At 62.4% G+C, this 56,477-nt stretch carries 56 protein-coding genes and 1 pseudogene (2 of these 57 only partly in view); 26 read left to right on the top strand and 31 right to left on the bottom strand.

Annotation, left to right across the window (positions count from 1 at the left end):
* A protein-coding gene (locus AAFX91_RS02660) for an FAD-binding and (Fe-S)-binding domain-containing protein (RefSeq protein WP_394565459.1) crosses the window boundary here: on the top strand, positions 1-5 show its end. Its footprint begins 2,995 nt before the window's first position; 5 of the gene's 3,000 nt are visible here — the last part of the coding sequence; its start codon lies beyond the left edge, outside the window; it ends in the stop codon at positions 3-5.
* Positions 1-426: the 3' portion of a heme-binding protein gene (locus tag AAFX91_RS02655; RefSeq protein ID WP_130577091.1), read on the top strand. Its footprint begins 3 nt before the window's first position; the window shows 426 of its 429 coding nt (coding positions 4-429); its start codon lies beyond the left edge, outside the window; its stop codon occupies positions 424-426. The genes AAFX91_RS02660 and AAFX91_RS02655 overlap by 8 nt, the downstream gene beginning before the upstream one ends.
* A 46-nt stretch (positions 427-472) precedes the next feature.
* Here the strand turns inward: AAFX91_RS02655 and AAFX91_RS02650 are convergent, their stop codons facing one another.
* The 8 genes from AAFX91_RS02650 to AAFX91_RS02615 all read right to left on the bottom strand — a co-directional run bounded on the left by AAFX91_RS02650 (position 473) and on the right by AAFX91_RS02615 (position 8,189).
* Complete coding sequence (locus AAFX91_RS02650; RefSeq protein WP_130577090.1) at positions 473-1,255, bottom strand: enoyl-CoA hydratase/isomerase family protein; 783 nt, start codon at positions 1,253-1,255, stop codon at positions 473-475.
* A 68-nt stretch (positions 1,256-1,323) separates the two neighbouring features.
* On the bottom strand, positions 1,324-3,420 hold the full coding sequence (locus AAFX91_RS02645) for a molybdopterin oxidoreductase family protein (protein ID WP_130577089.1): 2,097 nt from the start codon (positions 3,418-3,420) through the stop codon (positions 1,324-1,326).
* 116 nt (positions 3,421-3,536) lie between these two features.
* Positions 3,537-3,806: a hypothetical protein gene (locus AAFX91_RS02640; RefSeq protein ID WP_130577088.1), complete on the bottom strand. Its 270-nt coding sequence runs from the start codon at positions 3,804-3,806 to the stop codon at positions 3,537-3,539.
* Between the two features lie 118 nt (positions 3,807-3,924).
* On the bottom strand, positions 3,925-4,659 hold the full coding sequence (locus AAFX91_RS02635; RefSeq protein ID WP_130577104.1) for a Crp/Fnr family transcriptional regulator: 735 nt from the start codon (positions 4,657-4,659) through the stop codon (positions 3,925-3,927).
* Positions 4,660-4,987: 328 nt separating this feature from the next.
* Complete coding sequence (locus AAFX91_RS02630; RefSeq protein WP_130577087.1) at positions 4,988-5,536, bottom strand: flavin reductase family protein; 549 nt, start codon at positions 5,534-5,536, stop codon at positions 4,988-4,990.
* Positions 5,537-5,546: 10 nt separating this feature from the next.
* Complete coding sequence (locus AAFX91_RS02625; protein ID WP_394565458.1) at positions 5,547-6,773, bottom strand: acyl-CoA dehydrogenase family protein; 1,227 nt, start codon at positions 6,771-6,773, stop codon at positions 5,547-5,549.
* 233 nt (positions 6,774-7,006) lie between these two features.
* The gene (locus AAFX91_RS02620) at positions 7,007-7,969 is read right to left on the bottom strand and encodes a phage terminase large subunit (RefSeq protein ID WP_349016991.1); all 963 of its coding nucleotides are present in this window, start codon (positions 7,967-7,969) and stop codon (positions 7,007-7,009) included.
* Positions 7,932-8,189: a hypothetical protein gene (locus AAFX91_RS02615; RefSeq protein ID WP_394565457.1), complete on the bottom strand. Its 258-nt coding sequence runs from the start codon at positions 8,187-8,189 to the stop codon at positions 7,932-7,934. The genes AAFX91_RS02620 and AAFX91_RS02615 overlap by 38 nt, the downstream gene beginning before the upstream one ends.
* A 1,071-nt stretch (positions 8,190-9,260) precedes the next feature.
* On the opposite strand from AAFX91_RS02615, the gene AAFX91_RS02610 reads away from it, so the two are divergent.
* Together AAFX91_RS02610 and AAFX91_RS02605 are read left to right on the top strand one after the other, a co-directional pair.
* A complete protein-coding gene (locus AAFX91_RS02610) occupies positions 9,261-9,521 on the top strand; it encodes a hypothetical protein (protein ID WP_130577081.1) in 261 nt (86 codons plus the stop codon).
* A gap of 165 nt (positions 9,522-9,686) precedes the next feature.
* Positions 9,687-9,872 carry a hypothetical protein gene (locus tag AAFX91_RS02605; protein ID WP_028164894.1) on the top strand — a complete coding sequence of 62 codons (186 nt, stop codon included), beginning with the start codon at positions 9,687-9,689 and terminating at the stop codon, positions 9,870-9,872.
* Positions 9,873-9,899: 27 nt separating this feature from the next.
* Here AAFX91_RS02605 and AAFX91_RS02600 read toward each other — a convergent pair whose 3' ends face one another.
* From AAFX91_RS02600 to AAFX91_RS02590, 3 genes are all read right to left on the bottom strand, one after another.
* Positions 9,900-10,124 carry a hypothetical protein gene (locus AAFX91_RS02600; RefSeq protein ID WP_245474541.1) on the bottom strand — a complete coding sequence of 75 codons (225 nt, stop codon included), beginning with the start codon at positions 10,122-10,124 and terminating at the stop codon, positions 9,900-9,902.
* Between the two features lie 99 nt (positions 10,125-10,223).
* Positions 10,224-11,357, bottom strand: a complete 1,134-nt coding sequence (locus tag AAFX91_RS02595; protein ID WP_130577080.1) for an alpha-hydroxy acid oxidase — start codon at positions 11,355-11,357, stop codon at positions 10,224-10,226.
* A 146-nt stretch (positions 11,358-11,503) separates the two neighbouring features.
* Positions 11,504-12,523 (bottom strand): GlxA family transcriptional regulator, encoded by a 1,020-nt coding sequence (locus tag AAFX91_RS02590; protein WP_130577079.1) that lies wholly within the window; start codon positions 12,521-12,523, stop codon positions 11,504-11,506.
* 62 nt (positions 12,524-12,585) lie between these two features.
* Here AAFX91_RS02590 and AAFX91_RS02585 point away from each other — a divergent pair, with 62 nt between their 5' ends.
* From AAFX91_RS02585 to AAFX91_RS02565, 5 genes are all read left to right on the top strand, one after another.
* Complete coding sequence (locus AAFX91_RS02585) at positions 12,586-13,299, top strand: hypothetical protein (protein ID WP_130577078.1); 714 nt, start codon at positions 12,586-12,588, stop codon at positions 13,297-13,299.
* Positions 13,299-14,591 (top strand): MFS transporter, encoded by a 1,293-nt coding sequence (locus AAFX91_RS02580; protein WP_130577077.1) that lies wholly within the window; start codon positions 13,299-13,301, stop codon positions 14,589-14,591. Before AAFX91_RS02585 ends, AAFX91_RS02580 begins: the two co-directional genes overlap by 1 nt.
* A 40-nt stretch (positions 14,592-14,631) precedes the next feature.
* On the top strand, positions 14,632-15,372 hold the full coding sequence (locus AAFX91_RS02575; protein WP_394565456.1) for a YqcI/YcgG family protein: 741 nt from the start codon (positions 14,632-14,634) through the stop codon (positions 15,370-15,372).
* Positions 15,369-15,689, top strand: coding sequence for a cupin domain-containing protein (locus AAFX91_RS02570; protein WP_130223626.1), 321 nt, complete (start codon positions 15,369-15,371; stop codon positions 15,687-15,689). Before AAFX91_RS02575 ends, AAFX91_RS02570 begins: the two co-directional genes overlap by 4 nt.
* A 90-nt stretch (positions 15,690-15,779) precedes the next feature.
* A complete protein-coding gene (locus AAFX91_RS02565) occupies positions 15,780-15,965 on the top strand; it encodes a hypothetical protein (protein WP_130577075.1) in 186 nt (61 codons plus the stop codon).
* Between the two features lie 96 nt (positions 15,966-16,061).
* Here the strand turns inward: AAFX91_RS02565 and AAFX91_RS02560 are convergent, their stop codons facing one another.
* Both AAFX91_RS02560 and AAFX91_RS02555 read right to left on the bottom strand, forming a co-directional pair.
* On the bottom strand, positions 16,062-17,324 hold the full coding sequence (locus AAFX91_RS02560) for a CaiB/BaiF CoA-transferase family protein (RefSeq protein WP_130577074.1): 1,263 nt from the start codon (positions 17,322-17,324) through the stop codon (positions 16,062-16,064).
* A 202-nt stretch (positions 17,325-17,526) separates the two neighbouring features.
* Entirely contained in the window at positions 17,527-18,579 is a 1,053-nt protein-coding gene (locus AAFX91_RS02555) for a hypothetical protein (protein ID WP_394565455.1), read from the bottom strand.
* Positions 18,580-18,854: 275 nt separating this feature from the next.
* Here AAFX91_RS02555 and bamA point away from each other — a divergent pair.
* Positions 18,855-21,166: pseudogene (bamA, locus tag AAFX91_RS02550) on the top strand (outer membrane protein assembly factor BamA).
* Here the strand turns inward: bamA and AAFX91_RS02545 are convergent.
* Both AAFX91_RS02545 and AAFX91_RS02540 read right to left on the bottom strand, forming a co-directional pair.
* Positions 21,147-21,722 carry a hypothetical protein gene (locus AAFX91_RS02545; RefSeq protein ID WP_130577072.1) on the bottom strand — a complete coding sequence of 192 codons (576 nt, stop codon included), beginning with the start codon at positions 21,720-21,722 and terminating at the stop codon, positions 21,147-21,149. The pseudogene bamA and the gene AAFX91_RS02545 sit on opposite strands and share 20 nt — an antisense overlap.
* Positions 21,723-21,820: 98 nt before the next feature.
* Complete coding sequence (locus AAFX91_RS02540) at positions 21,821-22,354, bottom strand: GcrA family cell cycle regulator (RefSeq protein WP_130577071.1); 534 nt, start codon at positions 22,352-22,354, stop codon at positions 21,821-21,823.
* 133 nt (positions 22,355-22,487) lie between these two features.
* Between AAFX91_RS02540 and AAFX91_RS02535 the strand changes: the two genes are divergently transcribed.
* The 3 genes from AAFX91_RS02535 (at position 22,488) to AAFX91_RS02525 (ending at position 24,842) form a co-directional block, all read left to right on the top strand.
* The gene (locus AAFX91_RS02535; RefSeq protein WP_130577070.1) at positions 22,488-23,126 is read left to right on the top strand and encodes a S24 family peptidase; all 639 of its coding nucleotides are present in this window, start codon (positions 22,488-22,490) and stop codon (positions 23,124-23,126) included.
* A 109-nt stretch (positions 23,127-23,235) separates the two neighbouring features.
* The gene (locus tag AAFX91_RS02530; RefSeq protein ID WP_130577102.1) at positions 23,236-23,511 is read left to right on the top strand and encodes a hypothetical protein; all 276 of its coding nucleotides are present in this window, start codon (positions 23,236-23,238) and stop codon (positions 23,509-23,511) included.
* Between the two features lie 176 nt (positions 23,512-23,687).
* Positions 23,688-24,842, top strand: a complete 1,155-nt coding sequence (locus AAFX91_RS02525; RefSeq protein WP_394565454.1) for an OpgC domain-containing protein — start codon at positions 23,688-23,690, stop codon at positions 24,840-24,842.
* Positions 24,843-24,866: 24 nt separating this feature from the next.
* Here the strand turns inward: AAFX91_RS02525 and cyoD are convergent, their stop codons facing one another.
* From cyoD to AAFX91_RS02500, 5 genes are all read right to left on the bottom strand, one after another.
* The gene (gene cyoD / locus AAFX91_RS02520; RefSeq protein WP_282527698.1) at positions 24,867-25,256 is read right to left on the bottom strand and encodes a cytochrome o ubiquinol oxidase subunit IV; all 390 of its coding nucleotides are present in this window, start codon (positions 25,254-25,256) and stop codon (positions 24,867-24,869) included.
* Complete coding sequence (locus AAFX91_RS02515) at positions 25,253-25,903, bottom strand: cytochrome (ubi)quinol oxidase subunit III (RefSeq protein WP_130577067.1); 651 nt, start codon at positions 25,901-25,903, stop codon at positions 25,253-25,255. The genes cyoD and AAFX91_RS02515 overlap by 4 nt, the downstream gene beginning before the upstream one ends.
* Before the next feature lie 3 nt (positions 25,904-25,906).
* Positions 25,907-27,904 carry a cytochrome o ubiquinol oxidase subunit I gene (gene cyoB, locus AAFX91_RS02510; RefSeq protein ID WP_130577066.1) on the bottom strand — a complete coding sequence of 666 codons (1,998 nt, stop codon included), beginning with the start codon at positions 27,902-27,904 and terminating at the stop codon, positions 25,907-25,909.
* Positions 27,894-28,727: a ubiquinol oxidase subunit II gene (gene cyoA / locus AAFX91_RS02505; RefSeq protein WP_130577065.1), complete on the bottom strand. Its 834-nt coding sequence runs from the start codon at positions 28,725-28,727 to the stop codon at positions 27,894-27,896. Before cyoA ends, cyoB begins: the two co-directional genes overlap by 11 nt.
* A gap of 284 nt (positions 28,728-29,011) precedes the next feature.
* Complete coding sequence (locus tag AAFX91_RS02500; RefSeq protein ID WP_130577064.1) at positions 29,012-30,313, bottom strand: glycoside hydrolase family 3 N-terminal domain-containing protein; 1,302 nt, start codon at positions 30,311-30,313, stop codon at positions 29,012-29,014.
* A gap of 186 nt (positions 30,314-30,499) precedes the next feature.
* Here AAFX91_RS02500 and AAFX91_RS02495 point away from each other — a divergent pair, with 186 nt between their 5' ends.
* Genes AAFX91_RS02495 through AAFX91_RS02485 form a run of 3 tightly spaced genes read left to right on the top strand, consistent with a single transcriptional unit; the run spans position 30,500 to position 34,304 of the window.
* On the top strand, positions 30,500-31,990 hold the full coding sequence (locus tag AAFX91_RS02495; RefSeq protein ID WP_130577063.1) for a DUF4173 domain-containing protein: 1,491 nt from the start codon (positions 30,500-30,502) through the stop codon (positions 31,988-31,990).
* 20 nt (positions 31,991-32,010) lie between these two features.
* A complete protein-coding gene (locus AAFX91_RS02490) occupies positions 32,011-32,715 on the top strand; it encodes a response regulator transcription factor (RefSeq protein WP_130577062.1) in 705 nt (234 codons plus the stop codon).
* Entirely contained in the window at positions 32,712-34,304 is a 1,593-nt protein-coding gene (locus AAFX91_RS02485) for an ATP-binding protein (protein ID WP_130577061.1), read from the top strand. Before AAFX91_RS02490 ends, AAFX91_RS02485 begins: the two co-directional genes overlap by 4 nt.
* 9 nt (positions 34,305-34,313) lie before the next feature.
* Here the strand turns inward: AAFX91_RS02485 and AAFX91_RS02480 are convergent, their stop codons facing one another.
* Entirely contained in the window at positions 34,314-35,546 is a 1,233-nt protein-coding gene (locus AAFX91_RS02480) for an acetyl-CoA C-acetyltransferase (protein ID WP_394565453.1), read from the bottom strand.
* 188 nt (positions 35,547-35,734) lie between these two features.
* Here AAFX91_RS02480 and dctP (AAFX91_RS02475) point away from each other — a divergent pair, with 188 nt between their 5' ends.
* The 5 genes from dctP (AAFX91_RS02475) (at position 35,735) to AAFX91_RS02455 (ending at position 41,068) form a co-directional block, all read left to right on the top strand.
* The gene (gene dctP, locus AAFX91_RS02475) at positions 35,735-36,766 is read left to right on the top strand and encodes a TRAP transporter substrate-binding protein DctP (protein WP_130577059.1); all 1,032 of its coding nucleotides are present in this window, start codon (positions 35,735-35,737) and stop codon (positions 36,764-36,766) included.
* A 29-nt stretch (positions 36,767-36,795) separates the two neighbouring features.
* Positions 36,796-37,344, top strand: coding sequence for a TRAP transporter small permease (locus AAFX91_RS02470; RefSeq protein ID WP_130577058.1), 549 nt, complete (start codon positions 36,796-36,798; stop codon positions 37,342-37,344).
* Positions 37,341-38,630, top strand: a complete 1,290-nt coding sequence (locus AAFX91_RS02465) for a TRAP transporter large permease (RefSeq protein ID WP_130577057.1) — start codon at positions 37,341-37,343, stop codon at positions 38,628-38,630. The genes AAFX91_RS02470 and AAFX91_RS02465 overlap by 4 nt, the downstream gene beginning before the upstream one ends.
* A 168-nt stretch (positions 38,631-38,798) precedes the next feature.
* On the top strand, positions 38,799-39,836 hold the full coding sequence (gene dctP, locus AAFX91_RS02460) for a TRAP transporter substrate-binding protein DctP (protein ID WP_394565452.1): 1,038 nt from the start codon (positions 38,799-38,801) through the stop codon (positions 39,834-39,836).
* Positions 39,833-41,068, top strand: a complete 1,236-nt coding sequence (locus tag AAFX91_RS02455; RefSeq protein WP_394565451.1) for a CaiB/BaiF CoA transferase family protein — start codon at positions 39,833-39,835, stop codon at positions 41,066-41,068. Before dctP (AAFX91_RS02460) ends, AAFX91_RS02455 begins: the two co-directional genes overlap by 4 nt.
* Before the next feature lie 83 nt (positions 41,069-41,151).
* On the opposite strand, the gene AAFX91_RS02450 is transcribed toward AAFX91_RS02455, so the two are convergent.
* The 9 genes from AAFX91_RS02450 to AAFX91_RS02410 all read right to left on the bottom strand — a co-directional run bounded on the left by AAFX91_RS02450 (position 41,152) and on the right by AAFX91_RS02410 (position 49,246).
* On the bottom strand, positions 41,152-42,006 hold the full coding sequence (locus AAFX91_RS02450; RefSeq protein WP_394565450.1) for an HpcH/HpaI aldolase/citrate lyase family protein: 855 nt from the start codon (positions 42,004-42,006) through the stop codon (positions 41,152-41,154).
* Positions 42,007-42,010: 4 nt separating this feature from the next.
* Entirely contained in the window at positions 42,011-42,466 is a 456-nt protein-coding gene (locus AAFX91_RS02445) for a MaoC family dehydratase (protein WP_282527711.1), read from the bottom strand.
* Complete coding sequence (locus AAFX91_RS02440) at positions 42,466-43,239, bottom strand: enoyl-CoA hydratase/isomerase family protein (RefSeq protein WP_394565449.1); 774 nt, start codon at positions 43,237-43,239, stop codon at positions 42,466-42,468. The genes AAFX91_RS02445 and AAFX91_RS02440 overlap by 1 nt, the downstream gene beginning before the upstream one ends.
* Positions 43,236-44,459 (bottom strand): CaiB/BaiF CoA transferase family protein, encoded by a 1,224-nt coding sequence (locus AAFX91_RS02435; RefSeq protein ID WP_394565448.1) that lies wholly within the window; start codon positions 44,457-44,459, stop codon positions 43,236-43,238. Before AAFX91_RS02435 ends, AAFX91_RS02440 begins: the two co-directional genes overlap by 4 nt.
* 25 nt (positions 44,460-44,484) lie before the next feature.
* Entirely contained in the window at positions 44,485-45,201 is a 717-nt protein-coding gene (locus AAFX91_RS02430) for an ABC transporter ATP-binding protein (RefSeq protein ID WP_028164870.1), read from the bottom strand.
* On the bottom strand, positions 45,198-45,956 hold the full coding sequence (locus tag AAFX91_RS02425) for an ABC transporter ATP-binding protein (RefSeq protein WP_282527714.1): 759 nt from the start codon (positions 45,954-45,956) through the stop codon (positions 45,198-45,200). The genes AAFX91_RS02430 and AAFX91_RS02425 overlap by 4 nt, the downstream gene beginning before the upstream one ends.
* Positions 45,957-45,958: 2 nt before the next feature.
* Positions 45,959-46,990: a branched-chain amino acid ABC transporter permease gene (locus tag AAFX91_RS02420; protein ID WP_394565447.1), complete on the bottom strand. Its 1,032-nt coding sequence runs from the start codon at positions 46,988-46,990 to the stop codon at positions 45,959-45,961.
* Positions 46,987-47,889 carry a branched-chain amino acid ABC transporter permease gene (locus AAFX91_RS02415; protein ID WP_394565446.1) on the bottom strand — a complete coding sequence of 301 codons (903 nt, stop codon included), beginning with the start codon at positions 47,887-47,889 and terminating at the stop codon, positions 46,987-46,989. Before AAFX91_RS02415 ends, AAFX91_RS02420 begins: the two co-directional genes overlap by 4 nt.
* 97 nt (positions 47,890-47,986) lie before the next feature.
* Entirely contained in the window at positions 47,987-49,246 is a 1,260-nt protein-coding gene (locus AAFX91_RS02410; RefSeq protein WP_394565445.1) for an ABC transporter substrate-binding protein, read from the bottom strand.
* 169 nt (positions 49,247-49,415) lie between these two features.
* On the opposite strand from AAFX91_RS02410, the gene AAFX91_RS02405 reads away from it, so the two are divergent.
* The 5 genes from AAFX91_RS02405 to AAFX91_RS02385 are packed head-to-tail and all read left to right on the top strand — an operon-like array spanning position 49,416 to position 54,919.
* Positions 49,416-50,912 carry an AMP-binding protein gene (locus AAFX91_RS02405; protein ID WP_394565444.1) on the top strand — a complete coding sequence of 499 codons (1,497 nt, stop codon included), beginning with the start codon at positions 49,416-49,418 and terminating at the stop codon, positions 50,910-50,912.
* The gene (locus tag AAFX91_RS02400; protein WP_394565443.1) at positions 50,909-51,568 is read left to right on the top strand and encodes a TetR/AcrR family transcriptional regulator; all 660 of its coding nucleotides are present in this window, start codon (positions 50,909-50,911) and stop codon (positions 51,566-51,568) included. The genes AAFX91_RS02405 and AAFX91_RS02400 overlap by 4 nt, the downstream gene beginning before the upstream one ends.
* Positions 51,558-52,331, top strand: a complete 774-nt coding sequence (locus AAFX91_RS02395; RefSeq protein ID WP_394565442.1) for an SDR family NAD(P)-dependent oxidoreductase — start codon at positions 51,558-51,560, stop codon at positions 52,329-52,331. Before AAFX91_RS02400 ends, AAFX91_RS02395 begins: the two co-directional genes overlap by 11 nt.
* Positions 52,332-52,341: 10 nt before the next feature.
* Positions 52,342-54,261 (top strand): NAD(P)-binding domain-containing protein, encoded by a 1,920-nt coding sequence (locus AAFX91_RS02390; protein ID WP_394565441.1) that lies wholly within the window; start codon positions 52,342-52,344, stop codon positions 54,259-54,261.
* A gap of 28 nt (positions 54,262-54,289) precedes the next feature.
* Complete coding sequence (locus AAFX91_RS02385) at positions 54,290-54,919, top strand: 2-hydroxychromene-2-carboxylate isomerase (protein WP_130577043.1); 630 nt, start codon at positions 54,290-54,292, stop codon at positions 54,917-54,919.
* Positions 54,920-55,433: 514 nt separating this feature from the next.
* Here AAFX91_RS02385 and AAFX91_RS02380 read toward each other — a convergent pair.
* Positions 55,434-56,477, bottom strand: a 1,044-nt coding sequence (locus AAFX91_RS02380) for an alpha/beta fold hydrolase (RefSeq protein WP_394565440.1), incomplete at its 5' end; no start/stop codon positions are given.

The raw sequence follows: 56,477 nt of genomic DNA, 5'->3' as shown, positions 1-56,477 counted from the left end.
ACTGAGCTTACGCTTGATGTTGCCCGAAAGATCCTTGACGCCGCGCTTGCCGAGGCGGTCGAGAAAAAGCTCAAGCCGCTTGTCGTCACCATTCTCGATGCGCGCGGCGCGGTCAAACTGACTGCCGCGCAGGATGGGACCAGCCTGATGCGCGCCGAAATCGCGCATGGTAAAGCCTATGGGGCGCTGGCGCTCGGCATGGGGTCACGGGCGTTGTTTCAGCGCGCGCAGGAGCAGGCCTATTTCATCGGCGCCGTGAATGCGCTGGCGCAGGGTCGCCTCGTGCCGGTGCCCGGCGGCGTACTCGTTCTGGATGGCACCACGCTGCTTGGTGCCGTTGGCGTCAGCGGCGACACATCGGATAATGACGAGATCTGCGCGATCGCCGGCATCGAAGCAGCCGGACTCAAGGCGAATCCGGGATAGTCGCAGTAGGCGCGACGAGCGCAGATTTCCTTATCCTGGATCGGCCTTATCGCCCGGGCCAGGATGGTTTGCGCTTCTCGCTGAACGCCTTGAGGCCTTCCTTGGCATCCTCGGTCATCGCCAATAGCGCGATCTGGCTCTCGGTATAGGCGATGCTCTCGTCGAATGACATCGAGGCGATCGCGCGCATGGCATATTTGCCGCGCCGGATCGCGGTCGGCGACTTGTCGACGATGCGATTGATCAACCACTCGACCTTCATATCAAGCTCGGCGGCCGGCACCACATAGTTCAGCAGCCCCGCGGCCTGCGCGGCCTTGGCGTCAAAAGGCTCGCCGGTCAGCGCCCATTCGCTGACAAGGCGTGGCGGCGCCATCGACTGCAAAAGGCTCATCACCTGCATCGGGAAGACGCCGACCTTTACCTCCGGAAGGCCGAAGATCACGTGGTCGGCGGCCACGGCCATATCGGTCATACATAGCAGGCCCATGCCGCCGGCCATGCACACGCCACCCACGCGCGCGATCGCGGGTTTGGTCGAATTTTGCGAGAGCCGTAACAGATCAGCGTAGTCGACATTCGGCTTGGAATAGTCCATCGCGAAGGCGGCGCCGCTGTTCTGCAGGTCGGCACCGGCGCAAAAGGCCTTGTCGCCCGCTCCCGTCAGCACGATGATGCGGACCTCGCTGTCATCGTGAGCGTCGCGATAACCTCTTGCGATGCCCGCGATCACGTCACCATTGAGCGCATTGCGCTTGTCCGGCCGGTTGATCGTGATCCAGAACGCCTGGCCCCGCTTCTCCAGGATCACGCTGCTGCTCTCGGTCATCTGGCCTGCCTTTTCTTGCCGTTTCCGGCAACCATTTGCGGCAGGTGGCGGCCGACTGCAAGAGCGATTTAGGCTGAGACCCGAGCCTTCCGGACCCAAACCTTGTTGTCGTGGAACGCGGCGCCGCCGACAGGGGCGACCGTCTCGGCGCCCGTCAGCGTATTGATGCCGCGGCCACCGATATGGGCCTTATTTGGGTGGATGGATTCGGCGATCAGCACGCCGCGACGCACGCCGTCAAACAGCTTTGCCGTTAGCGTCGTTTCGCCGCGCATGTTGCCGAGCGTCACCGCATCGCCGTCGGCAATCGAAAGGCCCGCCGCGTCGTCCGGATGGATCATCACCGTCGGCCTACCCTCGCGTGCCTGGGATCCCGCCGTCTCATTGAAACTGGTGTTGAGATAGCTCCGTGACGGCGAGGTCGCCAGCCGGAACGGATGCTGCTCGTCGGCCTCTTCAATAATGGTCCAATGGTCGGGTAGCGACGGCATCTGATCCCACGGCCCCAGACCCGCGATCCCGAAAGGTGGATGCGCCCAATCGGCTTTGAAGTGGAACTTCTTGTCCGCGTGTGCAAAGCCGTCGAGGTAGTGCGAGGTCCGGAAATCCGGCTGGATGTCACGCCACAGATCCGCCTCCAGCCTCTCGATATCGCCATGGCCGCTCTTCTTCAGCGTCACGTCGATCAATTCACGCGGCGACATCTCAAAGCCGGGATGGACTGCATTGAGGCGGCGCCCGAGTGCCTGAATCACTTGATGGTTGCTGCGGCATTCGGCCGGGGGCTCGATCAGCTTGGGCCCAACTGAAATGTGCTGGTGACCGCCGCCGTAATAGAGATCGTCGTGCTCCATGAACATTGTCGCGGGCAGGACGATATCGGCCATGGCTGCGGTCTCGGTCATGAACTGCTCATGGACCGCCACGAACAGATCCTCTCGAGCAAACCCTTCGCGCACCAAGGTCTGCTCCGGCGCCACCGTCACCGGATTGGTGTTCTGGATCAGCATCGCCTTGACCGGCGGTCCGCCCTTCAAGGCCTCGGCGTCGCCGGTCAGGATACGTCCAATCCTCGATTGATCGAGCCAACGTGTAGTGCGGTCGATCGCATCATGTCCCTCGATGACAGACTCGTTGAATTTCCAGATCGCGGCATTGTTGAAAAATGCACCGCCACCTTCATATTGCCAGGCACCGGTCACCGCCGGGATGCAGAGCGCCGCGTGCATTTGCGCCGCACCATTTCGGCTTCGTGTGAAGCCGTAGCCCAAGCGGAAGAACGAGCGTTTGGTCTGGCCGACCAGGCGGGCGAAAGCCTCGATCTCCTGCACCGGCACGCCTGATATCGACGAAGCCCATTCGGGCGTCCTGGTGGCGAGATGTGCCTCCAGTTCATCCGGGCAGTCCGTATAGCGATCCATGTACGCGCGATCCGCATACCCTTCGCGAAACAGCACATGCATGACGCCGCAGGCGAAAGCGGCGTCCGTGCCGGGGCGCAGGATGATCTTCACGTCAGCCTGTTTCACCGTGTCATTGTTGTAGATATCGATCGCGGCAATCTTGGCGCCCCGGCCCTTCCGAGCGCGCATCGCGTGTGTCATGACGTTGACCTGGGTGTTCACCGGGTTGGTTCCCCAGATCACGACGAGGTCAGAGACGCCCATTTCACGCGGATCGACGCCAGCGATCTTGCCTGTGCCGACCGAAAATCCGACGCGCGCGATATTCGCGCAAATCGTAGAATAGAAGCGGGAGTATTTCTTGACATGCGCCAGGCGATTGATGCCATCACGCATCACGAGCCCCATGGTGCCGGCGTAGTAATAGGGCCAGATCGACTCGGCTCCGAATTGGCGTTCGGCCGCATTGAAGCGAGCGACGATCTCGTCGAGCGCCTCGTCCCAGGAAATCCGGTCAAACTGGCCCGAGCCCTTCGGCCCGGTTCGCCGCATCGGGTGGAGCAGCCGCTCGGGATGATGGATACGCTCGGCATAACGCGCAACCTTGGCGCAGACGACACCTGCCGTATAGGTCTGCAACTTTGAACCGCGGACCCGGCCAATCGCGCGGCCCTCGATCACCTCGATGTCGAGCGCACACGCCGACGGGCAATCGTGCGGACAGGTTGAATGGCGAATGTCGATCTTGGCGCGCTCGTTCATGTCAAATAGGTAACATCAAATTCCGGTGCCGCCGAGGGGGATTGTCGGGAATTTGCGTGCGAAACAGGGCATAAGCCGTCCAGCGGGGCCAAGTCGGGTTCCGCCAAGCAGCGACATCAATCGCCGGGGAGCGTGCGGACTCGACTCGCCGGGAGAGCAAGTCGTGTCGGTCGCGGAGCGTCCGGTATGATGTCTGGGCCGACGAAGTCTGGGCCGACAGGCTCGGCCTGCGCCGTGTCCGAAACCCAATTCATGGCCGATGGATGACTAACCACCATGCCGATCAGGGCGATGACGATGAGCAACGGCAAAGCAATGAGCTTGATGCTCCAGCTTTGATAGATGCTCTGGTCGTCGTCAGGGGGCTGGTCGAATGAGTCGTGCATGGATCTCTCCACATTGCGGTCCCTGACCCGGGGTTACCGCAACGCGCGCCACCACCCTGTGAGCAGCTTCACAGGCCCGACGAACTCACCGCGTTGTGAAAGATGTCACGGAGCGATGCTATTCGCTGCCGTTTTCCGATCCAGAATCGACCAGCGTCTGTAGTTCTTCCGGCTTCAACACCACGATCGCGCCGTGCTCGAGCCGCACCCAGCCACGCGTGGCCCAAACCCGAAGCTGCTTGTTGATGCTTTCACGGGTCATGCCGACCATCTCGCTGATCTCTTGCTGGGTGATGGCTATGACACGACCTTGCGGCTCAGGCTTGTGCTTTTCAGTAAGGCGAAGCAAAGCGCTGGCGACCCGACCTGGAAGGTCTTGAAGGATGACCTGTTCGACTTGATCGCTGGTCCAGCGTAGCCGTACGCACAGGAGCTCGATGAACTTCATCGCTAGCGCCGGCTGGCTCCGGACGAAGGGAATGAATTCGCGCTTATCGATGATGAAAAGTTCGCAATTGCTGTTCGCGGTGGCGTCGGCTGTCCGCACCCCCGAATCGAGCACAGCGATCTCGCCGAAGATTTCTCCGGCCTCGATCAAGTTCAGAATCGCATTGCGGCCATCGGGCGATGAGATGCTGATTTTCACCGTGCCCGATATTACGGCAAACAGGCTTGTACCCGGATCTCCCTTCGAGAAGATCGCAGCTCCGCGCTTCAGCGTCGTGTGCTTGGCGTAACGACAAAGCTGCTCGAACGCCTCGGGTTCGAGATCGACAAAGTATGGATGCTTGCGGAGAACCGACAATTTGCTGGTCGAAAATCCGCGAGTCTCGCCCGTTTTATCCTGGGGCACGCTCGTTACAACTCCGAAAGCAAAAACTGCCTGGGACGTAGTTCTTCCGTAGTCAACCAAGACCGGCTTTTCAACTGGAAAGCGGTTTCATACGTTGATGTGAGTGTAACGCTCCGATCCTGACGTGGGAAGCCAGCCGTCCGGAGCCCCTCTCCTGTCTCGCCCAAGTAGCTCTCGCCTGTATCTGCCACCTGGACGGCACGTGCGACACATCCGGCAACTCTACGACAAACTTAAGTAATTTCAGCTTCAGCTTCCAAAGTGACTGCGTCGATTTGGTGAAGCGCTGCCGTGCACCCGAGGCCTCGTCACCCGGGGCTATCCGGGTCTATTTGCCGCCCTCGTCCGCGAGAAAGCGACCGAACGTCCCGAGCGCAAACAGCAAGGGCTCCTGCCGGTTGTAGGAATAGGCCTCAACCGCACCCAAGAATATGACGTGATCGCCGCCATAGTAGCGATTGACGGCACGACACTGAAAGTTGGCGACGCTGTCGGCGATGACGGGCGCATTGCCCAGTCCAGGCGTCCAGCTCACCCCGGCGAATTTATCGTTTGAGGATTTTGCAAATTGCGACGCCAATGCCTGCTGGGGCGCACCGAGCACGTTGACCGTGAAGTGGCTCGCATTCTGGAAGATGGGCAGGCCCTGCGAGAACAGGCCAAGGCTCCACAACACCAGCGGCGGATTGAGCGATACTGACGCAAAGGAGTTGCAGGTGACGCCATATGGCCTGCCATCCGCGGCCATTGCCGTGACGATCGTGACGCCGGTTGCGAATGTGCCCAGCGCACTGCGTAAATCCCGAGGATCGATCGGTGAGTTGCCGCTGGCAAATTCATTGGCCGGATCGGCCGGATGCTTGGGTACATCAGACATCCGGTGAACCTCAGAGCGTCAGATTTTCGGACGGCAAGCCCAGCGCCACACGTCCATAGTTGGTCCCCGCCGCGTCGAAATTGAAGGCAAGGTGTGAATTGACCGCATGGGCGTCGCGGAACTGCCGCTGCAACGTACCTGCCGTGAAAAGGCTGCGCGCCCCGCTCGCGGCAAACAGCAGCGACACCGCCTCGCTGCAGAGATTGACCGAGAAAGCACCATCGCGCCGCAGCCTGGTCTTGGCGGCGATAGCGGGGATATGGCCGCTCCGTGCGTCCGCCATCGCGCCGATGCAGTTCGATCGCATGATCAGGCGCGCCGCGTCGATCTTGGCGGAAGCCTCCGCGATCTTGATCTGTGTGCTCTGCATGTCGCCAAGCTTGGCGCGATTGGAGGTCGAAACGCGGTGGCGCGCGATCTCGACATAGTCGTCGAGACAAGCCTGTGCATTGCCGAGGGCGACGCCTGACAGGACATATGGAAACAGCGCGAACACCGGCAGCGCGTAGAGCGGGTTCGGATTGACCGAACTGCCAGGCGTCGGCCCGCCCGTGAGATCGCTCACCGCGATCGACATCGCATTTGCGACAAAGGCTCCCTCAACCTCGACCTCGTTCGATCCGGTCCCACGCAGGCCGGTCGCGTTCCAGATGTCCTTGATCCTGTAGTCTCGCCGGTTGAGCAGGAAAATCCGATATTCGACTCCATCGGCCTCGTCATCGGAGGAGACCACGCTGCCAAGCATATTCCATTCGCAGGATTCGACACCCGACGAGAACGGCCAGCATCCGGTCAACACGTAGCCGCCGTCGACCTTCCGCGCCCGGCCGGCGGGGAATATGAAGGAGGACGCAATCAGGGTATTCAGTTCCTTGCTCCAGACCACATCCTGCGCCTGTGGATCGAACATCCCAAGCATCCAGTGGTGGCTCGCAAGATTGGCGAAATTCCACGCTGCGGAAGCATCGCCCTGCCCCAGCGCATCGGCACAATCGATCAGCGCGACATAGTCGAGCTCCGCGCCGCCGACGCGCCTCGGCTGCAGAATCCGGAACAGGCCGGCGTTATGCAGGTCGTACTCGGTCTCCGCCGGCAGACGCCGTAATTCCTCGGTCCGTGCCGCCCGCTCGCGAAGTGCCGGAATGAGGGCCCTGGCGCGCGCGACCATGGCCACATAGTCTTCTGCTTGCCGCTCGATAGGCGAGCTTCCATCGGGCCTGCGGCCGGCCGTTGCCATTGGCGTTTTCCCGCTCGGCCTTTCTGATCCCAAAGTGGCCAAGACTGTCGGCAGTTTATCCCTTGAACACCAGGGATCAAGACGCCTCACCGCATCCCGTCGTGAACGAACTGCCGCCTGGAATCAAAATAAGCCCGGCGGCCAGAACGGCCACCGGGCTTATTCGGAACTTCTCGCGGACCTGCAGGGTCTAACCTCCCGCGGGCCCCCATTCCGCCAGCTCGCTTCCAGCATCACCCCATGGTTTTACGCCAGTACAGGGTGTGCGGCCACGCCCAGGGAGCCTGCGGCTGATACAGCCGATAGCCGCGCGAGCGCAGCCAGTTGACGTGAAAGGCCAACACCTGGCCGACGCTCTCGTAATAGTCCAGGATGCGAATTTCAGCTCCCACCCATTGCGTCACCCAGATCGTGAATGCATCGGCGGTCGCGCCGGAGCCACCGATATCGATGAAGGCGCGCAAGGGCAGCAGCGGATCGGCGGAGACCTTTCCGATGCGTCCCTCTTTCCGCGCCTGCGTCAGCATCTCGGCAAAATAGGCGCCTTCGAACGCTCGCACGTAGTCTCCCTCCCAGATGTGATCATAGCGATCGGGATAGAGCGACAAGTCGGTCCGCCGCTCTTCCTCGAGCACGGCCGGAAACCAGGGATTATCGCGCCAGTTCGCGTGCACGACGATCGCGCCCGGCGGCTTTCGCCCGCGCAGGAAATCGTCAATCGCGTCGGTCTTACGCCGCGGATTCCAGCTCGCCCACAATTCGGAGCCTTCGGCGCGAATGGTCGGACGCAACAGCGCGAGGCTGCGTGCGCTCAATGACTGCGCCTCGTCGACCCAGGCGATACGAAAGCCTTCCAGTGATTTGATCGAGTCCGCCGTGTGATCCTGAAGGCCGCGGAAGATGATGATGCCGTCGCCCGGCGTCTCGATCTTGTCGGCGAACAGCTTGAAGCCGTTGCCGATGCCGAGCGAGGCGATCTTGCTTTCGATCAGGCGCTTTGAGGATTGCGCCAATGTCCGCTGCGCCTCGCGGATGCAGACCGCGAGCGTGCCGCGCTCGGCCTGGCAGGTCTCGACAAGAAGCTCTCCAAAGAAATGGGATTTTCCCGAGCCTCTACCGCCGAATGCTCCCTTGTATCGCCCCGGCTGCAGAAGCGGCTCAAATGCTTTCGCTGTTGGAATTTTCAGGATGGACAATGACGCGCTCTATTCGGTGGACGAGTTCTAGCTGGCCGTCGCCGCCGTTCTCGATCGCCTGCGGGGCCTTGCCCCAGCCGCGGTCGAGAATGGCGTTGGCGGCGGAGACGCGTGCGGCCGGGGTCGCATCTTTGCTGCGCATGATGCCCACCAGGACGTTCAGCGCCGTCCTGGTATGACTGCGGGCCTGCGAGCGGATCTCGGTAAGGGTTTTTGCCACTTAAGTCTCATGCAGATCGGGTGGTTCGTATCGCTTCGCTTGCGTGCGACGGCATATTGAATTTGCGGCAGATCGCTCGGAGACAGCGATCATTTCGGCGCGAACCTTATCCCCTTGACTGTCGGGGACCGCATGCGGCGGCGGCACGTTGGCGCCGCGCCGCGGGCCGGCGCGTTCGCGCGCGCCGGCTGATCGATGGTGAAAGTGGTTCGGACGACGGACGGCGCGGTTGCGACGCGCGGCGTCGGGCATACAGATGTGGCGTCGTGACGCGCGGCCGTCGTCCGATTCGAAAAACGGAAAAGAAAAAGCCCGCGGCGGATTTCTCCGCGCGGGCTTCACAATGTCTGCGATGATGTCCTTATGCCTCTGATTTGCCCGACGTGTCAATGTCCGAGTTGACGTGGCACAAAGTCAGCGATCCGGCTGCGCATCATCGGTGGTCACATGCCGCGACAACAAAATGCCCGCAGCGTTATTTCCGCTGCGGGCATTCACTAACTCGACGATGATGTCCTTATGCTCCTGATTTGCCCGACGCGTCAATGTTTCTGGAGCGTACTTCCTGCATGACCGCGGAAAGCGAAACCAGCCTCGAGGCTCATTGCGGGACTGTAGAGTTGGCAGGGTGCGCGGGCCGCGGTCCGGGCGGAGCAGGCTCGATCGGCGGCTTCGGCTCCGTCGGCATGACCGTGGCGCCGGCCGCTCGCGCAGCTTCCCCTGTTGTGGAGTAATTGGCCGTCGCAGCCGGCTGTACCTTCGGCTTGCTCCATGGACCGTGATCGACCACCAATATGCCGAGCACGCCGGCTGCTGCTACCGCCAGTGCTACCAAGAGCGGCGCCCCGCCGTTCCGGTCCGAACGATTTCCGATCAAGGACTCTTCTCCATCGAATGCGTCTGGCCTGATGAACAAATCCTCCCGGGCTCCGAGGTTCCGCGCCCGCCAGAGCGAACGGACTGTCCGCAGGTGGAACAAATTGGCCGCTGATGCATTTGGTGGACTAGCGGCCGAAGATGACCCTTCGGCGCAGTGTGCGCAGCCAGACCAGATCTCGTGAGGTTCGAGCCGTGAACTTCGAAACACCCGAATCCCCGCTGCAGCCCAGCCTTGGCGAACGCGCGATCGATACCGCAACCGATGTATCGCGCACGATCACGGAAGTGTCCGATGGACTTCGGGCTGCGATCGACCGGCTCAGCGACGCGATCAAGACCTCGCGTCAACCCGGCGGCACGCTTTCCACGATCAGTGCGATCACCCGCGAAGCGCCGCTAACGAGCCTGTGCGTCGCATTCCTGTTCGGCGTCGCGGTAGCACGGCGGCGTTGAGTGCACCGATCAGCTACGGCTATCGGCACCTCCCTCGATAAATATTTTCTGGCCGCATCCACCTTGCGCGGATTCCAATGGTGGCAGCAATGTGGCACAGTGATTCGGTGGGTTGTTCGCCCACAGGTCAGTGGCGTTGCGTCTCTTTGGGCGAGAGGGGATTCAATGCTGCGCACATTCCGGCCAACGCCGACCTGCACGCGATTCAAGACCGGCATCGAAATGCCATGCATGAAGTGCGGCGCGCAGATGCGCCTCGCTTCGATCGAGCCGCGAGATCAGGTTTACGACGTGCTGACCTATCGCTGCACGCCGTGCGACTCCGGCGAGAGCTTCCTGCAGGCCCGCTAAACGGTAGGCTGCGGGCACAAGCTTGCATCAGCCGCTCAGCACCGCCATGCCGGCCTGGGTCAGAACGGGACTCTCGTCCTGTAGCTCGACCAGACCGAGCTCGCTCAGGACACGCAGGTCCTCGTCGCTGACAGGGGATATCTTCAGGCGGCGAGCCTGGATGTCCCGCAGCGCCCAGCGGAGCGCAATGGCTCGTTCGAGAGAGAAATCTGCGAACGGGTTATCTGCCATTCGCGTCGACCATTCCGGCATTCTCGTTTCCCGCTTCTCGGATGCGGCGGCGATGGTTGCGATAACGCGACAGGCGCCTTCGCGTTCCCTCGTCCCTTCGTCGATGGGAAATCGCTGCCGCTAATAGCGATACGGGTCAATGTCCAACAGCGGAAACGCGCTGAACACGCCCGGCGGGTTGGTCGCCGTCGCCGGATGCAGGTAGGACTTGTCGAGTTCGGCGAAGCTGGTCACGCCGAGCAGGCCGAGGCAGCGGATCACCTCGTCTTCCAGCAATTCCAGCATGCGGGCGACGCCCCTCTCGCCATCGGCGGCCAGCGCCCAGCATTGCAGGCGACCGATGCCGACGAGATCGGCGCCCAAGGCGATCGCCTTCACGATGTCAGTGCCGCGGCAGAACGAGCCATCCACCATGATCTTGGCGCGCCCCCTCACCGCCTCGACGATTTCCGGCAGGACGTGCATCGCACCGCGGCCGTGATCGAGCTGACGGCCTCCATGGTTGGACACGTAAATCCAGTCAACGCCGTGATCGAGTGCGATGACTGCGTCCTCCGCGGTAGCGATCCCCTTGACGACCAGCGGGATCCTGAACTTGTCCTTGATCAACTTCACTGTTCGCCATTCCAGCCCTTTCTGGAAGTCGCCGCCGGTGGCGCGAATACGGCTTTCCCGGACGTACCGCTTGGCAATGTCGCGCTCGCGACGGCTGTAATGGGCGGTGTCGACGGTGAGGCAGAACGCGGAATAGCCGTTGGCAACACTGCGGCTGACGACGTCCTCCACGAAGGCATCATCCCCGCGGACATAGAGCTGGAAAATGCGCAGCGCGTCGGGCGCGGCCTTCGCGGTATTCTCGAGCCCGGGCTCGGACACCGAGCTCAGCATGTGCGCCGCGCCGAATGCGCCGGCACCGCGGGCGACCGCCGCTCCCGCCGCAGGATCGAAGATCTCGAGCGCACCGACCGGCGCAAGCATGACCGGCAATCGCAATTTGCGCCCGAACACCTCCGTCGAAGCATCGACGTGAACGACATTACGCAGCACGCGCGGCCGGAACGCGATCTCATCCAGCGACATCCGGTTGCGCCGCAGCGTGGTCTCGGTCTCAGCGGCGCCGACGATGTAATCCCAGGCATTCTGGTTCAGCCTGGCGCGGGCTTTGCGGACAAATTCGTGCAGGTTCTGGTATTCTTCGCCGCTGGCCCCGAGTTCGACATTGCGCGTCGGCCGGATGGAGGTCCCGTCATTCATGGTGGTTTCTCTCCCGTTTTGGCCGGCACATTAGCCGCAGATGAGCGGCAAAAGCTACCGCCTTGAAGGGATAAACCCCGGACGCGAACGAAAGGCTGCCATTCGCTTACGACGACCCGTCTGCCGACAGCAAAGAACTCCAGCGCTCAACCGCCCGAAAAGCGGTTTCTATATTCGGTCGGCGATACGCCGAGATGCCTCAGGAAGGCGCGCCGCATCCGCTCGTCGTCACCGAAGCCGGCACGTTTTGCGACCTCCACGACACCGTGTATCTGCCGGCTCTCCAGCAGCAGCCGGGCGGTTTCGACGCGGAGGGCCTCGACGCCGCTTGCCGGGGTCATGCCGGTGCGGCTGGCATAGGTGCGTGCGAAGGTGCGCGGCGTCATGCCGGCCTTCGCGGCCAACGTCTCTACCCGGAGATCGCTGGCGATGTTTTCGATGATCCAGGCGTGCAGCGCGCTGAAGCGCCCTTCGACGTCGGAAGCCTGCGCCGCAAGCACTGTCGAGAATTGGCTCTGACCGCCCGGCCGCTTCAGGAACACCACCAGTCGCCGGGCGACGTCGAGCGCAATCGTATGGCCGAAATCCTCTTCGATCATGGCGAGCGCGAGGTCGATGCCGGCGCTGACGCCAGCCGATGACCAGACATGCCCATCCTTGACGAAGATCGCATTGGGTTCGACGCGGACATTTGGAAAGGTGTCCTGCAGCCGCGGGCAATAGCGCCAGTGCGTCGCAGCGCGCTTGCCGTCCAGCACACCGGTCCAGGCGAGCGCGAAAGCTCCGAGACAGACCGAGGCGATCCGGCGTACCTGCGGGAGCGCCTGCGAAATCCATTTCATCAGGCGAGCGTCCTTGCGGATCTCCCAAATGCCGGGGCCGCCCGGAATCACCAGCGTGTCGATCTGGTGCGGTCGCACGCTGCTGATCGGAGCCGTGTCGATCATCATCCCCACATCCGTCGAAACCAGTCCGCCCGAGGTGGACAGATAGGAAAGCGAATATCCGGGGCCCGGTAATTCGATCGCCTCCAATTCGGCGAACACCTGCGCCGGTCCGGACATGTCGAGCAGCGTCACGCCGGGGAAAGCGACAATCGCAATCCGCCGCATCGCGGCCTGCGGGCGCGGGGGGGGCCGTCGGGATTTGGCAGATTTCGAGGGCATATTGTCCTTTAAGCCATTCGAGCCTCGCCTGTATAGCTGTCTATGGACAGTGGAGTTCTGCCATGGTGCGAAAGCTCGGCAGCCAATACCAGGCGATCAGCTCGCCCTGGACCGGTTATGCAGTCTACAGTTTTCCGGATGCGTCCTGCATCGGAGCTTCCGACCGCCAGCCGCTGATGGATGCCATGAATGGCATCATCGCCGTAAACTGGAAGGCGACCGAACCGCACTGGACAGCAAGCTCCTCCCCCTTCGACGGCAAGTATAGCCTCATCCTTGTGTTTGACAGCTTGGGACTGGCGGCCTTTTCCGTCTATCGCATGCTGCAGATGTCATGCGGACCTGCGGTGTATCGCAGCGGCACCGAGGTACTTCCGGCCCATCAGGGGCGCGGTCTGTACGGCTTCTTCACCCAGGAAGTGCTGACGCGCGCAAGCTCTGCCGCAAAGGGGATTGGCGGCCTGTTCTACGGATGGCGGACACGCAATCCAATCGTCTGGGCGGCCAATGCCAAGATCTGCGAGAAAGTGACACCCTCGCTGCTCGACGACATCAGGGATTCCGCGCTGCAGGCAGCCTGCGTCGAGATGTGCGCAACGCTCTATCCCGGCAAACCACTCGAGGTGCCGGAAATGATCATGCGCGGCGCCTACGGCCACATTAAGCACCACCGGCAGGCTTACCGTGGCACCGCATCACTGGTCGATGCGGCGATGTCCCGCACGATTCCGGATTCAGCGGACGCGTTATTCTCGGTTGGATATGCGAGGGTGTGATGTCGATGCTGGGTCAGCAGACCGCATACGCCCAGACGGCCTCTCGGCTCGGTGACCGCGCCTATTGGGCCTGGGCGACGGTAGCTGTCGCCTACGCCATCGCCTTCCTGCAGCGCGTCTCGCCGCAATCGGTCAATCTGAGCCTGATGCATGACTTCGGCACCGATGCCGCCGGCGTCGCGATGCTCGCCTCCGGCTACTTCTGGGGCTACACGCTGATGCAGATTCCGGCCGGCCTTCTGGTCGACCGTTACGGCGTCAAGCGCGTGGTGCTGGCCAGCATGGTCGCTTCGTCGCTGGGCAGTGCAGCCTTTGCGCTGGCACCGAACCTGCTTGATGTCTTCGCCGCGCGCCTGATCGTCGCCTGCGGCGATGCGCTGGTGTTCACCGCGCTGTTGAAGCTGGTCGCGCAGAATTTCTCCGACGAGCGGTTCGGCATCATGTCGGGCATCTCGCAGGTATCAGGCTATGTCGGAGGCGTGATCGCCACGACGCCGCTTGCAGCCGCCGTGACGGGCTTCGGGTGGCGCGCCTGCTTTCTGTTCATCGCCGCGATCGGCCTCGCCAATCTGGTTGCCGCCAAGTTTGCACTGAGGCCAAATCCGGTGTCATCCAGCAACAAGACGCTGAAGAGCGTCATCGGCGCCGCGCGGCAATCGTTGTCGCATGTGGCTAATTGGGGATGCGCCATGACCTTTGCGTCCCACTTCGCAGTGGTGACGACGCTGTCGGGCGTATGGGGCATTCCGATGGTGGCGCACTTTTTCAACATCTCGCCGACCGCCGCCGGAACGCCGCTACTTGCCTTCATGGTCGGCAACGCCATCGGCTCCATCTTCCTCGGTCACGCGGCTGACCGCGCGGCGGCACTCGACACAGCACTGATCCGGATTTGCGTGCTGCGCATGATCCTCATCGCGATGCTGCTGCCGCCGGCCGCCAAGGCATTCGGTCTTGTTTACGTTACCGTGGTGTTCACCACGCTCGGCCTGGTCGCCGGCGGGACAGTCCCCCTCGTGCTCAAATGCACCAAGCGGCTTTACACCGCCGATCTCATCGGGGTCGGTGCATCCGTAAATACGACGGCGGCCGGGATCTTTGCCGGCATCGCGCAACCGATCATCGGGTTCGCCATGCTTGTCGCGAGCCAGTTCGCCGGAACCGATACCGCACACGGTGCAGGTGCGATCGGTGACGCCGGCTACGGCACCTTGATCGCAATTCTGCTGCTCATGTCGCTGCCCGGAATTGCCGGACCGCTGTTGATGAGAAGCAAACTGATAGTTCAGTAGTCGCGTTAACCGTATAGGGGGCGTTATGGAGCGTTTGTTCTTGAGACGAGGAGAGGTCGCGTCGAAATTCGCGGTGAGTAGCTGGCAAAGCGTGATGTTCGCCGAGTTCGATGCCCAGATGAGCAGCGAAGCGAGGCCGTTCCCCTGCGTGTTCGGCGTAGCCGGTTATCGCCAGGATCAGCTCCGCTACCTGTTCCTCGATCCCTACGATGTCGAAGTGCTCGGAGAACAGCTAGCGCATTATGCCTCGGAGGCCCGCTCGTTCGGCCCCAACACTTCACTGATCATGTTTACGCGGCCGCGCCCGGTACAAACGCTTGACGCCTATTATCGCAAGATGTGGTCGACGCTCGACCAGCTTGCGCGGCTGGACAAGTCTCCCTGGCCAACCGACATCCCCGAACAGTTGGACGATCCGATGTGGGAATTCTCCTTCGCCGGCGAACCGATCTTCGTGGTGTGCACCACGCCCGCGCATGTGATGCGCCAGAGCCGCCGCTCCAGCGCGTTCATGCTGACCTTCCAGCCGCGATGGGTGTTCGAGAAGATCCTGGGAACGGAAAAAGCGGCCAATGCGGCATTCGCGGAAGTGCGCAAGCGGCTCATTCCCTACGACAGCACAAGTCCCTCGCCTCTGCTCGGACGCTACGGCGCGACCGACGGGCGCGAGTACCAGCAATATTTCCTGCAAGACGACAACCATTCTGTCGGGGGCTGCCCCTTCGCCAAGCTCGCGCAGAACAAGTCGGCTCACACTGGCAACACGGAGCAAGCGGCATGACCAGGATTGTGACAGGTCAGAAGACCGAATTCGCGATCGATCCGGCGATCCTCAACCTGCTTCCGGAGCAGGGCTCGATCGAACTGCAGCATGACGTTGCGGGCAAGGTCCATAGCTTCCACACCCATCCGGTCGACGAGATCCTGATGATCATCAGCGGCAGGCTCAATTTCACCTGGGATGGCGGTCAGCGCATCGTCAGCGCCGGTGACACCATCTTCCTCCCGGCCGGCACGGTCCACCAATCGGAAGCGCTCGAAGGCGGTGCGGTCTATGCAATCGCGACCCAGCCACCCGCCAATATGGCGCGAAACTGATCGTTTCGCTCGATGGAGCTCCGAGCTATCTACTGCAGCTCCGCAACACAACTTGGATTGTTAATCCACTTATTAAGAGAGGAAGAATTTATGGCATATCCAGGCAAACGCGACGGCTTGGCGAAGAAGGTTGAAACCGCAGCCCAAGAGGCCGAACGCCTCGGTCTGACCACGGCCACCTTGATACTCCGGATGGCGCGTCTCGAGATCGATCGGGCCGAGCACAAGGAAGCGGACGAGAGGCCAAACAACAAACTCCACAGCAAGCCGAACTGAAGCTATAGCTTGGCTGGTTTGCGGAGCCGAGACCGGTAAAAGAATAGAGATCGCCGGCGGAGCGTGCCCAGACCGATCCGCCAGACGATGGTCCGCTCAGTCCGTATTCCCCGTCTTCCCGAACGCTCCAGCTTCCTTCAGCGCCGCGATACGGCCGTCGTCATAGCCGAGCGTGTCGCGCAGCACCTCCCTCGTGTGCTGGCCAAGCAGCGGCGCGGCGACTGGATCGACCGTCGGCGTAACGCTCATCCCGATCGGCGTCTCGATATTGGGAACGAAGCCCGCGGTCGGATGCGGAATCCTGCTGAGGCGATCGCGGTCGCGCACTTCCGGCGCATTGAACCCCTGCTCGACCGTGCGCAGATAGCCGACGGGAATATTGGCCTTCTTCATCTTCGCCATCCAGTTTTCGAGCCGGTCGGTGGCAAAGATGCCGGCAATGATCGCGCGCAGCTTCTCCTTGTTTGCGGTTCGGTCCTTGCGGTGTGCAAAATCGGGATGGGTGATGAGATCCGGCCGGTCGAACACTTCGGTGACGAGGCGGCGGTACAGCCGATCGTTGGCGCAGGCCATGTAGAGCGGACCATCGGCGGCCTGGTAGAGACCGACCGTTGGCGAACCGTTCGGCGAATTGCCGAAGCGACCGGGATTCTGGCCGCTGATCAGATAGGCCATACCATAAAATCCAGTCATGGCTACCGCCATGTCGATCAGCGCGATCTCGACATGCTGGCCGCGGCCAAGCCGGTCGCGTGCCAGCAATGCAAGCAGGATCGCATTGCAGGCCGACATGCCGGTTGCCATGTCGACGATCGGCGGCCCGGTCCTTACCGGCTCGCCGTCGGGAAAACCGTTCAGCGACATGAAGCCGCTTTCGGCCTGCGTGATCGGATCGAACCCCGGCCGCAAGGCGAGTTCGCCTTTGCGGCCATAGGCCGAGATCGAGCAATAGATCAGCCGCGGATTGCTCGGCGCGACCGAAGCATAGTCGAGGCCGAACTTCTTCATCACGCCGCCGGAAAAATTCTCCACCACGACATCCGCCTTGGCGATGAGCTCGCGCACCACCTCGCGTGCGGCGAGATTGGTGAAGTCGAGCGCAATACCACGCTTGTTGCGGTTGAGGCTGAGATACGCCGCGCTCTCGCCGCCGATTTCCGCATGTTCATAGGCGCGCGTGTCGTCGCCGCCATCCGGGTTTTCGATCTTGATGACCTCGGCGCCGAAGTCGGCAAGCGTCTGCGTACAGGCGGGACCGGCGACCACACGGGTGAAATCGATAACCAGCAGACCATCGAGGGCGGTCGGTTCGCCCTTTGCGCGCAGCGCGCGCTCGGGCAGTTGTGGTCCAACGGTCATGGTTGGGCGCTTCCTTTTATTATTGTCGGTTAATGGGCAAACGCCCACCGTTGTCGCCAGAAGCGACGTCACCACTTTCTAGCGGAAGCACCAAGGTGAGGCCAAACCCGGATTTTGCAGGGCGGGATATCAGGCTGACATGGCTACCGGCCCAGATCGGCGATATTCCGCAGCAAGAAAGAGCACCACGCCCGAACGAGGCTCACTGTTGCTTTTCCCAGAACTGCAACAGTCCCTGCGAGGCCGAGCCGCCGATCACGCAGGGGATGCCAATAGCGACCTGCCCGAGCGCCGCAGCCGAGACGCATCCGAGTGAAAGCGCGCCGACGCCAACCTGGCCCCAGAAGTCCAGATTGCGCCGGCTATCGGATCCCTTGGCCTTGAGTTCGTCGACGGCACCAAGGGCATCCTTGCGCAGTGCCGCGATCTCCACCGTATCGGCCGCGTCGACGACCTCCGCGAGCGGCGCCTTGATGGGCGGCTTCTGCCGCGCCAGTTCGTTACGAAGAAATTCACGCAGGCTGGCGTCGCGGATCGCATAGCTCGCCAGCGTATAACGCGCCATGCTGCCGACGGTGAGCTTGTCGACCGTATCGCGGCTCCTGCTCCACGGCAGCATCTCGATGATGCGCTGGATCGGAACATGAGAGCCGGTGGCAAAATAATATCCCCACAGCGTATCCAGGAGATCCTGATTGGTGGCAAAGGTCAGCTTCGTGTTCAGCTTCCTCTCCTCGTTGGCGAACGGATTGCGCGCGAACGCGACGCGTAGCTTGTCCATCATCCCGGGCGTCGCCTCCTCGAGCGGAATATCGTTGAGTGTCGGCAGCCTGCCGGAAAGGTAGCTGTCGATCATCACCCTGCGCCCCGGCATGCGCGGCGCGAGCCTGCGCAGAATATTCCGCCAGTCAGCCAGCCCGGAATAGGCAACGGCGCGCACGATCACCCATTCATCTTCCGGCGCGACGGGGAAGAAACTCGCAACCAGTTGCTCGGCCTTTTCCGGATTGGAGCCGATCGCGCCGGCGATGAAGCCGAGATAGATGCCGGCATTTTCCGGCTCCTTGAAGCTTTGCGAATGGAAGAGAATGCGCACCGCGGCCGGCACATGGGCGGAATCCGGCTTGGCGCGATAATTGTAAATCCACTGCTGGACCACGGCGAGCGAGGCGCGCGGGTCAATGTCCGGCGTCTTCTCCGCATGCGCCGATTGCATCAGCAACAGGGAGCTTACGACGAGAACTGCGTAACGCATCCGGCACTCCTGGCGAGCGTTGATGCATCACCGCACCAACATCTCGGACTTTGTGCTGCAAAGCATGATGCGGCCATTGCGACAATTCTGAGAACGCGCAGGTTAAATAAGCGCGCTTAAATTATGGCGGGCGGCCGATTCCGGCCTGCAACTCACCCCAGATGCGACATCCTTTTGCCCGGCGCCGGCAATTCGATATCGCCGGTCAATGGGAGACCGTAAGGGAAGTGAAGCTCGAGCGCATCACGCTGCGTTGGCGGCCGTCGAAGCCGCGCATGACCGGCTTGTCACTTGTCGCCACTGCAGTTCTGTTGAACGCGGTCGCATCACTTGCCGCAGAGAGCGTGCCGGTGCCGACTGCGACGATCATCGTCGAAGGCAACCGCCGGGTCGAGGCCGATACCGTGCGCTCCTACTTCCATCCAGGGCCAGACGGCCGGCTTGATGAAGCCGCGCGCAATGAAGCCCTGAAGGCGCTGGTCGCAACGGGTCTGTTCGAGAAGGTCTCGATCGAGCCCGCCGGCGATCGCCTGACCGTGCATGTGACGGAAGCTCCAACCCTCGACCGCGTCGCCTTTGAGGGCAACAGGAAGATCAAGGATGCCGATCTGGCCGCCGCGATCGAATCGAAGCCGCGCGGCAGCCTGCAGCGCTCAACGGTACAGGGCGACATCGGCCGTATCATCGAAGCCTACCGCCATGTCGGACGCGACGATGTCCGCGTCGCGCCCGAGATCATCGACCGCGGCAACGGCCGCGTCGATCTCGTTTATGTGATCACAGAGGGTACCAAAACGCCCGTACGCCGGATCAGTTTTGTCGGCAATCGGGCCTTCGGCGCACGCCAGCTCAATGCCGTGATCAAGACGTCGGCCACCAATATGCTCAGTTTTCTGACCGGCGGCGACGTCTACGATCCCGACCGCATCGCGCAGGACCAGCAGCAGTTGCGTCTCTACTATCGCAGCAAGGGCTATGCCGATGCCACCGTCCGCTCGGCAACGGCCGAATACGATCCAGCGGCCAAGGGATTTGCAGTCACTTTCGCGATCGATGAAGGCCCGTTGTATCACTTTGGAGATATCAGCGTCGCCTGCAATATTCCCGGGCTCGATCCGCAAAAGCTGCGCGGCGTCGCACTCGCCCACGTCGGCGCGGTGTTTGACGGCAATGCGCTTGACAAGAGCACCGAGCTGCTGGCCATCGAGATGGCCAAGCTCGGCTATCCCTTTGCGCAGGCTGTGCCGCGCATCGCCCGCGATGCCGCCGCACAACGAATCGACGTCGCATTCGTCATCGACCAGGGCCCGCGCACCTATGTCGAGCGTATCGAGATCCATGGCAACACGCACACCCGCGACTACGTGATCCGGCGCGAGTTCGACATCGCCGAGGGCGATCCTTATAACAAGACGCTGATCGATCGCGCGGAGCGGCGGTTGAAGAACTTGAACTACTTCAAGACCGTCAAGATCACCAATCGGCCCGGCTCGACGCCCGATCGCGTCGTCCTCGATGTCGAGACCGTGGAGCAGGCGACCGGCGAGTTCAACATCTCCGGCGGCTACTCGAGCACTGACGGCGCGCTGGTCGAGGTCAAGGTGGGCGATCGCAATTTCTATGGGACCGGAAAGAACGTTCAGGCCTCTGTGACCTATGGCCAATATGCCCGCGGCATCGACCTCGCGGCATCGGAGCCTTATTTCCTTGGCACCAAGGTATCGGCCGGGATCGAGCTGTTCGGCCGGCAGAGCGAGGCGAACAGCTACCAGTCCTACAACAGCACGACCTATGGCTCGACGCTGCAATTCGGCACGCCAATCACCGAGCAGCTCGGCGTGCAATGGCGCTATTCGATCTACAATCAGGACATCTCGCTTGGCCCGACCAATTCCGGCTTGACCCCTTCCCTTGCAGTCCAGCAGGCGGCCGCTAACGGACCGGCCTGGGTCTCCGCCGTTGGCTCCACCTCGACCTACAGTACGCTCGATAACGCCAAGAGCCCGACCAGTGGATTCAGGTCGCAACTCAGCCAGGATCTGGCCGGCCTCGGCGGCGAGTGAAGTTCCTGCGGACCAGCGAAGACGCGCGCTATTATCAATCACTCACGGGCGACCTCGTCGGCATGGTGCGCGCTCAGGGTGGCTATGTCACCGGCTGGGGCGGTCAGCAGGTGCCGCTGATGAACAGCTTTTTCGGCGGCCCGACCATGGTCCGGGGCTTTGCCACCAACGGCTTCGGCCCACGCGATCTGACGCCCGGCACCACCATGGATAATATCGGCGGCAGTGCCTATTGGGCGACGACGGCGGAACTGCAAAGCGGAATTCCCGGCGTGCCGGACGAGTACGGCCTCAAGGCATCGGCCTTTGTCGATGCCGGAAGTGTGTTCCGTTATACTGGTCCGACCAGCGTGGGCGGCACCGCGCTGCAGGTCGCCGGCAAAAACGTCGTGCGCTCCTCGGTCGGCATGGGCCTTACTTGGGCCTCCCCGTTCGGCGCCCTCACCGTCGACTATGCGGTGCCATTGACCAAAGCCGCCTATGACGTGGTGCAGCCGCTCCGCTTCAGCGCTGGAGGCTTTTGATGGGAACGGGATGCGGCGTCGCAAAGCCGTAGATCAGCGCCAGCCGGTCGAGACATTCCTTGAGCCGCCGCGCAAAGTAATCGTTCCAGCGCTGGGTCCGCAGTCCCCGCCGCTCGCCGACCTGCTCCATGGTCATGCCGAGGATCAGGACCTCATGCACCAGGGCCGAACCATCGGCGCCGAGCTCGCGCTCGACCCGGTTGAGCCGCGATACCGCCCTGCGCTGGGCCTCCGTGATCGGCTCGCGCCGCGTGCCGCCATCGACATACTCTCTGGTGGTATCGACCGCGCGCGGTCCACGCTCGGCCTTCTCCCAATCACCCTGGAACGCGCGGCCGCCCTGCAACTGGGCGTCATCGATCTGACGATGCGAATGCAGGCGTCCGAGCGGATCGTTGCGGATCGAGCGCAGCGCAACGACTTTGTCCCCGGGCTCGAGCGCAAGGGGATCGTCGACCTCAACGGTGGCGACCTCGGCGTTGTACGGCAGATCCTGTGCGCGGCGGTCATGCGCTCTCGCGGGGTGATACGGTTTCTTGCGTTTGGCGCGCGGCATGGCTTGGCTCCTTCAAGACAGAATTCGACCGGGGACCATCTCACCAGTGGCAAGATGTGTCGTTTGCAAGATGGACGAGGTAGGAGGCGCGTACGCCGCTATGCCGGCTCGCCCAGGGACAGCGGTGTGGTGCTCGGTGACGGCTCCGTCTCGAGCTCCGGATTGCGGCTCAAGTGGAAATGAGGCGTGCAGTAGCTTGAGCCTGGCCGCCTCCGATGACCGCAGAAGGTGATCGGTTCGCCATCGCTGTCACCGCCATAGGGATATCGGCAATCTTCATATTCAAGCTCCACCAGCGAAAGGTGGCGCGGCTCGATCTCGGCGCAGCGAAGCTGAACCTGCGGCGCCTTCTCGAACACGGGCATCGGCCAATTGAATTCGATCGACCTTGGCTCGCGCGGCTCGTTCGACCGGATCAACTGCGGCACCGGCGTCAGCCGCGGCGGTGCTGGCGGCGAGCTATCTGACATCGTCAAACCGAGCCGCCTGGCACGGCCGATCGCGGCGCTTCTCGTATAATCGGTGTTGAATCTGGCGTTGATCGCCTTGGCGATCTTCGCAAAGCTCATGCCTTGGGCAATATATTCCCGCAGCGCGTCCGAATGTTCGGGCGCCCAGCCTGTCAGTTCCATTGTTGATTCTTGTCCTTCCCTTCGGCGCCCGACGCCTCACCATCAATTTCTGATATTCCGAAATGAAAGTCAAGCTTGATTTCTGATTATCCGAATTGCTATGCTTTCTGGGGATTCGAAAGAGGGATGCGCCATGCTGGACACCAGATTGATCGAGCGGGGCCTGCAGAAGCCGGGCAAGACCAAGGGTGGGCTCGCGCACGCGATGGGTGTTCGCCCCGGCGCTGTTTCCGAAATCCTTTCCGGGATACGCCAGATCAAGGCATCCGAGATTGCGCCGATCATGGAATATCTCGAGCTCAACTCGGTGCCGGTCATGGGCCGGGTCGGCGCCGGAGCCTCGATCGAGCCGGAATATGAGCAAGTGCCGCCGGAAGGACTCGGTGAAGTCGAGTTGCCCTTCCCGATCGCGGAAGAAACCATTGCATTTGAGGTATCGGGCGATTCGATGCTGCCGAAATACGAGAATGGCGACATCATTGTCGTCTATCGCGAGCAGCGACACCCCCTCTCGAGCTTCTATGGCGAAGAAGCGGCGGTTCGTTTGAAGACCGGCGAGCGCTATCTGAAGACGATCGAGCGTGGAAAATCGCTGACACTGGTCAACCTCACGAGCTTCAACGCCAAGCCGATCAACGGGGTGAAGCTCGAATGGATCGGCGAGATCTGCGTGACCCTGCCGCGAGGCCAGATCGAGCGGTTGCGCAGCAAGGCGGCCGCGCGGTCCCGCAAAGCCGCCAAGGCGCACGGTCCTCGGACGCCGGAGAAATAGGCAAGGCCCCGACTTCTGATTTTCAGAAATTACACTTGACAAATTTCCGATTTTCGGAAATTATGCGGCCATCCGACTCCTGTCGAGAGAGGTGGCCGGTTTGGCCGACATGCAGTATTTCGTCGTGATGATCGATTACGGCCGGCGCGGCCGCGAGGCCGTGGTTGATCCCGAAATCACAAGGCGCGGGGTCATCGCGCGGGTTGTATCGGGCGAATACAGGAACATCAGTTTCATCCACGAAATCTCCGATTCGGCTGTCGAGGACGTGACGGCCGATATCCTCGCCGAGGCTGCCCTCCCCGGCATCAGCGCGGCCGAAGCCGACCTGCAAGCGAGCGTCTTCGACCATCGCCGCGATCTGCGCAAGCACGAGCAAGCATGATCGGCCCTTTACATGAATCGCGGTGAATCACATTTCAATTTCGAAAACGTGATCGTCGGCGGCTTTAATTCATCAGCAGCGGATCAAATATTCTCGGCGAAACGTCTATTCGGAGTGGCGGCGGGGCGCGATGGATTCGCGATTCGCTGCTCCGAACTTGGGAAGTTTTGCTCTCAATGAATCCATGTGTGAAGGCTGAGATCGCGGCGCGCGACGGCGATCTACGCATCTTCCTTCTGCTCGGCATCGCGACTTGGTCCCTGTTCCTGGATCACATTCCGCACAACGCCGTCAGCGTGTTGACCTTGCGGAACTTTGGATTCAGCGGGGCGACCGAGCTGTTTGTATTTGTCATCGGCTATGCCGCGGCGATCATGTACGGGAAGATCGTTGTGGAACGCGGCTTCGTCGTTGGGGCGACGCGTGTCTTCAAGCGGGTATGGCAGCTCTACGCAGCCTATATGGTGCTGTTCGTCGTCTACGTCGACCTGATCGGATATGTCGCGGCTCAATCCGCAGCACCCGATCTGTTCGCGGAATTCAATATCACCGACTTCATCGAGCATCCGATTCGCGTAATTGTCCGCGGCCTGCTGCTGCAGGCCAAACCGCTCAACCTGGACGTATTGCAGCTCTTCATCGTCCTCATGGCGTTCCTTCCCGCCGTGCTGTTCGGCATGATGCGCTGGCCGCGCCTGACCATGCTTGGATCCATTGCGCTCTATCTGTTGGCGCGGCACTTCGACTGGAACCTGACCGCTTTTCCGGACGGGGGCTGGTATCTCAATCCGTTCTGCTGGCAATTGCTGTTCGTGCTGGGCGCCTGGTTCGCGGTCGGTGGTGCAGGAGACGCGCACGTGGTTCGCGCGATGCAGAAGCTTCCGGCCTTGCGCGTCACCGCGTTGATCTACCTGCTCGTCGCCCTGACGATCATGTCGGCCGGGAAATCGCCTGCGCTGGCGGAGATGATACCCAGTTCGGTGCTCGATGCCTTTCCGGCCAACGACAAGGAGAACCTTGCTCCCTATCGGGTGCTGCACCTGCTCGCACTGGCGTTCTTTTTCACCATGCTGATACCTCGCGACTGGTACGGACTTCAAATGCAGGCCATGCAGCCCCTCATCAAATGCGGCGAGCAATGGCTCGCGGTGTTCTGCTCCGGCATCTTCCTTTCATTTGCCGGGCACCTGGTTCTGATCACGGGCCCCAAGTCGCTGGCGATGCAGGTGGTCGTCAGCGTCGCCGGCATTCTCGGCATGACATGTGTCGCCTATTATGTGTCCTGGTCCCAGCGGCAGGACCACAAATCCGCGGTCGGCGCGCGATCCTGAAACCGCTTCAGGGGTCGTGCAGCGCTAGCGCTGCATCTGCATGATCTGGTCCATCGGCATCATATTCTGATTGAGGTTCGCCATGATCCATAGCGAGCCGCCAATCACCAGGAAAACGATGAGCACGCCGAAGGCAAGCGCCATCACGTTGTTGGTGTTGTCAGGCCCGGTCGTGATGTGGAGGAAGAAGACGAGATGCACGCCCATCTGGGCGATCGCCAGCACGATGATGGCAACGGGAATGCTCGGCTGCCAGACCAGGTCGGTGCCGGCAACAAAGAACGAGGTCGCCGTCAACAGGAGTGCAAGGCCAAGGCCGGTGACATAGCCGAGTACGCGCAGGCCGACGCCGCCCTCGCCTTCGTCGCCCGGTGCCAGATCGACACGGTGCTGTTCCAAAGCTTGATCGCTCATGGCTTGCTCCCGAGCAGGTAGACCACCGAAAATACCGCGACCCAGATGATATCGAGGGCGTGCCAGAACAGCGCAAAGCACATGATGCGTCGCCCAATGTCGGCCCGAAAGCCCTTGGCGACCACCTGCGCCATCATCGTCAGCAGCCAGAGGATGCCGGCAGAGACATGCAGGCCATGGCAACCGACGAGGCTGAAGAAGGCGGTCAGAAACGCGCTGCGCGTCGGCCCCGCACCGCGTGCGACCAGGTCCGCAAACTCGCGCGCCTCAAGGTACAGGAAGGCCAGGCCGAGAACGCAAGTCGCCGCCATGCCCACCTGGAACCAGAACCTGTTTCGAATATCGGCCGCGATGTTGGCGAGCCCGCAGGTGAAACTTGACAGCAACAGGAAGACGGTCTCGACCGCGACTCTCCTGAGATCGAACAGTTCGGCCCCCTTCGGCCCCCCTGCGGTCTGGTCAACCAGGACCGCATAGGTCGCGAAGAAGCACGAGAACATGACGATGTCGCTGAGCAGGAATATCCAGAAACCGAAGCCTGTGACGATCCGCTTCGGCGCCGGTCCCGCGTGCGCGACCGCGGCATGCGCGATCCCGCGCAGACGGTGCGGATCGGCTTGAGCATATGCCAGCGTCGTGTCGGCCATGGCTCAGGCTCCCGCCAAGCTGGTCAGGGCGCGCCGCTCTTCGATATTGGCGCGGTCGATGCGCGCCACCTCCTTCGCCGCGATGACGTATTCGTCATGGTCCCGCCATGCGAATGCGACGAAGGTGGCGAAGGCGCCGATCACACCGGCCGCGACCATCCACCAGATGTGCCAGATCAACGCAAAGCCCATGATGGTCGCGAAGAAGGCGCACACGAAGCCGGTCGGGGAATTGCGCGGCATCTCGATGTCCTTGTAGTCGAGCTCGCGCTTCTCGAGACCCTGCTGCTTGGCATGCGCCTTCAATGACCAGTAAGCGTCCTCCCCGGTCACATCAGGTGGAATCGCGAAATTGAATACCGGCGGCGGCGAGGCCGTTGCCCATTCCAGCGATCGCCCGTCCCACGGATCGCCGGTGCGGTCGCGCAGCTCTTCGCGACGATGAATGCTGACGGTGAGCTGCATGATCTGGAAGATGATCCCGATCAGGATAATGACGGCGCCAACCCCTGCGATCAGGAGCCACGGGCGCCATTCCGGGACATCGTAATGCTGCATTCGCCGCGTCATGCCGAGAAAGCCGAGCGCATAGAGCGGCATGAACGCGACGTAGAACCCGATCAGCCAGCACCAGAACGCCGCTTTGCCGAGCCCCTCATGCAGGCGGAAGCCGAACGCCTTCGGAAACCAATATGCATAGCCCGCGAAAGCGCCGAACAGCACGCCGCCGATGATCACGTTGTGAAAGTGAGCGACCAGGAACAGGCTGTTGTGAAGCAGGAAGTCCGCGGGCGGCACGGCGACCAGCACGCCGGTGAGGCCGCCGAGGATGAACGTCACCATGAAGCCGATCGCCCACAGCATCGGCGTGTCGAACCGCACCCGTCCACCATACATCGTGAACAGCCAGTTGTAGATCTTCACGCCGGTCGGCACCGCGATGATCATGCTGGCGATCCCGAAGATCGCATTGACATAGGGACCGGCGCCCATGGTGAAGAAATGGTGCAGCCACACCATGAAGGAGATGACGCAGATCGCCATGGTGGCGAGCACCATAGACCGATAGCCGAACAGCGGCTTGCCCGAAAACGTCGAGACCACCTCAGAGAAGATTCCGAACGCAGGCAGCACAAGGATGTAGACCTCGGGGTGACCCCACGCCCAGATCAGGTTCATGAACATCATCACGTTGCCGCCGGCCTCATTGGTGAAGAAATGGAAGCCGAAATAGCGATCGAGAATCAGCATCGCCAGCGTTGCCGTCAGGATCGGAAACGCCGCCACGATCAACAAACTCGAGGCGAGCGTGGTCCAGCAGAACATTGGCATGCGCAAATATGTCATGCCCCTGGTGCGCAGCTTCAGCACCGTGGTAACGAGATTGATGCCGGCAACCAGCGTGCCGACGCCGGAGATCTGAAGCGCCCAGAGGTAATAGTCGACGCCGACACCCGGCGAATAAGTGAGTCCCGACAGCGGCGGATAAGGCAGCCATCCGGTGCGCGCGAACTCACCGACCACGAGCGAGATGTTGACCAGCAGCGCGCCTGTTGCAGTGAGCCAGAAGCCGACGGAATTCAAGGTCGGAAACGCCACGTCGCGCACGCCGAGCTGCAGCGGCACCACCAGATTCATCAGCCCGATCACGAACGGCATCGCCACGAAGAAGATCATGATCGTGCCATGCGCGGAGAAAATCTGGTTGTAGTGCTCGGGCGGCAGATAGCCTTGCGACTGGAAGGCAACTGCCTGCTGGGACCGCATCATCAGCGCGTCGGAGAAACCGCGCAGCAGCATCACCATCGCGAGCAAGGTGTACATGACGCCGATCCGCTTGTGATCGACGCTGGTGATCCATTCGCGCCAGAGATATGGCAGGTGGCCGGCAAGGACGACCCAGGCGAGGACCCCGAGGATGACGAGCGCGACCACGCCCGAGGCGATCATCGGAATCGGCTGATCGATCGGAATGGCGGACCAGTTCAGCTTACCGAACATCTTGGCCTCCGATATGCGACTGCGCGCTTTCCGACGTCAGCTTCGGTCCCGGGCCCGGGGGGATCTCCTGGGTCACGATGGCGTGGAACAGCCGCGGATCCTCGAGCCGATAGGTGGATGTCACGGTCTCGACCGATTGCTGGGCGAGCTTTCCGTAGCTTTCCGCGTTCAAGACACGATCGGTCTGGGCGGTGCGTGCCACCCAGTCAGGAAACTGGAGCTGCGGTACGACCTGGACGTCGAACTTCATGTCGGGAAAGCCATCCCCGCTGAAATGGGACGACAGGCCCTGAAGGGTGCCCTGATTGTCGGCACGCAGCTTCAGCCGCGTCACCATCCCGTTCATCGTGTAGATCATGCTGCCAAGCTGCGGGATGAAGAACGCGTTCATCACGCTGCCGGAGGTCAGTTCAAGATCAAGGGGAGAGCCGACCGGCACCGTCAGCGTGTTGACGGTCGCGATCCCCTGGTCCGGATAGATGAAGAGCCACTTCCAATCGAGCGACACGACCTGGATGCGGACCGGCGCGCCGGTCCCATCAATGGGCCGGGCAGGATCGAGCTGATGCGATCCGATCCAGGCGACCCCTCCGAGCAGAATGATCGTCAGCGTCGGGATCGACCACACCACGAGCTCGAGGCGGCCGGAATAAGCCCAATGAGGCTGATAGGTCGCCCGTGGATTGGACTCTCGAAACCAGAATGCAAAGGCAAAGATTGCCGCGATCGTCGGCAGGACGATCGCGAGCATGATCCCGACCGAGTCGATCAGAATCGTCTTCTGCGCAGCGGCGATCGGACCTTGCGGATCGAAGATGTTCATCGCGAAGCCGTGACGGTGTTGTTGCTACAGCGGGGTGGCGGAACGACACTTCAGCGGACAAGATCGGCTCGGTCGGAAGCCAGGCAACGGCGCCCGGGTCCCGACGGGAAGACTGATACAGTGACTTTAGAGGTTCATCCCCGGATTGTCCGATCAAATTTCACCCGCCCCGCGGCCATCAGCGGGCTCGATCGTTCATTTTTGAAAAAAAGGCGGCGCAGTTTGCTGTCGCAGCATCTGGGCTCGTTCCGGGCATCTGCGTCGCCCGCGCCCCACGGACGTCCTCAATCTCCCGGAAATGCGCGTCTCAAGCGCGCCTCGCTTTGGCGGAGCATAGCCGGATCCAGCTTTCCTTGTCGGGATGCGTCCAGCGCGCAGGCAAAGATTCGATAAAATTGCGCGCCGTCGAATGCGACCAGGAGCATGTCGACGCCGGCATTGAGCGCCTCGACGACGGCATCGCAGACATTGTGCTGGTAAATCGCTCCCATCACCAGGTCATCTGTCATCACGATGCCCTGGTAGTTCCACTTGTTTCGGATGATCCCGTCGATGACGCGCTTTGAGTGCGAGGCCGCGTGATCCGGATCGATCGCGGTGAGAGTCACATGGCCGACCATGAGCTGCGCCTTTGAGTGCGTCAGCACATCCCGGAACGGACGCCAGTCGGATGCTTCCAGTTCGTCCACTGATGTTCCGAGCTCCGCACTGAAGTGATGGGTATCGGCACGCACCCGGCCCAAGCCGGGAAAATGCTTTACGGTTGCGCCGACGCCGAACGCTTCGAGGCCGCGAACATAGGCCTGCGCGATCTCGCCGACGATGGCGGGATCGGCTGAGATTGCCCGGCGGCCGATCAGCGTATTGAAATCAAATCGGTTACGTCCCGACTCGGGCCGCAGGTCGAGCACCGGGGCAAAATTGAGATTGACCCCGAGCGCCGCCAATTCCTGTCCGTGAATACGGCCGAATTCTTCGGCCTTCGCCTTCCGCAGGTCCGGCGTCATCTCCGCCAATGTGGCCAGCGCCGGCAGTTTGGTCAGTGGCGGCGACAGATGAGAAACGATGCCGCCTTCCTGGTCGGCCGCGACGATCAGGGGCGGGAGCCCTGCAGCACGCCGCTTGTCCTGAAGCGTTGCGATCTCGACTTTCAACGCCTCCGCCGACTTTCGCCGCAGATTGTGCTTGCTGACATAGATGCCGCCGATCAGCCCCTCCTCCGCCAGCACCGTCACCGCTGAGACCGACGAATAGCCGACCATGAAGTGCGGCCCAAGGCTGCGCGCCTGCGCAGCGTCGGCCCGCAGCACCTCGCGCTTGCGCAGCTCGAACGTAAGATGCGCGCCCAGCATCAGAAGCGGCGGCAGGCACCACACCAGGACCAGCAGTCTTCTCGAAAGCCCTCGCCGCCAGGAGCCGCGAAGCAGCAGGACGACGACCAGCACGCCGCTCATGACCACGAGCCCGATGTTTCCCGTCCCACGGAGCACAGCGAGATAGGGCTCGTTCTTGTTGGCGGCGACAAGGGCGAGCACCAGCCCGATGAACCAGAGCCCGATGATAACGACACGATTTCGAAATTTCATGGTTGGCGACGCCGCGTGTGAAACGAGAGACCTCGCCCCTATCAAATGCGCACACGCCGCGCGAGCACTTAAACAGGCCTGCACGGAAACTGCACAAAACTCCTGAAGTCGTGCAGACGACCATTTCGAGATTTGCACAACGTCAGTTCAAGGTCCGCCGCGTTCGACATCCGCAAAGGAATTGACATGACGAGTCTCGCTTCGCCGGCCGCCGATATCCGGCCCGTCCAAAGCTTATCCCTGTCGGCCAAGCTCGCGATCGCGGTCGCGCTGGCTGCACTTGCCGACTTCCTGTTCTACGGCGAGCGAGTCGGAATATCGGTTACTGTTTTCGCCCTCGCGCTGGCCTGCGGTTCGCTGCTTGCCAACATCGCCAAGCTGGACAAGCGTCGAGCGATGCTCGGCGGCCTCCTCGTGATCGCCGGCCTTGTGCCGACCGTGGAGGAAGTAAATGCGGCGTCACTTGCAATCATCTTGCTCGCGCTCGGCGCTGGTCTCCTGCTCACGACCAACCCTGGTCTCACCGGCTTTGGCGAACGGGCGGCGGCGCTTTGCGACCTCTTCCTGGTCAGTCCTTTCAGGTTCTTTGTGGACGCACTCGGGATGTTCAACCTCCCGGCGCTGACCAGCGGCTTCATCCTGTGGTTCGTACCGGCCTTGCTCGGAACAGTATTCCTCGCCTTATTCGTCGCTGCCAATCCTGTGCTCGAAAAATGGATCAGCCTGATCAACCCCGGCAGCGCCGCTTCGCATCTGAGCGTCGCGCGGGCGCTGTTCTGGATCGTGGCAATATCCCTTGTCTGGCCGTTTATCCATGTCAGATGGCGACGCAAATCGGGCTCGGTCACTGCCGCGGCAGAATCCCCCACGCCGGCCGCGGACACATCTTCCGATGTCGTCGACTTCCTCGGCGCACCGACCATCCTGCGTTCGCTGATCCTGTTCAATCTGCTGTTCGCGGTTCAGACGATCCTGGACGCGGTTTATCTCTGGGGCAATGCGGCGCTCCCGGCCGGCGTCACCTATGCCTCATATGCCCATCGCGGGGCCTATCCGCTGATTGTCACGGCCCTGCTGGCAGCGGGCTTCGTTCTCGTCGCAATTCGGCCTGGTGGTCCGGCCGAAGGGTCCAAGGTGATACGGCCCCTGGTCTATTTGTGGGTGGCGCAGAACGTCCTGCTGGTCGCTTCCGCCATCTACCGGCTCGACCTCTATGTGCAGATCTATCTTCTGACCTATTGGCGCGTGGCCGCTTTCATCTGGATGCTGCTGGTCGCCATCGGACTTCTATTGATCGTCGCCCGCATCATGCTGGACCGTTCCAACGCCTGGCTGATAGCAGCAAACCTGGTCACGTTGACGGCCGTGCTCTATGTCTGCTCGCTCGTCAACTTCGCTGCAATCATTGCCGACTACAATGTCACCCACAGCCGGGACGTGTCCGGCAAGGGCTTGCAGCTCGACATAAACTACCTGGCTCAGCTCGGGCCGCAGGCGCTGCCCGCGATCGAGAAGGTCCTCCAGCTTCGCACCAGCGATCCGTGCCTTGTTTTCCGCCGGGATTCGCTTGTAGAACAGCAGCGGCAGGATATGGCGTCCTGGCGTTCCTGGGGTTTTCGAAGCTGGCGCCTGCAGCGCTATCTCGATGGCGAACAGAAGAACAAGGTCACGGGTTGACGAGCGGGCTGGAGAGACGTTTGACGCACCGTATTCTTATCGTCGACGACGACCTGCACATCCGCGAAGTCATCCGCGTCGCCCTCAAGAAAGCCGGCATGAACGTTGTCGAGGCGCGCGACGGCAAGGAGGCGCTCGCCCGATTTGCGAGCGACCGGCCTAACCTCATCGTTCTCGACATCGGGATGCCAGAACTCGACGGGCTCGACGTCTGCCGGGAGGTACGAAAGACTTCCGACGTACCGATCCTGTTCCTGTCGGCGCGCGACGACGAGATCGATCGCGTGCTGGGCCTCGAGATCGGCGGCGACGACTACGTGACAAAACCGTTCAGCCCGCGCGAGCTCGTCGCCCGCGTCAACGTCATCCTGCGGCGCATGAACTCGCGCAGCGGCGACGCCAAAGCCGGCACCACGGTTCTCACGCAAGGTAGACTGACCGTCGATCCAGAGCAGCACGTTGCATCATTTGCCGGCACAGCGCTCCGGCTGACCGCAATCGAGTTCGGAATCCTGCGTGCCTTCCTGACGCGGCCGACGGCCGTCTTCAACCGCGAGCAGCTTATGCGCGCGGCCTACCAGCTCAACATCCAGGTGTCCGACCGCACCATCGACAGCCACATCCGCAACATCCGCGCTAAGCTCGCCGCGCTGAATTGCGACAACGTCATCGAGACCATTCACGGCGTCGGCTTCAAGCTCGGGCGATGCGAGCCGCAGGCATGAGTGGTCCGAATGCGCCAGACAAATGGCGGCCATCGCTCGGCCTGGTCATCTTCACCGTGCTGGCGACCGTCGCCATACTGCCTCTGGTCGGCCTGTTCTTCTTCCGCCTCTATGACAACCAGCTCATTCGCCAGACCCAGGCCGAGCTGATCGCCCAGAGCCGCGTCCTGGCGGCAATCTTCGCACAGGAGGTGCAGGCGCGGCTTGACCGTGGGATTCCTCTCGGCGCCGAGGTCCCGCCCGGCGTCTTGCCCGATCCTGGCGATCAGGTCACGCCGATCCGTCCTGCGCTCGATCTGGCCGGCAATGATCTGTTGCGAAGGCGGCCCGCCGCCTTGCCCGCGAGCGCGCCGGCCGACCAGGCCTATGTCGAGATCGGCGCGCGACTGCTGCCGATCGTCCGCGAGACGCAGAAGGTGACGCTTGCCGGATTCAGGATCCTCGATCCGCAGGGCGTCGTGATCGCCGGACGTCAGGAAGTCGGACAGTCGCTCGCCCATATCGAAGAAATCGCCGCGGCCCTGCATGGCGAATATCGGGCCGCGCTGCGGATCCGCGTGCCGGACAAGCCTCCGCCGCCGATCTATTCCATCAGCCGCGGCGTCGGCGTACACGTGTTTTCCGCGATGCCGGTGATCGTCAACAACCGCGTGGCCGGCGTGATCTATACGACCCGGACGCCGAGCAACATTTTCGACCATCTCTATCAGGAACGCGTCAAGTTCGTGCTTGCCGCGCTCGCCGTGATCCTTGCGACGATGGCGATCGGGCTGTTTTTCTCCCGCACCATCACCCAGCCCATGCACGAACTGATCGGCCGCGCCGCGCGCATCGGCAAAGGCGATCGCACCGCATTCCGCCCGTTGCGGCACTACGGCACGCGCGAATTCGCACAGCTCTCGCACAGCTTCTTTGGCATGGCCGAACAGTTGGCGCGGCGTTCGGACTACATCGCGACGTTCTCGGCACACCTCACGCACGAATTGAAATCGCCGCTCACCTCGATCAAGGGTGCGGCAGAGCTGCTTTTGGATTCCCTGGACGGCAAATCGGATGGCCTGACCCGCGCCGAGCAGAAGACCTTCGTGTCGAATATTCTTGGCGACACCGAACGCCTCGAAACGATGGCTCAGCGGCTACGCGAACTGGCGCGTGCCGAAACCGTGCCGCAGAACGAGCGCACCGAACTGGCGCCCGTGATCGGCGATCTCAAGGGCCGGTTCCCGGCTTGCGTTATCACGGCGGCAGGCAGTCTCGACCGGCCGATCGGGATGTCGGGCGAAAAGGCGCTGATCGTCCTCTCACACCTCGCCGACAACGCCGTACGGCACAACGCCAGGACTATACGGCTTGACGCCGTGGACGAGCGTACGGCCGTCAAACTGATCGTGAGCAATGATGGCGATCCGATCTCGGAAGCCAACCGGGAACGGATCTTCGACGCCTTCTTCACCACCCGCCGCGATGCCGGCGGCACCGGCATGGGCCTTGCGATCGTGCGCGCCGTGATGACAAGTCACGGCGGCTCGATCCGGCTCCTGCCGACCAGTGAAGGCGTGACCTTCGAACTCAGGTTTCCCGCCGCTTGAACCCTACCATCACACCCGCTCGATGATGATCGCGGGCGCCATGCCGCCGGCGGCACACATCGTCACCAGACCACGCTTGAGGTCGCGCCGCTCCAATTCGTCCAGCAGCGTACCGATCAGGATCGAGCCGGTGGCGCCGATGGGATGACCGAGCGCGATCGCGCCGCCATTGACGTTGACCTTCTCGCGATCGAGCTTGAGATCGCGGATGAACTTCTCCGCGACTACGGCAAAGGCTTCGTTGATCTCGAACAGGTCGATGTCGTCAAGCGTCAGCCCGGCCTTGGCCAGCACCTTGCGCGCCGCCGGCACCGGCGCGTTCAGCATCAGGGTCGGCGAGTCCCCCATATTGGCCATCGCGACCACGCGTGCGCGCGGCTTCAGTCCGTGCTTCCTGGCGTAGTCGGGCGACGCCAGCAGGATCGCGGCGGAGCCATCGACCACGCCGGACGAATTTCCCGCGTGGTGGACAAAGTCGATGTCGAGATCGGGATATTTTTCCAGGATCAGCTTGCGATAGGTCGTGCCCTTGTCGTCGAGCGCGTAGTCGGCGATGGCTGGGAAGGCCGGCTTCAGCGCCGCGAGCCCTTCCAGCGTGGTCTGCGGCCGCGGATATTCCTCCTTGTCGAGCGCGAGCGTGCCATCTTCGCGATAGACCGGAACCAGGCTTTTGTCGAAATGGCCGCCCTTGATTGCGGCCGCCGCTCGCTTCTGGCTCTCCAGTCCGAGCGCATCGACATCCTGCCGCATGATGCCCTCGAGCGTCGCCACCGCGTCGGCGCAAACGCCCTGGTGCGATTGCGGATGCCTTGCGCGCAGGCGAAGATTGCCGGCGTCCATCATAAGCGGCCCCTCGCCGCGCCGGCCTTCCATCGACATCACCTCGGTGCCGCCGGCGATCACGAGATCCTCGGAGCCCGACATGATCGAAGCGGCGGCCATGTTGACGCTGGTGATGCCGGACCCGCAGAAGCGATCGAGCGTCACGCCACTCGCCTTCACGTCATAGCCGGCGTCGAGCGCCGACATGCGGCCGAGATCGCCGCTCTGCGCGCCGCGCTGGGAACTGGTGCCCCAGATGATGTCGTCGACATCAGCGGTATCGATGCCGGTGCGATCGGCCAGCGCCCGCAGCACGGTGGCGCCGAGCTGCTGCGGATGAATGCCTGACAGCGCGCCCTTGCCGGCCTTGCCAATGCCTCGCGGCGTCCTGCATGCATCGATGATCAGCGCGTCAACCATGGTGTGTTCCTCAGACAATGTTGCTTCGGCGCATTTGCAGCCGATCATCCGGCAAAGTCAATTCGCGCCCGCGCAAGCCGCGCTCTCCGGTTGTGGCGCCTCGCGGCTTCAGCCTGCGCGCCGTTCTTGACGATCAATTTCGTTTATGCGCAGCTACCTCCAACAACAATACGTCCCAGGGAGGATCTATGGTCGCGATCGGGCGGACCCTTGTCGGCTGCGCTTTTTTGGCTGCATCGACAGTTCTGGCGCAGGCCGCCGAACCGCTTCACCTGCGGGTGGCGGATTCGTTTCCGAAGGGCCACTATCTCGTCAAGCTCGTCCTCGAGCCTTGGATGGAGGAGGTCAAGAAGCGCACCAACAACGCGGTGACCTTCGACCACTATCCGGCGCAGCAGCTCGGCAAGGCCGCCGACATGCTGAAGCTGACGCAGACCGGTGTTGCCGATATCGGCTATGTTGCGCCGGCCTATGTCTCCGACAAGATGCCGGTGTCCGAAGTCGCGATGCTGCCGGGCGCGTTCGAGCATTCCTGCCAGGGGACGCTGGCCTATTGGAAGCTGGCGCGGAACGGTGTCATTGCGCAGCAGGATTATACCGCCAACAATATCCGCCTGCTGCTCGCGGTCAGCCTGCCGCAATATCGCATTTTCACCGTCAAGCAGCCGGTCAAGGATGTCGGCGATGTCACCGGCCTGAAGCTGCGTTCCACCGGCGGCGCGCAGGATCTTACGCTGCGCGCGATTGGCGCCGTGCCGGTGCGCATGGCAGCGCCCGATGCCTATGAATCGCTATCGCGGGGCACCATGGACGGGCTGTTGTTCCCGCTCGAAAGCGTGGTCGCCTATGGTGCCGACAAGCTCGTGAAATACTCGACCGATGGACTGGGCTTTGCCAGTTTCATCGTCGCCTATTCGATCAGCGAAACCGCCTGGAAGAAGCTTTCGCCCGAGGTGCAGAAGGCGATGGTCGATGTCGCCGAGGAAATCATCCCCTCCGCCTGCCAGCAGGTCCAGAAATCGGACGACGAGACCAAGAAATCGATGGAAGCCACAGGCGTCAAGTTCGAGACGCTGTCACCTGACGCCAATGCGAAATTCAAGGACCTGATGAAGGGCGTCGCCGAGACCTGGTCCGAAGGCCTCGACGCGCGCGGCAAGCGCGGCAGTGACGCGCTGAAGGAGTTTGACGCGGCGGTGGCGGCCATTCCGGCCAAGTAAACTGTTCAAGTGAACTGGGGGAGCTAATTTTGCTTGACGGAATATTGAAGGCGCTAGCGACGATCGAGAAGATCGCCTCCACCGTGGCGGCGGCGTTCATGTTCGCCATCATGATCATCGTGTTCAGCGATGTCATCATGCGCTACGCGTTCAACAAGCCCTTCTCCTGGGCCTATGACCTGATCTCGCTCTACCTGATGGCAGGCATCTTCTTCCTGGTGCTGTCGGAAGCCTATGCCAGCCATGCCCATGTCAGCGTCGATATCCTGCAGCAGAAGTTTTCGCCGGCGATGATCCGCGTCTCCGAGATCGTCACCTGCATCGTCGGGATCGTCGTGTTTTCCCTGATCGCCTATCTCGGCTTCCTGCGTGCCGTCGACAGCTTCCAGTCAGCCGACGTCATGGCGGGCGCCATTCCGTGGCCGATGTGGCCGTCGATTGCGCTCGTTCCTTTCGGGGCCGGGCTGATCACGTTGCGCCTTGCGCTGCACCTGATCGGCCACCTCCTCTCGCTGGCCACCGGCCGCGCCCTGATCGCGCTGCCGTCGTCGCATGCCACGGGGGAGACCTTCGAATGATACTCACGCTTGCAATGGTCGTGCTGTTCGTGCTGCTCGCGATCGGCACGCCGGTTGGCTTCGCGATGGCCGGTTCAGGAGTGCTCGGCCTCTATCTGATCGGCGGCATGCCGATGCTGTCGGGCATCCTGCAGACCGCGCCCCTATCGGCGGTGACCTCTTACGAGCTCATCACCATCCCGATGTTCCTGCTGATGGCGGAATTCGTGCTCGTCAGCGGGATCGCCGACGATCTGTTCAAGGCGACGGCCGCCTGGGTCGGACGGGTTCCGGGCGGGCTCGGCATGGCGACCGCGCTCGCCGGCGCCGGCTTCGGCGCGATCTGCGGCACCAGCACCGCTTCTGCCGCGACCTTGTCGGCGACCAGCCTACCGGCGATGCTGAAGCAGGGATACGAGCCCAGGATGGCGGCCGGCGTGGTAGCGATCTCGGGCACGCTGGCGATGCTGATCCCGCCGTCGGTGGCGCTGGTGATCTACGGCCTGCTCGCGGAAGTGAATATCGGCGCGCTCCTGATCGGCGGCGTAATCCCCGGCATCCTCGTCACCTTCACCATCATGGCGACGGTGTGGTTCCTGGCCTGGCAGGATCCGTCGCGCGCGCCGTCAGCGCCATCGGTCTCGCTCGCGGAAAAATTCCGGATGCTGCGGGTGGTCGGCCCGATGCTGCTCTTGTTCGGCATGGTGACGGGCGTGATCTATACCGGCGTCGCGACGCCGACTGAAGCCTCCGCGCTCGGCGCCTTCGGCGCTTTCGTGCTCGCGCTCTGGAAGCGCAAGATCAACTGGAAGAGCCTGCGGGCCGCGCTGCTGCGCTCGGCGCATGGCACCTGCATGATCGCGATGATCCTGTTTGGCGCGTCGATCTTCGGCTACTTCTTTACGTTGACGCAGGTGACGCAGAGCCTGGTCGCCTGGGTCGGCGGCCTGCAGGTGCCGCCGTGGCTGATCCTCACCATCATCCTGTTCGGCTATATCGTGCTCGGCTCCTTCATGGACCAGATCGCGATTCTCGTGTTGACGGTGCCGATCGTGCTGCCGCTGATCAAGTCACTCGGCTACGATCCGCTCTGGTTCGGCGTCATCAAGATCGTCACCGCCGAGGTCGGCATGATCACGCCGCCGGTCGGGCTGAACTGCTTCGTGGTGGCCCGCTATTCAGGGCGCCCGGTCGCCGAGGTGTTTCACGGCGTCCTGCCGCATTTCATCGCCCATCTGATCGCGATCGCGATCCTGGTGATCTGGCCGATGATCATCCTGTGGCTGCCGATGAAGATGGGCTACTAGAGCGTTTTCGAGCGAAGTGGACACCGGTTCGCATAGCAATCAAGTTTACGCAGATTGCGTAGACTTATCTGCGCAGAAAACGCGTCAAAACGAGAATCTAGAGCTTCGGTTCTGATTCGATCAGAACCGAAGCTCTAGCGTAAAGAAACAAAAGGGAGAGGAAACAAAATGAACGTTCGTCTGCGGAGACGCTTCGTCCTTGCTGCGCTACTGGCCGCCGCCGCGACGTCTCCAAGCGCCGCTCAAGAAAAAATCACGTTGCGCCTCTCCGACAGCCTGCCTAACGGCCATGTCATTCACGAGCTGGTCGGCAAACCGTTCTCCGAGCTCGTGACCAAGATGACCAACGGCCAGGTCACCTTCCAACACTTCCCTGCCGAGCAGCTCGGCAAGGCCAAGGACATGGCGCAGCTCACCGTCGCCGGCGTCGCCGACGTTTCGTATGTGGTGCCGTCCTATTCGTCGGACAAATATCCGCTGACCGCGGTCGCCGAGCTGCCCGGCATCTTCGAGACGGAATGCCAGGGGTCGATCGCGTTCTACAAGGTCTCCCACAATGGCGGCATCCTCGAAACCAAGGAATTCGCGCCGAACCAGCTCCGCCCGCTGGTGACGATCGCACTGCCCGCCTATCAGATCCAGCTCGCCAACAGCCGCGAGATCAAGGCTGCAAAGGACCTAGAAGGCCTGAAGATCCGCACCACCGGTGGCGCAATGGACCTGATGACGCGCTCGATCGGCGCCGTGCCGGTGCGGATGGCGGCGCCCGAAATCTATGAATCGCTTACCCGCGGCACGCTCGACGGCTTGATCTTCTCCTACCAGAGCTCGGTTTCCTACGATTTCGGCAAGATCCTGAAATCCGGTACTGAAGGGCTCAACTTCGGCACTGCGATCTTCACTTATTCGATGGGCGAAGCCAAGTTCCGCTCGCTGCCCGAGAACGTGCGCAAGGCGCTGGTCGAGGCCGGCGAACAGACCACGCGCGAAGGCTGCAAGCGGTTCGAGGACGGCGAGAGGGCCGCGACCGAGAAGATCAAGTCGCAGGGCATGAAGGTCATCAACTTCGGCGCTGACGACAAGAAGCAGTTCGACACCGCCTTCAAGGCCGTCGCCGAGGACTGGGTGAAGGACATCAACAAGCGCGGCAAGCCGGGCACCGAGGTGTTCAAGGCGTTCACCGAAGCTTTGGCTGCAGGCCGTTGACCGGGCGCGCTCAAGACCGTGCGCCGAAGCCGGCGGGTCCCCTCGCCGGCTTCAAGGTGATCGACCTCACCAGCGTCATGATGGGGCCCTACGCGACCATGATCCTTGGCGACTACGGCGCCGACGTGATCAAGGTCGAAAGTCCCGATGGCGACGTGATGCGCCATGCCACGCCGATGCGCCATCCCCGGATGGGCGCGATGTACCTGCAGGGCAACCGCAACAAGCGCTCCATCGTGCTCGATCTCAAGAAGCCGGGCGGGCGTGAGGCGCTGTTACGCCTGGCATCGACGGCCGACGTCTTCGTTCATAACGTCCGGCCGGCCGCCATGGCGCGGCTCAAGCTCGGCGCCGAAGATCTGCTCGCGACCAATCCGCGGCTGGTCTACGCAAGCCTGCACGGCTTCGGCGAGACCGGCCCCTATGCCGGGCGGCCGGCCTATGACGATCTGATCCAGGGACTGACGGCGCTGCCGGCCCTGACCGGCAAGATCACCGGTGAGCCGCGCTACTCGCCGGCCACGATGGCTGACCGCATCGTCGGCCTGAACGCCATCCATGCGATCCTCGCCGCCTTGATCCATCGCGACCGCACCGGCGAAGGCCAGGCGATCGAAATCCCGATGTTCGAGACTATGGCGCAGTTCGTGCTCGGCGACCACATGGCCGGCCGCAGTTTCGAGCCGCCGATCGGCCCGCCCGGCTATTCGCGATTGCTGTCGCCGGACCGCCGCCCCTACCAGACCAGCGACGGCTATATCTGCGCGCTGGTCTATTCCGACAAGCAGTGGAACGCGTTCTTCCGCAAGATCGGCCTGGAGAACGAAGCCGATCGCGATCCCCGGCTGAACGGCATCTCGGCGCGGACCCGCAACTATGATTTCGTCTACGACTGGTTTTCAAAGGTGATGAAGACCCGCAGCACCGCCGAATGGATGCGCCTGTTCGAAGAGGCCGACATTCCGCACGCCCCGCTGCACGATCTCGACGGCCTGATCGACGATCCGCATCTCGCCGCGGTCGGACTGATCCAGTCCATCGAGCATCCGACGGAAGGAACACTACGTGTTGCCGGCCCTGCAGCGACCTGGAGCAAGACCCCGCCCTCGATCCGTCATCATCCGCCGCAGCTCGGCGAGCACAGCGAAGACATCCTGCGCGACGCTGGATTTTCGGAGGACGAGATAGCTCGGCTTACGGCTGAGCGCGCGTTGATCAACTCAGATTCGTAGGGTGGGCAAAGCGCAGCGTGCCCACCTTTTCTGGCACCGACCGTGAATGGTGGGCACGCTGCGCTTTGCCCACCCTACGCACCTCACCCCCGCCGCAGCGCCAGAATCTTCTCCGCGGCGCGCAGATGCGGCTTGTCCAGCATCTTGCCATCCATCTTCACCACACCGGACGAATTTCCCGCGAACGCAGCGACGACGCGCTCTGACCACGCGATCTCCTCATCGGTCGGCATGAAGGCGGCATTGACGACGTCGACATGCTTTGGATGGATCACCGCCTTTGCCAGGAAACCATCCTGCCGCGCCGTGATGCATTCCTCCCGGAGCGCGTCGAGATCGTTGATGTCGGTGGCGATCGTATCGATGGCGACGACGCCGGCGGCGGCCGCGCTGATCAGGCAGAGATCGCGCGCCAGCCAGAACGGGCTATGAAAGCGGCCGTTGGTGCGGTTGCGCGAAGCCCCGAGCGAGGCGGCGAGATCTTCGGCACCCCACATCATGCCCCATAGCCGCGGGCTCATATTCTCGAAGTCGAGCAGTTTCAGCACCGCCCGCGCCGTCTCGGTCGCAACCGTCACAATGCGCGTCGTGCCCTGGGCAATGTCCGATGCCGCCTCGAACGCATCGAGGTAAAGCGCGAGCTTGTTGACGTCGGCGGCACCAGCACATTTCGGCAGGACGATGCCGTCGGGTTTCCCCGGCATGATAGCCGCGAGATCGCCTAGCGTCATGTCGGTATCGAGCGCGTTGACGCGGACATACATCTTCTGATCGGGATTGCGCGAATTCAGCATCTCGCGCGTGATGCCGCGTGCCGCCACTTTCTGCTCCGGCGCAATGGAGTCTTCGAGATCGAGGATCAGCGCATCCGCGGCCGTCTTCTTGGCGCTTTCGAATTTCCGGACGCTGTCGCCGGGAACGAACAGGAACGAACGCATCACCTCACGCCTTCGGTTTGCAGAGCATCAGCCCGGTACGGCGGCAGCTCGCCACCACCTCGCCGCGCTGGTTGGTCATGGTGTGCTCGAATTCCACGAGCCCCTGGGTCGGCCGCGACTTGCTCGGGCGCTTCGAGACGATCTTGGTATGCGCCCGCAGCGTATCGCCATGAAACACCGGTTTCGGGAACTTCACATCCGTCATGCCCAGATTGCCGACGGTAGTGCCGAGCGTCGTATCATAGACGCTCATACCGATCATGATGCCGAGCGTATAAAGACTGTTGAACAGCCGCTGGCCATATTCGGTCTTCTCGGCGAAATGGGCATCGAGATGCAGCGGCTGCGGGTTCATGGTCAACAGACTGAACATCGTATTGTCCATCTCGGTCACGGTCCGGCTGAATTCATGATGGAATTCCTGCCCGACCTCAAACTCCTCGAAATATAGTCCAGCCATCAGCGTCCCCGATAGTTTGGCGTTCGCTTCTCGACGAACGCGTTCAACCCTTCCTGACAATCTTCCGTCGTCGCGACAAGCGAAAAACTCTCGGCCGCGTTCTCGATCGCGCGGCGGTAGTCCGCATCCACCGCACGCATGAAGGCATCGCGGCCGATCTTCATCACGATCGGCGACTTGGCGGCGAGCTTTCGGGCGACCTCGCGGGCGCGATCGAGCGCGGTCCCCTTCGGCACGACTTCGCTCAAAAGGCCCATGCGGAACGCGGTTGCCGCATCAAAGGGCTCGCCGAGAAACAGTGGCCCGAACGCCTGGTGCTTTCCGACCAGCCGCGGCAAATGCACGAAGTGCAGCGCCGGTATCAGCCCGACATCGATCTCCGGATAGCCGAAGGTCGAAGCGTCGCCGGCAATGATCATGTCACAGGATATGGCAATGGTCATGCCGCCGGCCCGCGCGGCACCATCGATAGCCGCAATCGTCGGCTTGCCCATCCGGTACTGGATGTCGTTGAGGGCGAAGTAGAGGCGCTCGAGAAAGCCCTTGGTCTCGATCGCCGGCTTGCCGCGCACGATGTCGAGATCGAGTCCGGCACAAAATACCTTGTGAGCACTGCCGATGATCACGGCGCGCACGGCTGCATCGTCCTTGGCTGTCTGCAATGCGGCCAGCAGCGCATCGATCAGGGACAGGCTCAGCGCGTTGACCGGCGGGCGATCCAGCACGATCTCGGCAATACCGTCGGCAACCGAGTAGCGGACGAGTTTGCTCATGATGCACCACCTCCATTTGGCCGCCACTGGCGCACCGCACCGGCTCCGATCAACTCATCGATGGCCGCACTGTCGAAGCCAGCCTCTGTCAGGACCTCGACGCTGTCCTGACCGATATCCGGCGCGGGACACAAATCGTCCTCTGAACGACTTGCGATCCCCGGCGTTCGCGGCGTGTAGACCGGGCCGACGCCGGGCGTGTCCTGGCAGACCGCGGCTTTGGTCGCCTCGACGTGAGCATTCCTCAACCATTCGCCGGGATTGTGGATGCGTTCCGCGATGATATCGGCCGCATGCAGGCGCGTCAGCCACGCCTCGGCCGTTTGGGTCAAGAAGACCTCCCGTAGCTGCGGGATCAGCGCGTCGGCTGAATCCGCACGCCTGGCGAAATCGGCAAAGCGCGGATCGGTGGCGAGGTCGTCGCGTCCGATCGCTGTGCATAGGCGTTTGTACTGCGCTTCGTTCACCAGCGTCACCATCATCCAGCCGTCCTTGGCCTGGTAGGTGCCTGCGGGAACGTTGAGCGCGCGCGGTGCGCCGCCTTCCAGAATGAACTCCGCAACCTTGTGGCCCAGCAGCGCCGCCGTCGACTGGCAGAGATTGACGTCGATCCAGCGCCCCGTGCCCACGGTCGCCCGCGCGAACAGCGTGGTGGCGATGGCCTGGAAGGCATAGACGCCGGTGACGATGTCGGAGATCGTCGTGCCGACCCGATGCGGCACCCCGTCCGTGCCGGCATTGACCGAGACCAGGCCCGAAAAGGCCTGCGCCACCGAATCCGACCCGGGACGTTTCGCGTAAGGCCCGCTTTGCCCGAAGCCACTGACCGAGAGATAGATCAGGCCGGGATTGTCGCGTGACAGGCTCTCATAGCCAAGCCCCAGCCGCGCGGCCACGCCGGGCCGGAGGCCTTCGATCAGGACGTCGGCGTCCTTTGCCAGCTTCTGGGCAATCGCGATCCCATCCTTGTGCTTCAGATCGAGGCACAGGCTGCGCTTGCCGCGATTATAGACCGCCGACAGCGTGGTGTGGTTGCCATAGGTCGTCCCGAGATAGCGCGACCAGTCGCCCTCAGGCGGCTCGACCTTGATGACATCGGCGCCATAGACGCCGAGCAGCATCGCGCAATAGGGCGACGCAATGCCCTGTCCGAAATCGAGCACGCGAAGGCCGCGATAGGGCGCCTCGTGTGTCGGCGCCAGCCTGCTTTCAACCGCCATTCATCCTCCCCATGGGGGCCGAAGGCTACAGCGCCAGATAGCGCTGCCGAATGTTGTCGTTGGCCTTCAGCTCTTCGATAGGAGATGTGTAGACGATTTGGCCCTTGTCGATAACCGTCGCGTGGCTCGCAAGGCCAAGGCAAAAATGCATGTTTTGCTCGGCGATCAGCACCGTGGCGCCGGTCGCGCGAAGCTGCCGCAGGAGTTCGCCTATTCGTTGCACGATGATCGGTGCCAGCCCCTCGCTCGGCTCGTCCAACAGCAGCAGCGCCGGGTTGCCCATCAGCGTCCGGGCGATGGCCAGCATCTGCTGTTCGCCGCCGGACAGCCGTCCCGCGATCCGATAGCGCAGCGGCTCGAGCAATGGGAACACGTCATAGATGCGCCGGATCGACCATTCGTCCTCGCCATTCGGCCCCTTCTTCTGGCCGATGACGAGATTGTCTTCCACGGTGTGCTCCGGGAAGATCTGGCGGTCCTCCGGGACAAAGCCGAGCCCGGCGCGGGCGATGCGATGCGGCCTCATCCCGGAGACGGTCCTGCCGTTCAGCGTCACCTTGCCGCGACGCGCCGGCGCGAGTCCCATGATCGCCTTCATGGTGGTGGACTTGCCGGCCCCGTTGCGGCCAAGCAGCGCCATGGTCTCGCCCTGCCGCACCGAGAGGCCGACGCCGAACAAGATCTGGCTGGTGCCATAGTAGACGTCGAGGTCCTCGACCTGCACGACTGGCAAAGCGCTCATGTCACGGCCTCGGCATGTTCCTCGGTGCCCAGATAGGCCTCGATCACCGCTTCGTTGCGCCTGATGGCATCAGGTGTGCCAGTCGCAAGGATGCGGCCGTAGCAGAGCACGACGATCCTGGGCGCGATCTTGAACACGATGTCCATGTCGTGTTCGATAAAGACGACCGTGATCTTCTGCGCCTCCCAGAGCTCCCGGACCTTGTCGATCATCCGCCAGCGCTCTTCAGTGCCCATGCCGGCGGTCGGCTCATCCAGCAGCAGCACCTTTGGATCGAGCACCAGCGCCAGCGCGATATCCAGCAGTTTCTGGTCGCCATGCGACAGTGTCGCGGCGGTGCGGTGGCGCTTGTTGGCAAGGCCGAGCAATTCCATCACGTGCTCGGCACGATCCCGCGTTTCGGCAAGCGGGAAGCGCCGGTGCAGCACGGTCGAGCGGCGCTGATCCGCGCAGACGGCGGCGAGCATGGTCTCCTGCACTGTCAGCGACGGGAAGATGCTGGCAACCTGGAACGCCCGCCCGATACCGTGCCGCACGATGTCGGGCGGCGACTTGCCGGCGAGATCGACACCATCGAGCAGGACCTCGCCGGAGTCCGGCCTGAGCGCGCCTGTGATCAGGTTGAAGAACGTGCTCTTGCCGGCACCATTCGGACCGATCACGGCCGTCAGCGAGCCATCGGCAAAATCCAGCGAAACGTTGTCCGTCGCTTTCACGCCGCCGAACGACTTTGAGAGGCCGCGAATATCCAGCATGGCTAACCGCGCTCCCCTGGCCCGTCGCGCCGCTGCGTATACCACTCAAGCACATAGTCCATCAGCCCCTTGCGCAGACCGATGGCGAAGAACAGGATCACGGCGCCGAGCACGATGCCATGATATTCCGTGTAGCGGGTGACGGTATCGTTGAGGATCAGCAGCAGCACCGTGCCGACCATCGGCCCCAGGAACGTGGTGACGCCGCCGAGCATGTTGATGAAGATGCCCTCGCCCGAAATCGTCCAGTAGCCGAATTCGGGATAGGCGCCCGAGACGAACAGCGCCATGACCATGCCGCCGGTCGAGGCAAACAGCGCCGCCAGCACGAAGATCGTCAGCTTGGCGCGCCAGACATCGATGCCGATGAAGCTCGCCCGTCGGGCGTTGTCGCGGATCATGCGCAGCGTATAGCCGAACGGCGATTGCGCGATCTGGCGCATCAAGAGCAGGCCGAGCACCAGCAGCGCGCAGCTTGTGATGTAAAGATGCACATGATTGGCAAGATCGATGCCGAAGAACACCGGGCGCGGGATGCCGCCGCGCAAGCCCTGATCGCCGCCGGTCAGCGACGCCCAGGTCAGGATCGTCGAGTGGATCAGCATCTGGAATGCCAGCGTGACGAACGCGAAATAGATCTCCTTCAGCCGGACGCAGATCGCCCCGATGATTGCAGCGAAGACAGCGGTGATCGCGAGCGTCGCCACAAAGGCCACCGGTATCGGCACGGCGGTGCGCTGCATCAGCAGGCCGAAGCCATAGGCGCCGAGCCCGAAGAACATGCCGTGCCCGAACGAGATCATGCCGGTGTAGCCGACAAGCAGGTTGAGCGAAGTCGCGAACAGGCCGAAAGCCGAGCAGCGGATCACGAAATCGAGCAGCGCCTTGCTGCCGAAGAAGAACGGCAGTGCTGCCAGTACAGCAAAAGCGACCAGTGCGATCAGAATGTCGCGATAACGCGAGCGGAACGAGCGCGTTTCGATGCTTGGCGCACCCAAGGTTTCCGACGCGCGACCAGCCTGCAGCTCGGTCATGCGACCTCCTTGCCGAACAGGCCGGTCGGCCGCGACACCAGGACGATCACCATGAACAGGTACATCAAGCCTTCGGTGAACAGGGGAAAGCCGAGCGAGCCGAACGAGCGGATCAGGCCGATGAGCAATGCCCCGATCAGCGCGCCCAGGATCGAGCCCATGCCGCCGATCACAGTAACGATGAAGGATTCGATCAGCACCGAAAAGCCCATCCCCGGCGCCAGCGAACGCACCGGCGCCGCCAGCGCCCCGGCAAGCCCGGCGAGCATGCCACCGAGCGCGAACACGCCGCCATAGAGCAGGCCGGTATTGATGCCGAGTGCGGACACCATGCCCGGATTGTGGGCGGCCGCGCGGATCACCTTGCCGATCCGGGTGCGGGCAAGCCCAAGGCCGAGCACCAAGGCGGCGGCCAGCGCGACCCCGATCAGCAGCAGGTAATAGGGCGGCACGACGCCACCTGCGATGAACAGCGGCGGCACCTGGAACGCCGACGGCATACCCATCGACTTGAATTCAGGCCCCCACACCATGCGTACGACATCGTCGAAGATCAGCACGAAGGCGTAGCAGACCAGCAATTGCATCAGCACGTCGGCGCCATAGACGCGGCTCATGAACACGCGCTCGAAGATCAGGCCGAGAATCGCCGTGCCTACCGCGCCGCACAGCATCGCCAGCGCAAAGCTGTCAGAGAATTGGTAAGCCGTCATCGCGAAATAGGCGCCGAACATATAGAAGGCGCCGTGGCTGAAATTGACCACCTTGAGCACGCCGAAGATCAGCGTCAGCCCGACGGCGACGAGAAACAGCAGCATACCGATGATGAGGCCGCTGGTGGTTTGCGTCACCAGACAGGCCGGACTGGCGAGGCAGCCAGCGAGCGCGTCTATATCCAAGGCAGCATTTCCATCAGAGCGCACCGAGACCGCCGGCGCGCAAACTTAAGCGATGCGTGAGTGGAAGCGGCCCGCCCGCCTCCACTCTAGAGACCGGTCAGGTGTAGCCCTTGCTCTTCTTCCACTCGGCTTCGAGCTCGAAGATGGTCTTCCAATCGCCGGCCTTCACTTCCGGCACATAGGGTTCCTGCGGGATCGTGGTGCCCCAACCGATGGCGTAGCCAACCAGCGTGTTGTCCTCCGCGCGCATCGTCACGGTGCCGTCGGCGCCGAACGGGCACTTGATCGTCAGCCCGCGCAACGCTTCCGCCACCTTCTTGCCGTCGGTGGAGTTGGCTTTTTTCACGGCTTCAGTGAGCAGCATCACCGCGGTCGCGTTCTGCCACGACCAGTTGGTGGGATACTCGTTGTACTTCGCCCGGTAGGCGTCGCCCCACGCGGCATTCTCCGGCGTCTTCGGGAATGTCTTGATGTAGCGGTTGCCGGAATGAATGCCCTTCGGCAGGTTCTTCACCACCGTGAGCGCGGTGTAGTCAGCCATGTTGACGGCGAAGACTTCCATCTGCGTGAACAGCGCGTAGATGTTGGCCTGGTCGATATAGGATGTCAGATCGCCGCCCCACAGGCAGGTATACAGCGCCTGCGGCTTTGCCTGCAGGATCTTCGTCACCACTTCGGTGTAGTCAGGCTGGAACAGCTTTGGCCAGGACTCGCTGATGATCTCGACATCGGGCGCAAAGCGCTTGAGATAGAGCGCGAATTCGCCTGTCGTATCGCGGCCATAGGCATAATCCGGCGAGCAGGTCGCCCATTTCTTCAAGCCCTTGGCCTTCGCGATCGCAGCCGCATAGCTGCCGCCGACGATGGAATCGTGAATGCCCTGCCGGACGCAGCGGAACGCATTGGGAATGTGCTGCTTCGGATCGGCCGTCAGCGACGAGGCTTCCGAGCAGGTATGGATGCAGAGCACGCCGAGGTCGCGCGCCACTTCGTGCACCGCGAACGATCCGGACGAGGCCTCGCCGTCGAACAGCATCTCGCAGCCATCGGTGTTGACGAGTTCGCGCGCGACGCGGGCTGCTTCCTGCGGCTGGCCCTTGGAGTCGCGGATCACCATCTCGATCTGCCGGCCGGCCAAGCCGCCCGCGGCGTTGACCTTCTCGACCTCGAGCAGCACGGCGTTGCGCGAAGAGGTGCCGAGCTGCGCAACGCGGCCCGACAGAATCGTCGGCATGCCGATCTTGATGGTCTTGGCCTGCGCGCGCGCCACCCATGGCGCAGCTGATATCACCGCACCGGCGCCCATCAGCGCCAGAGTCGCACGGCGGCTGATGCCCGGTTGACGGGTTCTCTTCATTCTCCCCTCCCAGTCGGGTTGTCGTTCCCTATTCCCTTGCCGGAGATCATCTCGTCTCCGTGGACACAAGGATTTCAGAGCAAGGGGGGTGACGTCAAGCCAAAGATGAATTACGAGTCATAGTTCATCGGGGAAGGAAACGAGGCCGAAACGGCCCTTTGAGCGGCAGATGATCAACCTATCGAGCTTCATCGCCTTTCATGCCAAGCGGACGCCTGATCGGTGTGCGCTGAAATATCGCGGCGAGGACATTTCCTACGGCAAATTCGACGAGCGCATCCGCCGGGTGGCCGGCTGGCTCGCCTCCCGCGGCATCGGTGCCGGTGACGTCGTCGCGGTTCTGATGAAGAACAGCGCCGCCTTTCTCGAACTGGTGTTTGCGACCAGCCACATCGGCGCGGTGTTCCTGCCGATCAACTATCGCCTCTCCGCCGATGAGGTCGGCTACATCGTCGACAATTCCGGCGCGCGCATCCTGATCGCGGACGAAGAACTCGCCGCGATCACGGCGGGTCATGCGCCAATCGTGCTGCTCGATGAAGCCGCGCAATCGACCGCAACGCGGCTCGCAGGCGATATCGCACCTGCGCCGATGCATGTCCGCCGACCACAGGACCTGATGCGGCTGATGTACACGTCAGGCACGACCGACCGTCCCAAGGGCGTGATGCTCAGTTACGAGAACATGTACTGGAAGTCGACCGACCAGACGCTGGTGCTCGGCCTCAATGCGGATACGCGCCTCCTTGTCGTCGGCCCGCTCTATCATGTCGGCGCACTCGATCTGCCTGGAATCGCGGTGCTGTGGCACGGCGGAATGCTCTCGGTCCATCGCGACTTCAAGCCCGAACAGGCACTCGCTGCGATCGAAGCGGAGAAGCTGAACGCGGCGTGGTTTGCGCCTGTGATGACCACCGCGATCCTCACCTGCCCCACTCGCGACCGCTACGATGTTTCCAGTCTGCAATGGGCGATCGGCGGCGGCGAGAAAACGCCGGAGGTGCGCATCCGCGCCTTCTCCGACTACTTCAGGAATGCCCGCTACATCGACGCCTATGGTCTGACCGAGAGCGTCGGCGGTGACACCTTCATGGAGCCGGGCCGCGAGATCGATAAGATCGGCTCGACCGGCCGTGCCATCGCCCATGTCGAAATTGAGATCCGTGACGATCGAGGCGATCGGCTTCCGCCCGGCGAGAACGGCGAGATCTGCCTGCGCGGACCGAAGATCACGAAAGGATACTGGCGGGACCCGGAGAAGACCGCCGCCGCCTTCTTCGGCGACTGGTTCCGCACCGGCGATGTCGGCTATCTCGACGAGGAGGGCTTCCTCTATCTCACCGACCGCAAGAAGGACCTGATCATTTCCGGCGGCGAGAACATCGCCTCCTCCGAGGTGGAGCGCGTCATCTATGAGATGCCCGAGGTTCGCGAGGTCGCCGTCATCGGCCTGCGCGATGAGCGCTGGGGCGAGAAGCCGGTCGCGATCGTCGTGCTGTCGGAAGGGGCTGCGCTGGATCTTCCCGCCCTCACCGACTACTGCCGCGCGCGGCTCGCCGGCTTCAAGGTGCCGAAACAACTGATCATCCGCGACAGCCTGCCGCGCAATCCTTCCGGCAAGGTACTCAAGCGTGTGCTGCGCGCCGAACTGGAGACCGCTACATGACCCAAGCACCGCACGCTGCGCCCCTCAAGCTCACCAAGCTGAACCGGGTCGAGCGCAACGCCTGGACCAAGCAAAAGATCTTCGACGCCGCGACCAAGGTGGTCGGCAAATATGGCTACGCCGAAGCCTCCGTCGCCCGCATCACCGAGGAAGCCGGCGTCGCGCAAGGCACCTTCTACAATCATTTCGAGAGCCGCCAGGAACTGCTCGAGCAGCTCTTGCCGAAGATCGGACTGGACATGGTGCGCTTCATCCACGCACGCACCGGCACCGCGCACACCGCGCGGCAGGAAATTGAGCGCTTCAGTGCCTTCTTCGATTTCATCCTCGAAGTGCCGGAATTCCTGCGCATCCTCAACGAAGCCGAGTTCTTTGCGCCGATCGGCTACCAGAAACATTTCGACAATATCTCAACCGCCTATGTACGCATCCTCGGCCGCGCGCGCCAAGCCGGAGAGATCATCGATTTCAGCGACGAGGAATTCGAGGCGATCGTGCAGATGCTGATGGGCGCGCGCGGCTATCTCAGCCGCCGCTATTCCTACGCCGGTGGCAAGGTCACTGCCCCGCCTGATCATGTGATTTCCGCCTATCGGAAGCTCGTCACCCGAGGGCTGTTCAACAGAGCAAGTGAGGATAACGGTCATGAGCGCTGACGGCCTCGTTCTCGTCACCGGCGGCAGCCGCGGCATCGGCGCCGCCACCGCCACGCTGCTTGCCGACCAGGGCCAGCGCGTCGTCATCGTCGACATCGCGCCGGAACCGCTGGTGGGGACCGATGCGATCCTCTGGCCCGCCCCGTTCGATGTCGCGAGCGAAGCGACCGTCACGGCCGGCGTTGCCGATATCGAGGCCGCGCACGGTCCGATCACCGGCCTCGTCAATGCCGCCGGCGTGTTCGGCAAGATGCACCGGATCGAGCGCGTGCGGATGGAGCAATGGGACCGCGAGGTCAATATCGACCTGCGCGGCACCTTTATGGTCGCCCGCAGCGTCGGCGTGCTGATGGCCGCGCGGCGGAACGGCGCGATCGTCAATGTCGCCTCCGTCGCCGGCATGACCTCCGGTCCGATCCATGCCTATACCGCGGCCAAGGCCGGTGTCGTCCAGATCACGCAGACGCTTGCAGCCGAGTGGGGCCGGGTCGGCGTGCGCGTCAACGCCGTGTCGCCGGGCTTTACCCGCACGGCGATGCTGGAAGCCGGTATCGCCTCGGGCGCGCTCGACAAGGAACTGCTGTCGCGGCCATCAGCCATGAACCGGCTGGTCGAGCCGTTCGAAGTGGCGGAGGCGATCGCCTGGCTGCTTTCACCAAAGAGCAGCGGCGTCACCGGCATCAACCTGCCGGTCGATGCCGGCTTTATCGCCGGCAGCACGTGGGCCGCCTATGGCGGGCTGCCGGAAGCGCCGGAAGCATGAGGACAAGAGCATGAACATCGAAATGCCGCGCAAGAAACTCGACCTGGCTTCCGCCATCGCTGAAGGCGACATCCGCGTGCTGCTGATGGTGCTGGTGCACATGACCGGCGACGAGCGCTGGCTGGAACCGCCGTACAAGCCCAAGCGCGACGTGCGCCTGATCCCCGATCCGGACGCCGGCGTGCCGAAGGAAATCCAGGACGAGATCCGCGCCGCAGTCCTGAAGCTCTATGAGCACGGCGAGCCGAAACCTGTCATCACCGATCCTGGCAACGAGTTGATGCTGAAGATGATGAGTGCGACGCTCGGCGAGAACGTCGCACCGGAATATGCACCGCTGATGCGTGAGGAAATGGGCTTCATCCCGCGTGACGCGCGCTGGGCCAAACGTCCATCGAACGAGAAGCTCGCGGAGCAGCACGTCCTGATCGTCGGCGCCGGCGTGTGTGCGATTGCGCTCGGCGTCGCGCTGGACCGGCTCGGCGTCCCCTACACCATCGTCGAGAAAGAGGACGAGATCGGCGGCACCTGGTACGTCAACCGCTATCCCGGTTGCGGCGTCGATACGCCGAACCACTCCTACTCCTTCTCTTTCGGCGAACGAAACCAGTGGACGCGCTATTTCGCGCCGCGCCAGGAACTGCTCGACTATCTCTTGAAAGTGGTGCGCGAACACGGCATCCGACGCCATGTTCGTCTCAACACCGAGCTGATCGCGTCCCGCTGGGACGAGAACAAGCGGCGCTGGATTTCGACTCTCAAGACCGAGACCGGCGAAGAGACCTTCGAGTCGACGGCTCTGGTCAGCGCCATCGGCCAGCTCAACGACCCAGCCCCGGCTCGCTTCAAGGGCGAGGAAAACTTCCAGGGCCTCGCCGTGCATTCGGCGCTCTGGTCCGACGATATCAATCTCGACGGCAAGCGCGTCGCTGTGATCGGTACCGGGGCCACGGCGATGCAACTCGTGCCCGCGATCGCCGACCGCGTATCGTCGGTCACGGTCTATCAGCGCACCGCGCAATGGGCGCGGCCGGTCAAGGGCTACTCCGACCCCATCACCGAAGGCGCGCGATGGCTGCTCGCGTACCTGCCCTTCTATGTGCAGTGGTACCGCTTCAACATGTTCTGGCGCTATGGCGACGGCCTGCTGCCGTTCCTGCGCAAGGATCCGAACTGGCCGCATCCGGCACGCGCCGTCAACAAGGGCAACGACCGGCATCGGCAGGAGCTGACGGACTTCATCCTGTCCGAGCTCAAGGATCGCCCCGACCTGATCGAAAAATGCGTGCCGACCTATCCGCCTTATGGCAAGCGCATCCTGCTCGACAACAACTGGTTCAAGACGCTGACCAAACCGAACGTCGAGCTGGTCACCGACCCAGTCGGTCATTTTACGCGCGAGGGCATCGTCACGGCGGATGGCAAGCAGCGCGCGCACGATATCATCGTCGTCTCCACCGGCTTCAGGGTTTCGGAGATGGCGGCGCGGCTCAACATCACTGGGCGCGGCGGCAACAATCTCAGGAACGTATGGGCCAACGACAACCCGACAGCCTATCTCGGTTTGACCGTGCCAAACTTCCCAAACCTGTTCTTGATGCTTGGCCCCAACTCAGGACCTGCGCATGGCGGCAGCGTGATTTTCCAGTCGGAATGCCAGAGCCGCTACATCTCGGCTTGCCTGGTCGAGATGATCGAGAAAGGCATCGCCGCCATCGATGTCAGTCAGGAAGCGCATGATCAATATGTCCGCAAGGTCGATGCCGAACACGAGCAGTTGATCTGGACCCATCCGGGCATGACGACCTATTATCGCAACAGCCGGGGCCGCGTATTTTCGGCCATGCCCTGGCGCTTCGTCGACTATTGGGCGATGACCCATGATCCCGATCTGAGCCAGTATCGACAAACGAAACGTGCAGACGCCTGAGCGCCACCACGATCAGGGAGGGCCAAGCATGGAAAGGCCGCGCGTACGCATCTACACCGACTACAAGAGCCCTTACGCCTTCGTGGCCAACAAGCGCCTGTTCGAGCTCGAAGAACAGCATGGCGTCGAGCTGGAGTGGCTGCCCTATACGCTGCGGATCCCGGAATTCATGGGGACGGTGGAAGAGCGCACCCCGCATTTCTGGCGCAAGGTGCGTTACGCCTACATGGACGCCCGGCGTTTCGCCAACGCGCAAGGCCTGACGATGAAGGGACCGCGGCGGATCTACGACGCGTTCTATTCCAGCGCCGGCATGCTATTCGCCCAGCGCCATGGGCTGTTCCGGCCGTATCACGACACGGTCTTTCGCCGGTTTTGGAACCATGATCTGGAGATCGACGAACTATCTGATATCGCTGGCGTGATCGCCTCGATCGGTGGCCGGGCGAAGGATTTCGAGGAATATGTTCATGGGCCCGCGCGAGCAGAGCACGATCGGATCATCGAGGAAGCGGAGGCACTTGGTGTGTTCGGCGTCCCGACCATGGTGTTCAATGGTGAGCTGTTCTGGGGCGGCGATCGCATCGACATGCTGATCGAGCGCATCAAGGAGCCGGCCTCCATCGCAACAGCGCTTGGCAGCCGACATAGGAAATGATCCTGCGCTTCATGGTTCCCTCGCCTCGGGGAACCGCGACTTCACTTGACAGTCTCCAATATCTGCCGCAGCATTTTGCTGATGCACCTGTCGGGGTGCTGGAGCTTGGCTCCCGGCCTTGCAGGGATTGCCGACCGATCATGTGGTCGGGCGGCAAGCAGAGGATACGGACAGATGTCCGTCGGGCCACTCTTGGAGAGGAGCATGACGCCACCGGGACAGTCCTGTGACCTTGCTCAGCGGCAAGGTCTCGGCGCAGTTGAGGTGAACAGCAGCTGCTAGCCGCGTTGCGCCGTCGACAATCTGAACATATCCACCGGATGGAAGCGCAAAGGCCACGCGCTTTACGATCCAGAGTTATCCTGGTGTCTACCAGAATCCTTCGCTAAAACGAAGATGCAGGGCCCCGCGATGCTCCAATGCACCGGGGCCCATTAATTTGCAGCCAAATGCACCCAGCAACCGGTGCGCTCGAGTAACGGCTGCAAAACGTCGCGGTCGGTCATGACTCCCTCTATTCCTCGCGCAACGGCCGGAAAAACTCGCGCACCTCCCGCACGTACAACTCGGGCTGCTCGAAGGCGGCGAAGTGACCGCCCTTTGGCATCTCGCTCCAATGGCGGATATTGGTGTAGCTCGCCTCCATCCACTTTCGAACCGGCGTGACGATCTCCTTGGGAAAGACGGCGACGCCGGTCGGCACGGTGACCTTGTGCACGGTTCGCCGTTTCGATCCGAAGCTTTCCCAATAGAGCCGCGCCGAGGAAGCCGCTGTGGCGGGCACCCAATACAGCATGACATTGTCGAGCAGTTCGTCGCGGGACAGGATGTTCTCGGGATGCCCGTCGCAGTCGGTCCAGGCCCAGAATTTCTCGAGGATCCACGCGGCCTGACCGCTCGGTGAATCCGTGAGCCCATAGCCGAGCGTTTGCGGCCGGGTCGACTGCTGCTTGGAATAGCCGGAATCCCAGTCAGCGTAATATTTGATACCGCTCAGCGCCCGCGTCTCTTCCGGCGTCGGCTGTCCCTCGACATTGGGCCGCGTCGCCATCGCGAGCGTGATATGAATGCCCGCGCAATGCGCAGCGTCTTGCGCGCCCAGCGCGGTCGTGACGGCCGAGCCCCAATCACCGCCTTGCGCGCCGTATCGCGCATAGCCAAGGCGCTCCATCAGCGCGGCCCAGGCCGAGGCAATGCGATCGACGCCCCAGCCGGTTGTGCGCGGCTTGGCGGAGAAGCCGAAGCCCGGCAATGACGGACAGATCACGTGAAACGCGTCGGCCGCACGGCCACCGTGGGCGGTCGGATCGGTGAGCGGTTCGATCACCTTGTGGAATTCAACGACCGATCCCGGCCAGCCATGGGTGATGATCGTGAGCGTCACGAGAGGATCGCCGTGCCCGGCCTTGACTTGCGCGGAATGCTTTGGATTGCCCGATCGGGGTGATTGACGCTGCCGCTGGGCGATGATTGGGTGCTCCCCTCTGAAGGGGGCGACGGGGATCAGAATGACCAGCGAGTCGCATCTGCGCGAGAAGCTTCGGAAGATCGAGGCGTT

It is taken from the genome of Bradyrhizobium sp. 31Argb (genome assembly GCF_043638955.1).
Classification (GTDB): domain Bacteria; phylum Pseudomonadota; class Alphaproteobacteria; order Rhizobiales; family Xanthobacteraceae; genus Bradyrhizobium.
Note: the sequence above shows the minus strand (reverse complement) of the source record. Positions and strands in the feature narration are given on the sequence as shown.

Coding starts and splice junctions, on each gene's coding strand:
- AAFX91_RS02440 (WP_394565449.1), bottom strand. CDS start 43,239: ATGAGCAAACTCGTCCGCTACTCGGTTGCCGACGGTATTGCCGAGATC.
- AAFX91_RS02410 (WP_394565445.1), bottom strand. CDS start 49,246: ATGAAGAGAACCCGTCAACCGGGCATCAGCCGCCGTGCGACTCTGGCG.
- cyoA (WP_130577065.1), bottom strand. CDS start 28,727: ATGAACATCTTCGATCCGCAAGGTCCGATCGCCGCTGCGCAGAAGACG.
- AAFX91_RS02535 (WP_130577070.1), top strand. CDS start 22,488: ATGCTGGACACCAGATTGATCGAGCGGGGCCTGCAGAAGCCGGGCAAG.
- AAFX91_RS02435 (WP_394565448.1), bottom strand. CDS start 44,459: ATGGCGGTTGAAAGCAGGCTGGCGCCGACACACGAGGCGCCCTATCGC.
- AAFX91_RS02390 (WP_394565441.1), top strand. CDS start 52,342: ATGAACATCGAAATGCCGCGCAAGAAACTCGACCTGGCTTCCGCCATC.
- AAFX91_RS02445 (WP_282527711.1), bottom strand. CDS start 42,466: ATGGCTGGACTATATTTCGAGGAGTTTGAGGTCGGGCAGGAATTCCAT.
- AAFX91_RS02450 (WP_394565450.1), bottom strand. CDS start 42,006: ATGCGTTCGTTCCTGTTCGTTCCCGGCGACAGCGTCCGGAAATTCGAA.
- AAFX91_RS02465 (WP_130577057.1), top strand. CDS start 37,341: ATGATACTCACGCTTGCAATGGTCGTGCTGTTCGTGCTGCTCGCGATC.
- AAFX91_RS02515 (WP_130577067.1), bottom strand. CDS start 25,903: ATGGCCGACACGACGCTGGCATATGCTCAAGCCGATCCGCACCGTCTG.
- AAFX91_RS02580 (WP_130577077.1), top strand. CDS start 13,299: ATGTCGATGCTGGGTCAGCAGACCGCATACGCCCAGACGGCCTCTCGG.
- AAFX91_RS02500 (WP_130577064.1), bottom strand. CDS start 30,313: ATGAAATTTCGAAATCGTGTCGTTATCATCGGGCTCTGGTTCATCGGG.
- cyoB (WP_130577066.1), bottom strand. CDS start 27,904: ATGTTCGGTAAGCTGAACTGGTCCGCCATTCCGATCGATCAGCCGATT.
- AAFX91_RS02495 (WP_130577063.1), top strand. CDS start 30,500: ATGACGAGTCTCGCTTCGCCGGCCGCCGATATCCGGCCCGTCCAAAGC.
- AAFX91_RS02430 (WP_028164870.1), bottom strand. CDS start 45,201: ATGAGCGCTTTGCCAGTCGTGCAGGTCGAGGACCTCGACGTCTACTAT.
- AAFX91_RS02525 (WP_394565454.1), top strand. CDS start 23,688: ATGAATCCATGTGTGAAGGCTGAGATCGCGGCGCGCGACGGCGATCTA.
- AAFX91_RS02420 (WP_394565447.1), bottom strand. CDS start 46,990: ATGACCGAGCTGCAGGCTGGTCGCGCGTCGGAAACCTTGGGTGCGCCA.
- AAFX91_RS02395 (WP_394565442.1), top strand. CDS start 51,558: ATGAGCGCTGACGGCCTCGTTCTCGTCACCGGCGGCAGCCGCGGCATC.
- dctP (WP_130577059.1), top strand. CDS start 35,735: ATGGTCGCGATCGGGCGGACCCTTGTCGGCTGCGCTTTTTTGGCTGCA.
- AAFX91_RS02570 (WP_130223626.1), top strand. CDS start 15,369: ATGACCAGGATTGTGACAGGTCAGAAGACCGAATTCGCGATCGATCCG.
- AAFX91_RS02545 (WP_130577072.1), bottom strand. CDS start 21,722: ATGCCGCGCGCCAAACGCAAGAAACCGTATCACCCCGCGAGAGCGCAT.
- cyoD (WP_282527698.1), bottom strand. CDS start 25,256: ATGAGCGATCAAGCTTTGGAACAGCACCGTGTCGATCTGGCACCGGGC.
- AAFX91_RS02480 (WP_394565453.1), bottom strand. CDS start 35,546: ATGGTTGACGCGCTGATCATCGATGCATGCAGGACGCCGCGAGGCATT.
- AAFX91_RS02625 (WP_394565458.1), bottom strand. CDS start 6,773: ATGGCAACGGCCGGCCGCAGGCCCGATGGAAGCTCGCCTATCGAGCGG.
- AAFX91_RS02650 (WP_130577090.1), bottom strand. CDS start 1,255: ATGACCGAGAGCAGCAGCGTGATCCTGGAGAAGCGGGGCCAGGCGTTC.
- AAFX91_RS02485 (WP_130577061.1), top strand. CDS start 32,712: ATGAGTGGTCCGAATGCGCCAGACAAATGGCGGCCATCGCTCGGCCTG.
- AAFX91_RS02425 (WP_282527714.1), bottom strand. CDS start 45,956: ATGCTGGATATTCGCGGCCTCTCAAAGTCGTTCGGCGGCGTGAAAGCG.
- AAFX91_RS02585 (WP_130577078.1), top strand. CDS start 12,586: ATGGTGCGAAAGCTCGGCAGCCAATACCAGGCGATCAGCTCGCCCTGG.
- AAFX91_RS02600 (WP_245474541.1), bottom strand. CDS start 10,124: ATGCCGGAATGGTCGACGCGAATGGCAGATAACCCGTTCGCAGATTTC.
- AAFX91_RS02645 (WP_130577089.1), bottom strand. CDS start 3,420: ATGAACGAGCGCGCCAAGATCGACATTCGCCATTCAACCTGTCCGCAC.
- AAFX91_RS02555 (WP_394565455.1), bottom strand. CDS start 18,579: ATGCGTTACGCAGTTCTCGTCGTAAGCTCCCTGTTGCTGATGCAATCG.
- AAFX91_RS02605 (WP_028164894.1), top strand. CDS start 9,687: ATGCTGCGCACATTCCGGCCAACGCCGACCTGCACGCGATTCAAGACC.
- AAFX91_RS02400 (WP_394565443.1), top strand. CDS start 50,909: ATGACCCAAGCACCGCACGCTGCGCCCCTCAAGCTCACCAAGCTGAAC.
- AAFX91_RS02590 (WP_130577079.1), bottom strand. CDS start 12,523: ATGCCCTCGAAATCTGCCAAATCCCGACGGCCCCCCCCGCGCCCGCAG.
- AAFX91_RS02530 (WP_130577102.1), top strand. CDS start 23,236: ATGCAGTATTTCGTCGTGATGATCGATTACGGCCGGCGCGGCCGCGAG.
- AAFX91_RS02385 (WP_130577043.1), top strand. CDS start 54,290: ATGGAAAGGCCGCGCGTACGCATCTACACCGACTACAAGAGCCCTTAC.
- AAFX91_RS02560 (WP_130577074.1), bottom strand. CDS start 17,324: ATGACCGTTGGACCACAACTGCCCGAGCGCGCGCTGCGCGCAAAGGGC.
- AAFX91_RS02540 (WP_130577071.1), bottom strand. CDS start 22,354: ATGGAACTGACAGGCTGGGCGCCCGAACATTCGGACGCGCTGCGGGAA.
- dctP (WP_394565452.1), top strand. CDS start 38,799: ATGAACGTTCGTCTGCGGAGACGCTTCGTCCTTGCTGCGCTACTGGCC.
- AAFX91_RS02640 (WP_130577088.1), bottom strand. CDS start 3,806: ATGCACGACTCATTCGACCAGCCCCCTGACGACGACCAGAGCATCTAT.
- AAFX91_RS02630 (WP_130577087.1), bottom strand. CDS start 5,536: ATGTCTGATGTACCCAAGCATCCGGCCGATCCGGCCAATGAATTTGCC.
- AAFX91_RS02405 (WP_394565444.1), top strand. CDS start 49,416: ATGATCAACCTATCGAGCTTCATCGCCTTTCATGCCAAGCGGACGCCT.
- AAFX91_RS02595 (WP_130577080.1), bottom strand. CDS start 11,357: ATGAATGACGGGACCTCCATCCGGCCGACGCGCAATGTCGAACTCGGG.
- AAFX91_RS02565 (WP_130577075.1), top strand. CDS start 15,780: ATGGCATATCCAGGCAAACGCGACGGCTTGGCGAAGAAGGTTGAAACC.